The sequence below is a fragment of the Streptomyces sp. NPDC059649 genome (genome assembly GCF_042734445.1).
Classification (GTDB): Bacteria; Actinomycetota; Actinomycetes; order Streptomycetales; family Streptomycetaceae; genus Streptomyces.
On sequence record NZ_JBHWDV010000050.1, the window covers coordinates 1 to 50252 of the forward strand.

Consider the following 50252-nt stretch of genomic DNA (forward strand, 5'->3'; position numbering starts at 1 on the left):
CGCCGGCCCCGCCCGCAGGCCCCCAGGCCTCCGCCGCGCCTCTCCCGGCCCCCGCTCCCGGCCTCGACGGCGTACGGCAGATCCTGCGGGCCGGCGGTGCCCCGGAGTCGCTCGCGGAGCGGACCGCCGAGGTGCTCGGGGAGCGGGCCGCGGAGGCCCTGCGCGAGGATCCCTGGCAGCTGCTCCAGGTGCCGGGCGTGCGGCCCGAGCAGGCCGACGGCTTCGCGCGGGCGCTGCTCGGCGCCGCCGCCGGGCCGGGCGACGAGCGCCGCGGCCAGGCGCTGGTCGGCTGGCTGCTGGAGCAGGCCGCGGTGGCGGGGCATTCCGCGCTGGAGGCGAGCGCGCTGCGCGGCGCGCTCGGGCAGCGGCAGGTGCCCGACCCCGACGAGGCCCTGCAGACCGCCATCGCCGACGGGGCCGTCCTGGTCTTCCAGGACGCGATCGAGGAGCCGGGCCGGACCCGCCCCGCGACGGACGAGGACGAGGAGGAGCAGCCGGTCCGGATCCTGCTCGGCCTGGACCGCTGGGCGATGGCCGAGGAGAGCGTCGCCGACGGCCTGGCGCGGCTGCTGAACACCTTCGAGCCGGTCCCGGACTCCGGCGCTCCGGACGCCGAATCCGAGGTCACGGGCGCCGACCCGGCCACCGCGGAGACCGACTCGGACGCCGCGGACGCCGACTCCGCAGCGGCCGGCGAGCGGACGGACGGCTCCGGACCGGTGGACCGTGACGCCCCGGGGACGGCCCGTCCCTCCGCTGCCGACTGGGGGGCCGCGGCCGCCGCCGCGCCGTCGCCGTCGGCCGCTGAGCTGATCCGTGCCGCCGCGCACAGCGGCCTGGTGGCGCACACGGGCGCCGAGGCGGCCCGGGCCGAGCCCGCCGCGCTGATCGCCGCGGCCCGTGCGCTGGGCCTGCGGGCCTTCGGCGCCACCCACACCGAGAACGGCCGCCGCCGGCTGGCCGCGGACCTCGCCGCGCTCGCGCCGGAGACGGGCCCGGAGGCGGGTGCCGCGGAGCCGGGCGCGGCGGCGGTGACGGTCGCCGGGCTGCTGTCCGGGCAGGAGGGCCCCGGCCGGGACGCGGACGGCGCCCTCGCGCTCGATCTGCTGGTGGTGCTGGACGCCCCGCAGCTGGACCTGGAGACCGCGGCCCTGCTCGTCGAGTCGCTGACCGACGGGACCCGGCTGGTGCTCAGCGGTGACCCCGGCGTCCTGTGGTCCGCCGGGCCCGGCCGTCTCTTCGCCGATGTCCTCGCGGCCCGTTGTTGCCCCCAGGTCGCCTCCCGCACCCCGGACTTCGGCCCGATCGGCGAGCTGGTCTCGGGCATCGGCATCGGTGAGCTGAGCCAGGTCGAGGCGCCCGGCAAGGAGGTGGTGCTCGTCCCGGTGCGGGACGCCGGCGAGGCGGTGCACCGCACCGTCCAGCTGGTCGCCGACTCCGTGCCCCGGGCGCTGGGCGTCCCCGCGGAGGCGACCCAGGTCATCACGGTCGGACACGGCGGCGCGGCCGGCACCCGGGCGCTGAACGCCGCGCTCAAGGAGCGGCTCAACCCCGGCCCCGGCCGGTTCGGCGGCTTCGACCCGGGCGACCGCGTGGCCTACGCCCCGGCCCCCGGCCGTACGCTGCCCGGCACGGTCACCGGCGCCGACGCCGCCGGGCTGCATCTGGACTGCGCGGGGACCGCGGTGGTGGTGCCGCGCGAGCGGGTCGGCGGCGCGGTCCGGCACGGCTGGGCGCTCACCGCCCATCAGGCGGCCGGGATGCGCTGGCCGGCCGCGGTGGTCGTGGTGCCCGGGGACGCCGCCGACGGGCTGACCCGCGCCTGGGTCTATACGGCCTTCGGCCGCGGTGAGCGGCATCTGTCGGTCGTCCAGGGCGCCGATCAGGCGCTGGCCCGGGCGGTCGCCGAGGTGCCCGTCAAGGAGCGGACCACACGGCTGCGGACGCTGCTCGGGCAGCAGAGCGTGCCGTCCGCCGAGGACGCCCCGGCCTGAGGCAGGCGGACGCCGTGGCCCGAGGCAAGGAGACGCCCGGGCCCGAGGAGGGGCGCGGAGGCGGCCGCCGGAGTGGAGCGGCCGCCTCCGCCCTCACCTCTCGCGGTCGAGCGGCTCCAGCAGGTCGTCGTCGCCCAGTTCCTCGTCGAAGACGGCGCTGACGTCGAAGCGGCACACCACCCGCTGCGGGTCCGCCTGGTCGAACGGCGCGGAGAGCCACTCCCCCGGCTCGGCCGGTTCGTCGGCGGCCGCCACCCACAGCGTGGAGTCGCCCTCCTCCAGGCCGAACTCCTTGTGCCGGGAGGCGATCTCGTCCGGTTCGAACTCCCCGAAGAGCACCCCCAGCGCCGCATGGACGCTGCTGCCGACGACCGCGGCGGCATCGGCGGACGGGCCCGCCGCCTCATCGGCGGCATCCGGATCGAGATCCGCGATGCGCTGCGCCTGGTGCAGCAGCCGCTGCGGTTCGGCGACGGTGTAGTCGCGCCGGATCAGCACGCTGAGCGCACTGGGCTCCTCCGGGCCCGCATAGGCGGGCAGCGCGTCACTGCCGGGGATCTCGAAGGGGGTGACCTCGTCATAGGTGTCGTAGAGCAGCTCGTCATAGACCTCGGCCGCGGCGGCGAGCTCGTCGAACGCGGCGTAAACAGCCGGATCGTCCTGCCCCGAGCGGCGTTCGACCGCGTCGAGGTGACGGTCCAGCGCGGCTTTGACCGCCTCGGCGGCGGCACGTACCTCGGCAGCGGAAGGCTGCGCAGCATCAGACATAGTGCAGACGCTATCCGTACCGGGGCCGGTCCCGCACAATAGATGCGATGCCGGAATACGAATTCTGCGATGTGTACGTGCCCCGGGGCGTTTCCCGGAAGGCCGCCACACGCCTGCTGACCGACCATGCCGAGTACGGACACTGGGAGTTGGACCGCCTGCGTCTGAACCCGGACGGCAGCCGCAAGGTGCGGCTGCGCCGCCGGATCATCCGACAGCTGCGCGCCACGTGGTGACCGCCACCGGCGTGTGAACGGCAGAGCGGGCCCCGCCTCGGCAGGGCCCGCTCAGTCGTGCGCTCATGCGCGCTCAGCTACCACTCGTCACGGAGCGCCGATCGCCACATGATCGCCGCGTGACCGCCGCCGTTCACCGGCGGACGGCACGCGCCTTGCGGTACAGCACCGCGCCCCCGAGCAGCATGCCGACGGCGGCCGGAACCGCGTAACCGGCCGCGCCGGCGCCGGTCTCCGCGAGCTGCGGTGCCGCAGGACGGGGAGCCGGCACGACGTGACTGTGCGGCGCGGTCTGCGGGTGCGCCGCGGGGGTGTGCCCGCCGCCCTGCTGCGGGGTCGTCGGGTGGTGCGGCTTACCCGGGTGCTGCTGCTCCGGGTGGTGCGGCTTACCCGGGTGGTGCGGGTGGTGCCCCGAGTTGTCGCCGGTGCCGGGGTGGTGCGGCTTCCCCGGGTGGTGCGGCTTACCGGGGTGATGGGGGTGCCCCGGGTGGTGCGGGTGTCCCGGGTGCTGCGGGTTGCCCGGGTGCTGGGGCTGGCCCGGCTGCGGACGCTCCGGAAGCGGCGCGTCGTTGGCGCAGTCGTTGCCGAAGACCGGGTTCAGCAGACCGACCACGGAAACGCTGTTGCCGCAGGCGTTGACCGGGACGTCGACCGGTGCCTGGACGTTGTTGCCGGAGCCCACACCGGGTGAGTTGGCGGTGCCGCCCGCGGCGCCGGCGCCGTGGTGACCCCCGCCCGGATACCCGCCCGGGTGCCCACCTTGGTGGTGGCCACCCTGATGGTGGCCCCCTTGGTGGTGGCCGCCCGGGTGTCCGGTGTGGTGGCCGCCGCCGTCGTTGGCGCAGTTGTTGCCGAACGCGGGGTTCAGCAGCCCGACGACATTGACGGTGTTGCCACAGGCGTTCACCGGGATGTGCAGCGGTACTTGGACATTGTTGCCGGATCCCACGCCGGGCGAGTGCGCCGCGCCGCCGGCGGCCCCCGCATCCGCGTGTGCGTAGCCGGCGGCCGCGGCGAGTACACCGCCGGCCGCCGCCATGGTGATCAGGCCCTTTCGTGCGACCTGTCTCATAGGTTTGTTCCCCTGCCTAGTGCCTTACAGGAATGCGTGCGCGCGGCGATCCCCCGGGGAGACCGGGGGATCATCCGCTCGCCCACCGAAATACCCAGAGGCCCCGGAATGCGTGCCACGCATTACGGAGCCGAACCGGATCAGACCCTTACGGGTGCAGGTACAACGTCAAACGGCGTCAGAAAGTCACTTGTTGACGCAGTAGTTGCCGAAGGCCGGGTTCAGCACACCGACCACGGAGATCGTGTTGCCGCAGGCGTTCACCGGAACGTGCACCGGCACCTGGATGACATTGCCGGACACCACGCCCGGCGAGTACACGGCAGCGCCCTGGGCACCCGAGTCGGCAGCGGCCAGGCCCGCACCGGCGAGCACCAGACCACCGGTGGTCGCCACAGCAGCGACGATCTTCTTCAGCATTGTTCCTCCTTGTAGCCAATGCGGTCCCAGCCGCGGACCGCACACCCTGCAACGAGGAAAAGGACGTTGAAGCTACGAACACATCAAAGCGTTCACTCTTTCCGGCGACTCCGGCACGAACGGCAGGAAATCCGCGCCGATTTCGGCTTCGGCGGCCGCTTCTTCCCTTGGCTTTCAGCTCTGTTCGATGAACCGGTCGAGCACCCGCACCCCGAACTTCAGTCCGTCCACCGGAACCCGCTCGTCCACGCCGTGGAACATTCCGGCGAAGTCCAGTTCCGGCGGCAGCTTCAGCGGTGCGAAGCCGAATCCCCGGATTCCCAGGTCGTCGAACGACTTGGCGTCCGTACCGGCGGACAGCATGTACGGCACCGCGCGCGCGATCGGGTCCTCGGCCTGCAGTGCCGACTGCATCGCCTCGACCAGCGCCCCGTCGAACGTGGTCTCCAGCGCCTTGTCCGCGTGCACGTCCTCGCGCTTGACCCGCGGGCCGAGGATCCGGTCCAGGTCGGCCAGGAACTCCTCCTCGTAGCCGGGCAGGAAGCGCCCGTCGACGTGCGCGGTGGCCTGTCCCGGGATCACGTTGACCTTGTACCCGGCGCCGAGCTGCGTGGGGTTGGCGGTGTTGCGGAGCGAGGCGCCGATCAGCTTGGCGATGCCGCCGAGCTTCGCCAGGGTGCCGTCCATGTCCTCCGGGTCGAGCTCGGTGCCCAGTGCGTCGCCGAGCTCGTCCAGGAAGACCCGCAGCGTCTTGGTGACCCGCACCGGGAACTCGTGCCGCCCCAGCCGTCCGACCGCCTCGGACAGTTCGGTGATCGCGTTGTCCTTGTGGATCATCGAGCCGTGGCCGGCCGAGCCGTCCACGGTGAGCTTCATCCAGTGCATGCCCTTCTGGGCCGTCTCGATCAGGTACAGCCGCAGCTGTTCGTTGACCGTGAAGGAGAAGCCGCCGACCTCGCTGATCGCCTCGGTCACCCCCTCGAAGAGCTCCGGGTGGTGGTCGACGAGGTAGCGCGCGCCGTAGGTGCCGCCCGCCTCCTCGTCCGCGAGGAACGCCAGCACGATGTCCCGCGGCGGCTTGCGGCCGGTGCGCAGCCGGTCCCGGACGACGGCCAGCGTCATCGCGTCCATGTCCTTCATGTCGACCGCGCCGCGCCCCCAGACGCACCCGTCCGCGATCTCCCCGGAGAACGGGTGGTGGGTCCAGTCGGCGGCGTTGGCCGGCACGACGTCGGTGTGCCCGTGGATGAGCAGCGCGGGCCGGGAGCGGTCCTCGCCCTCGATGCGGGCGACGGTCGATGCGCGCCCCCTGTGCGACTCGAAGATCCGCGGCTCCAGGCCGACCTCGGCGAGCTTCTCCGCGACGTACTCGGCGGCGGCCCGCTCACCCGGGCCGGAGTGGTCGCCGTAATTGCTGGTGTCGATCCTGATCAGGTCCCGGCACAGGTCGACGACCTCGTCCTCGCCGGTCACCGTACGGGCCGACTGTGACTCGATCACGCTGCCTCCTCTTGGTTCACGGCCGCGTCGCGCGCCCCGAGGCGCCCGGTCCGCGGCGGGGGTCCACCGCCATCCTCCACCCCGGCAGCGTTCCGCCCAAGGCCGCAATACTCCCGACATCCGCTGGTCACAGGCCCGCACCCGGCTCCATGTACGGGTGATCGACCACCCCCGAACGTTTGCTATTGTTTTCCACGTCGGAACGGCCCAGGCCGGACCGGCAGACACCTGGTCCGGGTGGCGGAATGGCAGACGCGCTAGCTTGAGGTGCTAGTGCCCTTTATCGGGCGTGGGGGTTCAAGTCCCCCCTCGGACACTTATCACCATCGAGGCCCGCTTGGCACCGCCGAGCGGGCCTCGGCCGTTCCCGGCCTGCACCGCTTCAACCCTCACCGCTTCGACCTTCACGGCTTCCACCTTCACCGCTCCGATGATCACCCTTCGACGTTCCTCGCCTCGACGTGTCGCCCGCCCGGAGATCCCGTGAGACGCCGCTCCCCCGTCCCGCCCGCCCCGTTGCCGCAGCGTGCCGGGATCGATCCGGTACGGGTACGGCTGCCGGCCGATCCGGACGGGTCCTGGGCCACGGTCGGGGACCATCTCGTGGCGCGGTTCGGCGGGGCGATCGGGGCCGGGCGGGTGGCGGAGATGCTGCGTGCCGGCCGCTTCGTGGCCGTCGAGGGGGCGCTGACCGGGGACGAGCCGTACCGGGCGGGGCGGTACGTGTGGTTCCACCGGGACTTCGCGCCGGAGGTGCGGGTGCCGTTCGAGGTGCGGATCGTGCACCGGGACGAGCGGATCGTGATCGCCGACAAACCGCACTTCCTGGCCACCACGCCGCGCGGGCAGCACATCACCGAGACCGCGCTGGCCCGGCTGCGGCGCGAGCTCGGGCTGCCGACGCTGCAGCCCGCGCACCGGCTGGACCGGCTGACGGCGGGGCTGGTGCTGTTCGTCGTACGGCCCGAGGACCGGGGGGCGTACCAGGGGCTGTTCGGCGGGCGGCGGGTGCGCAAGGAGTACGAGGCGGTGGCGCGGTACGACGGGGGCGTGGCGCGGCCGGTGACCGTGCGCAGCCGGATCGTCAAGGAGCGCGGGGTGCCGGCGGCGCGGGAGGTGCCCGGGGCGCCGAACGCGGAGAGCCGGATCGAGCTGGTCGAGCGGCGGGGCGGGCTCGGGCGCTACCGGCTGCTGCCGGCGACCGGGCGGACCCATCAGCTGCGGGTGCACATGAACGGTCTGGGGCTGCCGATCCTGCATGATCCGCTGTATCCGGGGCCCGGGGTGGCGGCAGGCGCGGAGGAGGCCGGTGGTGCGGACGGGGAGGATTTCGGGGCGCCGTTGCAGCTGCTGGCGAAGGCGCTGGAGTTCCGGGACCCGGTGGACGGGCGGGAGCGGCGGTTCGAGAGCGGGCTGCGGCTGGCGGCGTGGCCGGGGGCGGCGGCCGGCTGAGGTCCGCCGCGGAATTTGCGGTGCGGGCGGGGCCCCGGCGTCCGTAGGGTGCGGGGGTTGGTGAACTGGGGCGAAGGGCTGGCCGGCGGATGCTGATCTTTGACGCGGACGACACGTTGTGGGACAACAACGTGATCTTCGAGCGGGTCATCGACGAGTTCCTGGAGTGGATGGTGCGCCCGGGGCTCGACCGGAAGGCGGTGCGGACGGTGCTCGACGGGATCGAGGCCGCGAACGCGCCGACCCTGGGGTACGGCAGCAAGGTCTTTCTGCACAGCCTGGGCGAGTGCGTGGCGCGGCTGCGGGGCCGGGCCGCGACCGCCGAGGAGTCGGCGCGGATCGCCGGATGGGCGGCCGCCTTCGCCGGGGACCGGGTGGAGCTGATGCCCGGGGTGGCAGAAACGCTGGCGGAGCTGGCGCGGCGGCACGAGTTGCTGTTGCTGACCAAGGGGGACACCGAGGAGCAGGAGCGGAAGGTGGCGGCCTCGGGGCTGACCCGGCACTTCCGCGGGGTGCACATCGTGGCGGAGAAGGACGTCACCACGTACGAGCGGCTGAAGCGCGCCTACGACCTGGTGCCGGACGAGACCTGGATGATCGGCAACTCCCCCAAGTCGGACATCCTGCCGGCGCGTTCGGCCGGGCTGAACGCGGTGTTCATCCCGCACCAGCACACCTGGGTGCTGGAGCACGACGAGATCGACCCGGACGACAAGAAGGTGCTGCGGCTGTCGGCGTTCCAGGAGCTGCTGCGGCACTTCTGAGGGCGGCGGGCAGCGAACGGTGCGTAGGGAGGGGCGACGTGGCGGAAGGAGTCGGTGCGGTGCGGCGGCCGGTGGTGTCGTGTGTGTTCGTGTGCCATGACGGTGCGGGGCGGGTGCTGCTGGCCCGGCGGAGCGCCGGGGCCCGGGACGAGCCGGGGACCTGGGACTGCGGTGCCGGGGCGTTGGAGTTCGGCGAGACCTTCGAGGCCGCGGTGGCGCGGGAGGTCTTCGAGGAGTACGGCACCCGGCCGCTCGGCATCGAGCAGCTCGGGGTGCGCAATGTGCTGCGCGGCGATCCGGTGGAATCGCACTGGGTCGCGGTGGTCTTCGCGGTGCGGGTGGCGCCGGACGAGGTGACGCTCGGCGAGCCGCACAAGTTCGATGCGCTGAGGTGGAGCCCGCCGGACGCCCTCCCCGCACCGCTGCATTCGCAGTGCGGGGAGAGCCTGGCGTTGTTCGTGCGGTCGGCCGCGTCCCGGGCGGTGGGTGACTAGGGCGCGCCCCCGTCGTCGGTGGGGTCGGTGGGATCGGTGAGGGCCGCCACCGTGCGTTCGGCGGCTTCCAGGAGCCGTTCGTCGGCGCGCAGGTCGGCGTCCGCGGAGCCGACGCAGAGCGGGAGCCGGGTCCGCCGGTCGATCAGCGCGCGCAGGTGCGGCAGCGCGGGTCGGGCGTGCGGCCCCATGGCGGCCAGGGTGGTCATGGCGACCGGCCCGTAGAGGTCGTCGTCGAGGTGGTCCGGGAGTACGGCGAGGAGTTCGGCGGCCACCGGCGGGCCCTCGTTCCGCCACAGCACCAGGGAGCCGCGTACCTGCATGGCGCCGCGGCGCCGGAGGACGGCGTCGCGCAGCTGCGCGGACTGTTCGGCGTCGAGGCCGCCGTGGTCGAGCAGCCACGCGAAGAGGGCGGAATGGTCGGCGGTGGGGCGGCGGCCCTCCCATGGACGGGTGCGCAGATAGGTTTCGACGGGGGCCCGGTCGCCGGTGATGCGGGCGAGGGCCAGTGCGCCGTGGCCGGGGCGCCGGCGGGAGTCGCGGGTGAGGGTGGTGAGCAGGGGCAGCGCGGTGGCCGCGGGCGGGCCGATCCGGCCGAGCGTGCCGACGAGTGAGAGCTCCGGCCAGCTGGCCAGCGTGGCGCCGCGGGCCTCGGCGGCCTCGCACGCCGTGCGCAGCGCCGCAAGGAGGTCGGGGACACAGGGGGCGGCGGCCGCGGGGTCGAGGGCGTCGAGGATGCCGAGGGCGAGGGACAGGGACAGGGCGTCGCGGTTTTCGGAACGGTCTTCGGAACGGCTTCCGGAAGGGTCTTCGGGTCGGAGCAAGTTGCTTGCGTATGCGGCCAGTTGGTCCGGGTCGGCGGCTTCGGCGCGGAGCAGGCCGCGGAGTGCGGCGAGCATGCCGTGGGGGCGGGCGCCGGCGGTCAGCAGGGCGTGGACGTACGGGGCGGCGCGCGGGTCGTCGATCGTGGCGAGGGCGTAGGCGATGTGCCAGGCGAGGGCGGCGGTGGGGTCGGCGGCCGGGTGGGAGGGGTCCGCTGCCGGGGCCGTGGTGAGGTCCGGCAGCAGGGCGGCCAGGGCGTCGGCGGACCGGCGGGTGGTGGTGCGGGAGGCGCACAGGGCGTGCACGATGAGGGTGCGGAGGTCGGGCGGTGCGCTGGGCAGCAGGCGGACGAGGTGCGGGGTGAGGGTGTCGGGGGCGGCCCGCCATTCCTGGAACGCGCGGTGGGCCAGCTGTACCCCGACCCGTCGCCCGTAGGCGCCCGCGTCGCCGGCCAGCAGCCGGGTGACGGTGGTGTAGCAGTCCTGTTCGCGGTCCTGCCGGTGCAGGGCGCGGCCCCAGCGGGCACCGATGGGGTAGCCGCGGTCGGCGTCGTGGGCGGTGAGCGCGGTGACCTCCGCCAGGATCCGGGCGTCCAGTTCCGGCCACCGTTCGCGCGGTGCGGTCGCCAGCTCCTCCAGAGCGCCGAGCAGCCGGATTTCGGGCAGCGGGTCGGTGCGGAGCGTGCCGGGCGGCAAGGCGGCGTCCGGGGTGCCGAGCAGGGCGTCGGCCAGGGCGATCCGGGTGCCGGGGTCGGTGAGTTCGCCGAGTGCGGTGCGGGCCCGGTCGGTGGCGCCGGTGCGTACGAGGAGCCGGGCGGCGGCCCGGCGGACGTCGGGGTCGGGGTCGTGGAGCCGGGCCGCGGCCGCCTCGACCGGGGCCGGCCAGGGTGTCCGGCCGTACGTCAGCTCGCCGAGCAGGGTGAGCGCGGTACGGCGCACGGCGGGGCCCATGTTCCCGGTGAGCGCGAGCAGTTCCTGGGTGACCGGGCCGTCGGGGTCGGCTGCGACCGCTTCGAAGACGGCGGTTCTGGCCGGGGTGCCCGGGGTGAGGACGGATCCGTCGAGGACCGCTGCGGTGATGTCCGACGGACGGTCGGGGCCCGAAGCGGCCGACGGGGTGGGAGTGGTCGACGGGCCGGAGGCGGTCGACGGTGCGGAGGCCGGTTCGCGGTCCGGCGTCCGCGTGGTCATCGGGTGGGGCGGTGGCCGCCCTTCCTGTAGGTCATGAGGGGGATCATGGACCACGGGAAGGGCGGCGGCAAGGTGATTACCGGCAGGGCCGCCGCCGCGCCCCCGGCGGGCCGTTGGCGCTACAGCGGTGCGATATCGGTGAGTTCGCCGTCCTCCAGCGCGAGCCAGCGGGTGATGCCCAGTTCCCGCAGGAACGTCAGGTCGTGGCTGACGACCACGAGCGCGCCCTCGTAGGACTCCAGGGCGGTGACCAGCCGGTGGACCGAGGCCATGTCGAGGTTGTTGGTCGGCTCGTCGAGGAGCAGCAGCTGTGGGGCGGGCTCGGCCAGCATCAGCGCGGCGAGCGAGGCGCGGAAGCGTTCACCGCCGGAGAGCGTGCCGGCCTGCTGGTCGGCCCGGGCGCCCTTGAAGAGGAAGCGCGCGAGCCGGGCCCGGATGCGGTTGTTGGTGGCGTCCGGGGCGAAGCGGGCGACGTTCTCGACGATGGTCAGGTCGTTGTCGAGGACCTCCAGTCGCTGGGGCAGGAAGCGGTGCGGGACGTGGGTCTGCGCGGTGCCGGACTCCGGCGGGATCTCGCCGGCGAGGGTGCGCAGGAGGGTGGTCTTGCCGGAGCCGTTGCGGCCGGTGAGGGCGATGCGTTCGGGGCCGTGCACCTCCAGATGGGCGCGGGCGCCGTAGCGGGTCCGCAGCTCGCGCAGGGTGAGCACGCCGCGGCCCGGCGGGACGGCGGTGTGCGGCAGGTCGATGCGGATCTCGTCGTCGTCCCGGACCGCTTCGACGGCCTCGTCGAGGCGGTCCCGGGCTTCCTTGAGGCGTTCGGTGTGCAGGATGCGGTGTTTGCCGGCGGAGACCTGGGCCTCGCGCTTCCGTTCGTTCATGACGATCTTGGGTTCGCGCTTGTTGGCGCTCATCTTGTTGCCGTAGCGGACCCGGCGGGCCAACTTGACGTGGGCGTCGGCCAGTTCGCGTTTCTGGCGCTGGACGTCGGCCTCGGCGACCCGCACCATCCGTTCGGCCGCCTCCTGTTCGGCGGCCAGGGCGCGTTCGTAGTCGGTGAAGTTGCCGCCGTACCAGTGGACCTCGCCGCCTCGGAGGTCGGCGATCCGGTCGACCAGGCCGAGGAGTTCCCGGTCGTGGCTGACCACGACGAGCACGCCGGACCAGCCGCCCACCGCGGTGTAGAGGCGCTCGCGGGCGGCCCGGTCGAGGTTGTTGGTGGGCTCGTCGAGCAGCAGCACGTCCGGCCGGCGCAGCAGCAGGGCGGCCAGCCGGAGCAGGACGGATTCCCCGCCGGAGAGCTCGCCGATGGTGCGGTCGAGGTCGATGCCGGTCAGCCCGAGCTGGTCGAGGGTGGCGCGGGCCCGCTCCTCGACGTCCCAGTCGTCGCCGATGACGGTGAAGTGCTCCTCGCTCGGGTCGCCGTTCTCGATGGCGTGCAGGGCGGCGCGGGCCGCGGCGATGCCGAGCGCCTGGTCGACGCGGAGCGCGGTGTCGAGGGGGGCGTGCTGCGGGAGGTAGCCGATCTCGCCGGCGGTCCGGACACTGCCGGCGGTGGGGGTCAGCTCGCCCGCGAGGAGCCTCAACAGGGTGGATTTCCCCGCCCCGTTGAGGCCGATCAGGCCGGTGCGGCCGGGGCCGACGGTGAGCTGGAAGTCCTCGAAGACGGGGGTGCCGTCGGGCCAGCCGAAGCCGAGGCCGGAGCAGACGAGGGACGCGGCGGAGGCGGCGCGGGATGCGGGGTGTGACATACGGGTCTCCTGGGTGCGCGGAAGGTGTGCGGGGAACTGCGCGGGAGACACCGCGGGGGAACGCCGGAGGGCCGGGTGCGCCGGGGTACGCCGGTCGGCACGCCGAGGTCACGGACGGCGCCACGCGGTACGTCGGAACGTATGCGTGAGCGCGGTGTCTCAAGGACCTCAGACGAGCAACGGCCTTCTCCAATCGGCGGCAATGGGACCGGGGAAGACGGTACGGGGGACGGCGCGAAAAGGCAAACGCATTTTTCGTTGCGTTTGGCGTGGGGTGGGTATCGCGCGGCGCCCCCGGTCCCGGCCCTACTCCCCCGCCCCGTCGCGCGGACGCAGCCGTACCCGGGCGGGGCCGGTCGGCTGCAGGGTGATGCCGGCGGCGACCGGCACCTCCTCGTCCACGGCGTGGAGTTCGTACGCGCGAAGGAGCGTCGCCAGCGCGAGCACCGACTCCAGCATGGAGAAGTGCTGCCCGATGCAGGCGCGCGGACCGCCGCCGAACGGGAACCAGGCGTACCGGTGCCGGTCCGCCTCCCGCCCGGGCGCGAACCGGCCCGGATCGAACCGTTCCGGGTCCGGCCACAACTCCGGGTCGCGGTGGGTGACCCAGGGCGCCACCACCACGTCCGCACCGGCCGGGATGCGGAAGCCGCAGATCTCGGTGGCCTCCACGGCCCGCCGGCTGACGACCGGTGCCGCCGGGTACAGCCGCATGGATTCCTTGAGCGCCTGCGTCAGGTACGGCAGCCGGTCCAGGTCGGCGGCGGTGGGCTCCCTGTCCGCCAGGACGCGGTCGATCTCGGCGCGGACCCGGGCCTGTTCCTCGGGGTGGCGGGCGAGCAGGTGCAGGGTGAAGGCCAGTGAGGTCGCGGTGGTCTCGTGCCCGGCCAGCAGGAAGATCAGCACCTGCTCGCGCACCTCGGTGGCGTCCAGCGAACCGTCCTCGGCATTGCCGGCCGCGGCCAGCAGCGAGAGCAGGTCGTCGCCGCCCTCGGCGGCGTCCGGGTCGTCCGCCGCCGCGGTGGCCGCGCGGCGTTCGGCGACGATCCGGTCGCACAGCGCGTCGAGTTCGTCCATGGCGGCCCGTGCCCGCAGATTGCCCGGCGTCGGCCACTGCCGCGGGATCTTCACCGGCACGTAGGCGCGCTGGACGACGTACGCGTTGATGACCGGGGAGCAGCGGTGGATCGCGGCCACCGCCTCCTCGGTGTCCAGGCCGAACAGGATCCGGGCGACGGTGCGCAGCGCGAGCCGGTTCATCTCGGGGACCAGGTCGACGGTGGCGTCCTCGGCGCTCCGCCAGCGGTCGACGACGCCGGCCGCCTCGCCCGTCACGGCCGAGGCGTAGCCGTCCACCCGGCGCTTGGTGAACAGCGGCTGCACCAGCCGCCGTTGCCGGAGGTAGTCGGCGTCCTGGCTGGTGAGCAGGCCGTTGCCGAACGCCTGCCGGACCTCCTCGTACAGCGGGTGGTCCTTGCGGAAGTTGGCGGCCTGGGAGGCGAGGATCTGCTGGACGCCCTCGGGTGCGAAGACGGCGTGGAACACGCTGCGCAGGCCGGGCGGTCCGGCCTCCAGGCGGACCACGTCACCGTGTTCGCGCTGCGCCTTCAGGAACGTGCTGAGGGAATCGCGCCGCAGGTCGAGCATCGAGCCCAGGAAGGGCAGGCCGGCCGGGCCGGGGATGTCGTTCGTGGGGGCGGGGAGGGGCCGGGAGCCGGAGGGCGAGTCGGGCTGGGAGTCGGTCAGGGGCATGGTCGGATGTCTATCCCGGTTGCGGGCGTTCCTACCCCCCGGCCGGGGGCCCGGCCGGAATGTGGCGGGAAGGTGCAGGGGGCCCGGGCGGCGCCGTACGGGGCCCCGTACCATGGGCCGGGTGATCAACAAGCGTGCCGGCCGCCCGGCCACCGCGGCCGCGGCGTCCTGCCGGGTCACCGTCTGCCGCGGCTGCTGCTGCGGCGATGCGGCCAAGATCCCGGGCGTGGACCACGCCGGTCAGATACCCCGGCTGCGGGCGGCCCTGGACGGTGCGGCGCCGGTGCGCGCCTCGGAGTGCCTGGACGTCTGCGACCAGGCGAACGTCGTGGTGGTGCAGCCCTCACCGGCCGGCCGGGCGGCGGGTGGCCGGCCGGTGTGGCTGGGGCTGGTCAACGACGACGACGCGCTGGCGGACATCGCCGCCTGGATACGGGCCGGCGGCCCCGGTCTCGCCGAGCCGCCGGGCGTCCTGGACCTCTACACGATCACGGTGTCGCGGCGGGTCCGGGAGGGACTCGCGGACTGAGGACGTCCGGCTTCCGCCGCCGGTTACCGGAGTCTTGCCGGTTACCGGAGTCTTACGGACCCGGGGCGGGCCGCGCGCCGCGGCGCCCGGTGGTGTTGGCTTGGGGCATGAGGTCTCTCCCGGAAAGGGCCCGCTGACCCGTGCACCGCGACCCGCCGCCCGCCGCTCCCCCGCCCGCCCCCGCGCCCGGGCCGCCCCGGCGCGTGCTGGTCGTCGAGGACGATCCGACCGTCGCCGAGGTCGTCACCGGCTATCTCTCCCGCGCCGGTTACGCCACCGAGCACGCCGCCGACGGGTTCGCCGCGCTGGACCGGGCCGCGGCCTTCCGGCCGCATCTGGTCGTGCTGGACCTGATGCTGCCCGGCCTCGACGGCCTGGAGGTGTGCCGCCGGCTGCGCCGCGCGGACGACGGGCCCGCGGTGCCGGTGGTGATGCTGACCGCGCGCGGCGAGGAGGCGGACCGCATCCTCGGCCTGGAGCTGGGCGCGGACGACTATGTGACCAAGCCGTTCAGCCCGCGTGAGCTGGTGCTGCGGATCGGCTCGGTACTGCGCCGCGCGGAGTCCCCGCCGCCGGCCGCGGCGCCCGCGCCCGTCCTGCGGGCCGGGGACCTGACCGCCGATCCCGAGGGCCGCCGGGCCGACCGCGCCGGACGTGAACTCGCCCTGACCGCCCGTGAGTTCGATCTGCTGGTCTTCCTGATGCGGCACCCCGGACGGGTCTTCTCGCGGGAGGAGCTGCTGCAGCGGGTGTGGGGGTGGGAGTTCGGCGATCTGTCGACGGTGACCGTCCATGTGCGGCGGCTGCGCGAGAAGATCGAGTCGGATCCGGCGGCGCCCCGTCTGGTGACGACGGTCTGGGGCGCGGGCTACCGCTTCGATCCCGCGTCCGCCTCCCCCGGACCGGCGGAGGCGGACGAGGGGCGTCTGCCATGACGGACTTCCTGCTCATCGTGGCGCTGGCGGCGCTCGCCGCGGCGCTGGTGGGGCTGCTCGCGGCGCCGGCGGTACGGGTGCTGCGGCGCCGTTCGGTGGCGCTGTCGCTGTTCGCGGTGGCGGCGCTGGCGGTGGCCGCGATGGCCGCGGGCACGGTGGCGGTCGCCCAGGCGATGCTGTTGTCGGGGCACGACCTGGGCGTGGTGATGGCCGTGGTCGCGGTGTCCGGGGTGGTGTCGCTGGCGGCCGCGCTGCTCTTCGGCCGGCGGATCGCGGCGGGCAGCCGGGAGCTGGCACGGTCGGCGCGTACGGTCGGCAGCGAGGGCGGATTCGTCGCGCCGGACGAGCCACCGACGGCCGAACTCGCCGCGCTGTCACGGGCGTTGGAGGAGACCAGCGCCCGGCTGGCGGAGGCCCGGGAGCGGGAGCGGGCGCTGGACGGCTCCCGGCGTGAGCTGATCGCGGGGATCTCGCACGATCTGCGGACCCCGCTCGCCGGGCTGCGGGCGATGGCCGAGGCGCTGGAGGACGGGGTCGCCGAGGAGCCCGCGCGCTACCACTCCCGGATCCGGATCGAGGTGGAGCGGCTGTCCGCCATGGTCGACGACCTCTTCGAACTGTCCCGGATCCAGGCCGGGGCGCTGGCCCTGACCCCGTCGCGGGTGTCGGTGTACGACCTGGTGGACGACGCGCTGACCGGGGCCCGGCCGCTGGCGCGGGCGGGCGGGGTGCGGCTGGTGGACGGCGGGGTGGCGCCGCTGCCGGTGCGGGTGGACGCCCAGCAGATCACCCGGGTCCTGGGCAATCTGCTGGTCAACGCGATCCGGGCGACCCCGGCCGAGGGGACCGTGGCGGTCAGTGCCCGGCAGGAGGCGGACCGGGTGGTGCTGGCCGTCGAGGACGGCTGCGGCGGGATCCCGCCCGAGGACCTGGCCCGGGTCTTCGACACCGGCTGGCGCGGCGGCAGCGCCCGTACCCCGCGTGCGGACGGCCAGGCCGGCGCGGGGCTGGGCCTGGCGATCGTCCGCGGCATCGTGGAGGCCCACGGCGGCCGGGCCACGGTACGGAACGCCGGTGCGGGCTGCCGGTTCGAGGTGGCGCTGCCGGGGGCGGGGGCGTAGCGGGCCCCGGCGGCCGCGTGGCAGAGGGCCGCCGGTGCACGGCACGAAGGGGCCGCGGGGCCGGGTCAGTTGGGGGCCGTCGCCCCGTCCCGTTCCTCCGGTTCCGGACCGGTGGCGTGGGGCGCGTCGCCCGTCCGGCGCTCCGGGAGGTCACGCACGGTGCGGACCGGCGAGAGGACCAGGGTCAGGGCGGCGAGCGGCACACCGGCGGTGGTGATCCACAGGGCCGTGCGGACCCCGAGGGCGGAGCCGAGCGCACCGCCGAGCAGCGCGCCCAGCGGCAGCGTCCCGTAGTTGAGGAAGGCGCTGCTGGCGACCAGCCGGCCGAGCAGGGACGGCGGGCAGTACCGCTGCTGGAAGCCCGCCTTGAGGATGTTGCCGCCCACCACACCCGCGCCGACCCCGAAGCTGCCCGCGACGTAGAGCAGGGTGCCGGCGCCCTTCGTGGTCAGCGGGATGAGCAACGCGGCAGTGGGCAGGCCGAGTTCGTACAGCAGCATGGCGCGGGCGGTGCCGAGCCGGTCGGCGGCGCGGCACACCAGGAACGCGCCCGCGATACCGCCCGTACTGGCCAGTGCCAGCAGTCCGCCGACGGCGCCGGACGGCAGGCCGACCTCGCGGACCAGGAAGACGGTCACCAGCGACTGGTAGCCCATCAGGGCGAGGTTGGAGAGGGCGCCGAAGAGCGTCAGCGTACGGAACCACACATCGCCGGCGACCAGCCGCACCCCTTCGGCGATCTCGGCGGGCAGGGAGCGCGGTGCGCGCCCGCCGTTCCGCTGCGCCGGGCGGGGTTCGCGCTGCCGGATGCCGAGCAGGCACAGCAGCGCGATGAGGAACGTGGCGGCGTTGGCCAGCAAACCGTTGACCGCGCCCACCAGTTGGGCGAGGAGGCCGGCGGTGCCCTGCCCGGCGATCTGCGCGGCGGAGGCGCTGCCGTGCAGCTTGGCGTTGCCCTCGGCCTGGTCGGCGGGGTCGAGCAGGGTGGGGAGGTAGGCGCTGTACGCGGTCTGGAAGACGACCGCGGCGCCGCCGGTCAGCAGGGCCACCGCGAGCAGCGCTCCCAGGCCGAGCCCGCCGTACCCGGCGAGGACCGGGACCGCGGCGAAGAGGGCCAGGGACAGCGCGGCGGAGGCGAGCATCAGGGGGCGGCGGCGGACCCGGTCCACCCAGACGCCGACCGGGAGGCCGATCAGCAGCCAGGGCAGCCAGCCGGCGGCGCCGAGCAGTCCGACCGCGAAGGTGGAGGCGTGCAGCGTGGACACCGCGACCAGCGGCATGGCCACGTTGGTGACCGCGGCCCCGAACTTCCCGGCCGTCTCACCGCACCACAACAGCCGGAAGTCGCGGTGCCGGCGGAGCAGTCCGCTCACGGGCCGTCGCCCCGGTCCGCGTCAGCTGCGCCGCTTCGTCGGTTCTCAGGCATGAGCATGACCGGAGCATAGGGCCGTCCGGGAACTCACCGCCCCGCATTTCCCGTCCCGCCCCGCCGGCTCGCCCCTCGGCCCGTCCCTACGGGTTCTCGTCCTTCTTCTCCGGCCGCCACAACGGGTGTTCGCGCCGGGCCCATGCCGCGTCGACCGACCCGGTGCGCAGCCCCACCCTCGACTCGGGGTCCCGGTACGCCATCCAGATGTGGCCGCCGATCACGATGAGGAGGCTGAGGGCGAGCCAGTCGTGGACGAAGGTGGCGCCGGTGCGCCAGACCAGCGGCGCCAGGTGGGTGAACCACATCAGCAGGCCGGTGCCGGTCATCACCAGGACCGCGCCGGCGAGCCAGGCGGCGTACAGCTTCTGGCCGGCGTTGAACTTCCCGGCCGGACGGCCTCCCCGGCGGCGCAGCACGGCCCGCAGCCAGCGCCGGTCGTGCGGGCCGAAGCGGTTGAGGCGGGTGAGGTCGGCGCGCAGCGCACGGGAGGCCAGGCCGAGCAGCAGCGGGACCGGCAGCAGGATGCCGGACCACTCGTGGAGGGTGACCATCAGGGCGCGGCGGCCGACGAGTTGGGCGAGGAAGGGGAGGTAGAGGCAGGCCGCGGTGGCCACACAGACGGCCATCAGGCCGGCGGTGGCGCGGTGCACCCGGTGTTCGGCGCGGGTGAAGCGCGGGATCCGCGGCAGGTGCGGGCGGTCCGGGGCCGGACCGGCGGCCTTCTCAGGTCGTGGGGACATCGTCCCGTCCGTTCGACCGGCCGACCCAGGCGTCGACGTCATATCCGAGCTGCTCCCAGTATCCGGGCTGGACGTGGTCGGTGACGGTGATCCCGGAGAGCCACTTCGCCGACTTGTAGAAGTACATGGGTGCGACGTAGAGGCGCACCGGCCCGCCGTGGTCGTGGCCGAGCGGCCGGTCCTGCATGCGCAGGGCGATCAGCACGTCGTGGCGGCGGGCCTGTTCGAGGGTGAGGGATTCGCTGTAGGCGCCGTCGAAGCAGGTGAAGCGGACGGCCTTGGCCTCGGGCCGGACACCGGCGGCGTCGAGCAGGTCGACCAGCCGCACCCCCTCGAAGGGGGTGCGGGGCACCCGCCAGCCGGTCACGCACTGGACGTCGCGGACCAGCCGGGTCTGCGGCAGGGCGCGCAGATCGGCGAGGCGGTAGCTGGCGCGGTGGCGCACCAGACCGTCGACGGTGAGCCGGTAGCTGTGCTCGTCCTTGTGCGGGACGGAACCGGTCACCGAGTAGTAGCGGAAGCCGCCGCCGGCGGGCAGCAGACCGGACAGGCCGGTGGGGTCTTTCTGCGCGGCGGCGCCGAGGGTCTCGTCGTAGGCACGCTGGAGGTAGGGGGCCGCGGCGACGCCGGCGGCGCCGGCCGCGAGCATGCCGAGCACCACCCGGCGGCCGACGGGCGTGCCGCGCCGGTCCCCGTCGTGGCCGGCCGGGCCGGCCGGGTTCGCGTCCTTGGTCACCCTTCGATTCGAACACCGCGCGGGCGCCGGGGCCAGTGTCCGGGCCCCGACGTCAGACTTTCGTCATCCGCCGGTGCGCTCGAACCCCCGGGCCCGGCGGAGTGCGGTGGCCCGGGCGGTCCGGAAGGCGCGGTCCGGGTCGCGGCCGGCGTACGACCAGGGGGCGCGGGTCCGGTACCGGCCGATGCGCGCGAAGAGGGTGGCGGCCTCGGCCATCCGCCCCTCGTGGAAGGTGGCGTGGGCCAGGAAGTTGAGGTCGACCTTGCCGCGGGGGTGGTCCTCGCCCTCCCATTCCAGCCACCAGTCGAAGGCGGCCTGCCGGAGCCGGTGCGCGTGGCGGGTGTGCCAGTGACCGGAGTGCGCCGGGTCGGGCGGCTCCAGGCCGGCGGCGACCCGTACGCGGTAGCGCTCGGCGTGGGCGACCACGGGGAGCAGGGCGAGCGGGGAGTCCGCGGGGGCCCGGGCCGCGGCCCGCGCGGCGAAGTCATGGGCCGGGTGCCGCGGGTCGTCGGCGGCGTCCGGCTGCTGTTCGGCCAGGCAGGCGGCCATCAGGTGGTGGGCGTGGTGGTGCTCGGGGTGCCGGGCCCGTATCTGCCGGAAGGTGTGGACGCGGGCGTCCTCGGTGCCGGTACGGCGGGCCAGGATCAGCGCGCCGAGCCAGGGGGTGGGGTCGTCGGGCAGCAGCCGGGCGGCGGCCGCGCAGGCCGCGGCGGCGGCACCGGTGCTGGTCTCGCCGCGCAGCGCCCGCCGGACGGTGGCCAGGGCCAGGAGGGTGGCCGCGTCCCCGCTGTCCGGTTCGGCGAGTTGCCAGTCACCGGCCCAGGCGGCGCTGCCGGGGCAGCCGGCCAGCACCGTTAATCGGTGGCCCCGGCGGTCCCAGTCGGTGCCGGTCCCGGCGAGCAGGGTGCGCACCCGGGCCCACTGGCCGAGCGCCAACGCGTCGGCGGCGACGGCCAGTTCGGCGTCGTCCAGGGCGGGGCCGGTGGCCGGGCCGGCCGCGCGGCCGGCGGGGCCGAGGGCCGCGGGTGTCAGCGGCGGCGAGGGGGAAATCGACATCACGGTCAGCGGGCTCCATGGCGCGCCGCGCCGGTCGTGCGCCGCACCTGTCGTCCTTGGTGGGCGGGGCCGGGTCCGCGCGCGCCTGTGCAGAGGGTGACGGTCTGGTCCGCACCAGTCATCACGCACAGCAAAGCGCTACGCAGAGCTCCCCGTCAAGGCGGAAAGAGGAATGGCTGGATCCGCCAACGTCGCCGCGGGCCCCGCCGTCCGTACGTGTCCCGTGCCGCCACCCGTCACGCCACCGCCCTCGCCGCCGCCCGGCCCGCCGTACGGCCGGAGAACAGACAGCCACCGAGGAAGGTGCCCTCCAGCGAACGGTAACCGTGCACCCCGCCCCCTCCAAAACCGGCCGCCTCGCCCGCCGCGTAGACACCCGGCAGCGGCGCGCCGCCGTCGCTCAGCACCCGCGAGGAGAGGTCGGTCTCCAGCCCGCCGAGCGTCTTGCGGGTGAGGATGCTCAGCCGGACGGCGATCAGCGGGCCGGCCTTGGGGTCGAGCAGCCGGTGCGGGGCCGCGGTACGGATCAGCCGGTCGCCGAGGTACTTGCGGGCCCCGCGCACCGCCGTCACCTGGAGGTCCTTGGTGAAGGGGTTGGCGATCTCCCGGTCCCTGGCCACGATCTCGCCGCGCAGCGCGGCCTCCTCGATCAGCGGCTCCTTGGTCAGCGCGTTCATCCGCCGGACGAGGTCGGGCAGCGAACGCTCGACGATGAAGTCCGCGCCCCGGTCCATGAACGCCTGCACGGGACCGGGCGCGCCGGACCTGGCCCGGCCCAGCACGTCCCGGATGCTCTTGCCGGTCAGATCCGGGTTCTGCTCGGAGCCGGAGAGGGTGAACTCCTTCTCGATGATCTTCCGGGTGAGCACGAACCAGGTGTGGTCATGGCCGGTGCGCATGAGGTGTTCGAGGGTGCCGAGGGTGTCGAAGCCCGGGAACAGCGGTACCGGCAGCCGCCGGCCGCGGGCGTCCAGCCACAGCGGGGACGGGCCGGAGAGGATCCGGATGCCGTGCAGCGGCCAGATCGGGTTCCAGTTGTCGATGCCCTCGGTGTAGTGCCACATCCGGTCCCGGTTGATGATCCGCCCGCCGGCCGCCTCGGTGATGCCCAGCATCTTGCCGTCGACGTGCGCGGGCACGCCGGACAGCATCCGCTGCGGCGGGGTGCCCAGGCGCTCGGGCCAGTTGGCGCGCACCAGCTCGTGATTGCCGCCGATCCCGCCCGAGGTGACGATCACCGCCTGCGCGCGCAGCTCGAAGGCGCCGGTGACCTCGCGGCTGCTGGGCTTGCCGCGCGGCACGTCCGAGGGCGCCAGGACCTCACCGCTGACCGTGTCCACGGCGCCGGCGCTGCGGGTGAGGGCGGTGACCCGGTGCCGGAAGCGGAGGTCCACCAGGCCGCGCGCGGCCCCGGCCCGCACCCGGCGCTCGAACGGCGCGACCAGGCCGGGGCCGGTGCCCCAGGTGATGTGGAAGCGGGGGACGGAGTTGCCGTGCCCGGTGGCCGCGTAGCCGCCGCGCTCGGCCCAGCCCACGACGGGGAAGAACCGCACGCCCTGCCGGTGCAGCCAGGACCGCTTCTCGCCGGCCGCGAAGTCGACGTACGCCTCGGCCCAGGTGCGCGGCCAGTGGTCCTCCGGACGGTCGAATCCGGCCGTGCCGAGCCAGTCCTGCCACGCCAGGGCGTGACTGTCGCGGATCCGCAGCCGGCGCTGTTCGGGTGAGTCGACGAGGAAGAGTCCGCCGAAGGACCAGTGCGCCTGCCCGCCGAGGGCCTGCTCGGGCTCCTGGTCGAGCAGGATCACCTTGCGGCCGGCGTCCACCAGTTCCGCGGTGGCCGCGAGGCCCGCCAGCCCCGCTCCGATCACGATCACATCAGCGTCGTACGCCATCAGTCGCCTCTCCTCGCCGGGGCGCACCGGGTGTCCCGGGCGCCCCGGGCCGCCCGGGTGGAACGATCCTCAGTGCACCCGACTGCCGCGTCAACCGTCCATTACCGCGCAGTAGACCAGGGCGCGCGGGAGAATGGGGGTGACCAGGGCCACCCCCTCACCCGCCGCCGGATGGCTATCCTCAGGCGCATCCCCCGCCCCGCGCGATAGAGGTGCGACGTGACGGTGATACTGCTCGCCCTTGGAGCGGCCTGCTGTCTGGGACTCGGCTTCGTACTCCAGCAAGCCGCCGCACAGCACGCTCCGATGAAGGACTACCTCTCCCTCCGTCTGCTGCTGGACCTCGTGCGGATGCCGGTCTGGGTGGCCGGCATCGGCCTGATGGTGGTGGGCATGGCACTGGGCGCGGTGGCGCTCGGAATGGGCGACATCACTCTGGTGGAGCCCTTGCTGGCGACCAATCTGCTCTTCGCGATGGCGCTGTCGAGACGGCTGACCAAGCAGCGGCTGGGCCGCACCGGCTGGGCCGGGCTGTGGCTGCTGGCCGGCGGGGTCACCGCGTTCATCGTGGCCGGCCGGCCACGGGGCGGACAGCGCAGCACCGATCACCTGTGGCAGTGGGTGATCATGGGCGTCGTGCTGGGCATCGCCCTGCTGCTGGCGGCGGTGGCCAAACGGGAACGGGTGCACGTGAGCCTGGAGGCCGCACTGCTGGGCGTGGCGGCCGGCCTGATATACGGCCTGCAGGACGCGCTGACGCGGATCAGCGGCGAGCACTTCGGCGAGGGCGGCTGGTCGGCCCTGCTGATCAGCTGGCAGCCGTACGCCATCGTCGTCCTCGGCGTGCTGGCCCTGGTGATGGTGCAGAGCGCCTTCGAGTCGGCCCCGCTGCGGCTGTCCCTGCCCGCCCTGACGGCCGCCCAGCCGCTGGCCGGAATCCTCTGCGGAGTCGGTTTCCTCGGCGACCAACTGCGGGTCACCCCCGGCGCACTGGCCTGGGAGGCGGCCGGGATCGCGGCCGTGGTCGCGGGCATCGTCCTGATCGGCACCCACCCGGCGATGCCGCCGGGGGCGGGACGCACGGAGGACGTGCGGGCGCTCCAGCCGCATTGATCTTCTTCCCACGTAGCTGGCTGTCCCGCCGCGGTGGTTTCTCGCCGTTGCGCTTTGCGGCGCCCCCGCACGTACCTGTCTTTCCCGCCGCGGGGCGTCTCGCCGTTGCGCTTTGCGGCGCCTCCCACGTACCTGTCTGCTGCGCCGCGGTTGTTTCTCGCCGTTGCGCCTGCGGCGGGCTGGGTTGTGGTGGGTGCGGTGACGGACCTCCGGAGCCTTGTTCGTGGACTGCTTCGCTTTACGCTCCGCCTTCGCTCCTTAATTGAGCCCCTGGAAGCGAAGCCCACGAACAAGGCCCCTCCGGGCCCGTCCCCTCCCGTGAGAGGGAAAGTGAAGGCCGGTGGGGGTGGGCGTAAGGCCGACGTGCGGGCAGCCGACGGACCAAGCTCGCCCCCACCGGCCTGTAACCTCCCACTCACGGGAGGGGCTGGACCGGAGGACGAAGTCTGGAGGGCCGGCACCGCACCCGACACACAAACGCCCGCCGCTGGGGGCACCTCCCACGCCCTTTAGGCAGTGGGGGAGCAATGGCGACCGAGCCCCGCGGCGGGACGGACGGGTACGTGGGAGGCGCCGCCAAGCGGCAACGGTACGTGGGAAGAGGCGACGACAGGCGCAATGAACGCGGACGAGGTGCTCGACATCGTCGATGAGAACGATCAGGTCGTGGGGCAGGCCGCGCGCGGTGAGAGTTACGCGCGGCGGATGCGTACGCGCTGCTCCTTCGTGCTGGTGCGGGACGGCGAGGACCGGATCTTCGTGCACCGTCGCACGCCGGACAAGCTGGTGTTCCCCGCGCACTACGACATGTTCGTGGGCGGGGTGGTCGGGGCCGGTGAGAGCTACGACCGGGCGGCGCTGCGCGAGGCCGAGGAGGAGCTGGGCGTACGGGGGCTGCCGCAGCCGGAGCCGCTGTTCAAGTTCCTCTACGAGACGGCCGAGCACACCTGGTGGTCGGCGGTGTACCAGGTGCGCTGCACGTTGCCGGTCGTTCCCCAGGAGGAGGAGATCGACTGGTACGCGTTCCTGACCGAGGAGGAGCTGATCGCCAAGCTGGACGTGTGGCCGTGGACGCCGGACGGGATGGCCGCGTACCGGCAGCTGCTCGCCCGGCGGGAGCGGGGGGAGTGCTGATGCGGACGGGCGGCGGGCCGGGCCGGCCGAGCGGGCGCCGGCGATGAGCCGCGGCGGTGGGCTGCGGGCGGCCGGCGAGGCGGTACGGCTCTGGTTCGCGCCCGCGCGCGTCCGGGAGGAGGGGACGACCCCCGACTACCGGTTCTCGCTCGCCAATGAGCGGACGTTCCTGGCCTGGTTGCGGACCGGGCTGGCGCTGATCGGCGGCGGGTTCGCGGTGGACCAGTTCCTGCCCCGGCTGCACGGCACGCTGCGGGTGAGCTTCACCATCGTGCTGCTGGTGGGCGGCGGGCTGTGCGCGCTGCGGGCGGTCAACCACTGGGTGCGGTGCGAACGGGCGATGCGGCGCGGCGAGGACCTGCCGGTGTCCCGTTTCCCCGGCGCGCTGGCGCTGGCCGTGGGGCTGCTCGCGGCGGCGGTGGTCGTGCTGGTGCTGCTGGGCCGGACGAACTAGGTGAGGGCGCGGGAGGAGCCGGGGGCGGGCGGAGCCGGGCCGGGGCCCCGGCCGGCGTCGGACCGGGATCCGGGGCTGCAGCCGGAGCGGACCCGGCTGGCCTGGCGGCGGACCACGCTGTCCGCGACCGTCGTGGCGCTGCTGGCCGGCCGGCAGCTGCTGAGGAACGCGGAGAACGGGGCGGCGGTGGCGGCGGAGGCGGCGCTGACCGCCGCGGTGTGGCTGGCCTTCGTCGTCCTCGCGCACCGCAGGATGCGGGACATGGCCACCGGCCGCCCGCCGGGTCTGCCGCCGCGGACCGCGCTGCTGCTGATCGGCTGCACTCTTGCCCTGGCGCTGTGCGGCGCGGCGATCCTGCTCCAGGGGTGAGCCGCTCCTGTCGCCGGAGTGCCCCCGCTCCTGTTGGCGGAGTGAGCCCGCCCTTGTTGGCGGAGTGACCCCGCTCCTGTTGGCGGAGTGACCTGCGGGGACGGTGACCCGCGGGGTCCGGGCCCGGGTGCCGGTCCGGGTCGGCGGCGGCGGTACCGTGGCCCGACCCCGCGGCCGCGGACCCTACCCGAACTCCCGGGCCGGTGAGGACACTGACGGGGCATCGGAGCAGGAGGCGTACCCATGACGGAAGCGGCGGAACGGACCATGGCGGCCGGGCGGACCGTACTGGAAGAGCCGTATCTGACCGAACTCGGGGGCGGGGTGCACGCGTTCATCCAGCCGGACGGTGGCTGGTGCCTGAACAACGCCGGGTTCCTCACCGGCGGCGGGAGCACGCTCGTCGTGGACACCGCCGCCACCGAGCGCCGGGCCCGGCTGCTGCGGCGGCGGATCGCGGAGAGCGGCGCGCCGGCGCCCCGGTTCGTGGTCAACACCCATCACCACGGCGACCACACCTACGGCAACGGCGTCTTCGCGTCCGAGGCGACCGTCATCGGGCACGCCGCCTGCCGCCGGGAGCTGCTGGCCGCCGGGCACCAACTGCACGCCGTCTGGCCGGAGGTGGAGTACGGCGACATCCGGCTCACCCCGCCGACCGTCACCTACACCGACGAGCTCACCCTGCACCTCGGCGACACCGAGGTGCGGCTGATCCACCCGGGCGTGGCACACACTCCGGGGGACACCGTGGTCTGGCTGCCCCGGCAGCGCATCGTCTTCACCGGGGACCTGGTCTTCCACGGCGGCACCCCGTTCGTCTTCATGGGCTCGCTCACCGGCTCGCTCAAGGCGATCGAGCTGCTGCGCTCGCTGGATGCCGAAACGGTCGTACCCGGGCACGGCCCGGTCGCCGGCCCCGAGGTGTACGACGTCATCGAGCGCTATCTGCGGTTCGTCGGCGAGCTGGCGCAGGAGGGCCGGGCGGCCGGCCGTACGCCGCTGGAGGTGGCGCAGCGGGCGGAGCTCGGCCCGTTCGCGGAGCTGGCGGAGTCGGAGCGGCTGGTGGCCAATCTGCACCGGGCGTACGCGGAGCTGGCGGGCGGGGCGCCGGGTGCGCCGCTCGATCCGCTGGTCGGGTTCGGCGACATGACGGTGATGAACGGCGGCGTGCCGGTGGCCTGTCACGCCTGAGGGGGCGGAGTGCGGGTGGCCTGTCACGTCTGAGGGGGCGGTCCGGGGTGGCCGGAACCGTCCTGTGCGGCGGTGCGTGACGGACGCCCCACGTACCGCCACTGGACGCCATACCGACTAGTCGGCATGATCGGGGCACGACCGATCGACCGTCGGACCGTCCACTCCCCACGGAGGAGCACGATGAGCAAGGGCACCCCTCCCCCCACGGCCCCGGACCGGGAGGATCCACCCGGCCTCGACCTGACGCGGCTGCGCGCGCATCTGGACCGGGAGCGGCCCGGACTGGCCGGCGGGCCGCTGCGGGCGGAGCTGATCGAGGGCGGGCGGTCCAACCTCACCTACCGGGTCACCGACGGCGCCGCCCGGTGGGTCGTCCGCCGGCCCCCGCTCGGCCACGTCCTGGCCACCGCGCACGACATGCGGCGCGAGCACCGGGTGATCAGCGCCCTGCACCCCACCCCGGTGCCGGTGCCGGAGACGCTGCTGCTGTGCGAGGACGAGTCGGTGCTCGGCGCCCCGTTCTACGTGATGGAGCTGGTCGAGGGCACGCCGTACCGCACCGCTGCCCAGCTGGCGCCGCTCGGTCCGGACCGGACCCGCGCCGTGGTGCTGTCCCTCGTGGACACGCTGGTGGAGCTGCACGCCGTGGATCCGGAGGCGGTGGGGCTGGGCGACTTCGGTCGTCCGGACGGCTTCCTGGAGCGCCAGTTGCGGCGCTGGGGCAAGCAGCTGGCCGCCTCGAAGAACCGTGAACTGGCCGGGATCGACGAGCTGCACGAGGCGCTCGGCCGGGCGCTGCCCGCCTCCCCCGCGCCGGCCGTCGTGCACGGTGACTACCGGCTGGACAACGTACTGGTCGGCGCCGACGACACCATCAAGGCCGTGCTGGACTGGGAGATGTCCACCCTCGGCGACCCGCTGACCGACCTCGGCCTGCTGGCGATGTACAGCTCCGACCTGGGCCTGCCCGAGTCCCCGGTGAGTACGACCAGCGGCGCCCCCGGCCACCCCTCCCCGGCCGAGCTGATCGAGCGTTACGCGGCCCGCTCGGGCCGGGACACCTCGGCCATCGCCTGGTACACCGCGTTCGCCTGGTTCAAGCTCGCGGTGATCCTCGAAGGCATCCACTACCGCTTCACCCTCGGACAGACCGTCGGCGCCGGTTTCGACCGGATCGGCGAGCTCGTGCCCGTCTTCATCGACCGCGGACTGACCACCCTCAAGGAAGGCTGAGCCCCATGGACTTCGCATTCGACGCCCGGACCGAGGAGCTGCGTGCGCGGCTGCTGACGTTCATGGACGAGCACGTCCTGCCCGCCGAGCGGACCGCGCACGAACAGCGGGCCGGCCTCGCCTCGCCGTGGGACACCCCGGCGGTCGTCGAGGAACTGAAGGCCGAGGCCCGCCGGCAGGGGCTGTGGAACCTGTTCCTGCCGGACGAGGAGTACGGCGCCGGGCTGACCAACCTCCAGTACGCGCCGCTGGCCGAGATCACCGGCCGCAGCCCGCAGCTGGCGCCGACCGCGCTGAACTGCGCGGCGCCGGACACCGGCAACATGGAGGTGCTGGCGCAGTTCGGCAACGAGGCGCAGAGGAAGCAGTGGCTGGAGCCGCTGCTGGCCGGCGAGATCCGGTCGGCGTTCGCGATGACCGAACCGGACGTGGCCTCGTCGGACGCCACCAACATCACCACGCACATCGAGCGGGACGGCGACGACTACGTCATCAACGGCCGCAAGTGGTACATCTCCGGTGCGATGAACCCGCTGTGCCAGATCTTCATCGTGATGGGCAAGACCGACCCGGACGGCCCGGACCCGCGCCGCCAGCAGTCGATGGTCCTGGTGCCGCGCGACACCCCCGGCCTGGAGGTGAAGCGCGCCATGCAGGTCTACGGCTACGAGGACCACTACCACGGCGGGCACGCCGAGGTGGTGTTCCACGACGTACGGGTGCCGGTGGGCAATCTGATCGGCGAGGAGGGCGGCGGCTTCGGCATCGCCCAGGCCCGGCTCGGCCCCGGCCGGATCCACCACTGCATGCGGCTGATCGGCATGGCCGAGCGGGCCATCGAGCTGATGTGCCAACGGGCGGTGACCCGTACGGCGTTCGGCAAGCCGCTGGCCCAGCAGGGCGTCGTGCAGGAGTGGATCGCCGACGCCCGGGTGGCGGTGGAGCAGCTGCGGCTGCTGGTGCTGAAGACCGCGTGGCTGATGGACACCGTGGGCAACAAGGGCGCACACACCGAGATCCAGGCGATCAAGATCGCCACACCGCGCACGGTCGTCGACATCCTCGACAAGGCGGTCCAGCTGCACGGCGCGGGCGGCGTGAGCCAGGACTTCCCGCTCGCCGAACTGTGGGCCGCGGCCCGCACCCTGCGCCTGGCGGACGGCCCGGACGAGGTCCACCAACGGTCCCTGGCCCGGCGGGAGTTGAAGCAGTACCGCTAGCCACGGACCGACAGCGACGGACGACAGCGGCAGACGAAAACAGCAGACACGAGCTGGGGCCGTACCGGTGGGGCGGCCCCAGCTCGGGCTTGGCGGGGGGTGGTGGTCCTCGTCGGGGGACGGTCCCTTACGGGCGGTCCCGGGAGGGCGGGCGGTCCCCGTAGCAGGAGGGCGGGCGGTCCCCGTAGGGGGGCGTCGAACGCATCCCGTAGGGGACGCGAGGGCCCCCTTCGGGGCCACAACGGGGTGGGGGTTGGCGGTATTCCCGGGGTGGGCGCCGGGGGCCGGACCCCGGGGGCGCGGGGCGGACTCCCGGGCGGCGCGGGGCGGACTCCCCGAGGCGCGGGACGGAATCCGGAGCACCGCCTCGCCCGACGGACCCCGGAGTACCGCCCCGCCCGACCGACCCCGGCATGGACCACGAGAGCCGCGCCCGCGCACGGGCCGCGGCCCACGGCGTGGACCACTGACTTGCCGGTGTGGCCTACGGGCGCAACGCCCTCAGGAGGAGGTCGGCCAGGTGGTCGGCTACCTGTTGGGGGCTGAGGGGGCCGTTTTCGCGGTACCAGGTGCCGAGGTGGTGGACGGAGCCGAAGTGGTAGTCGACGACGAGGTCGGCGGGGATGTCGGCGGCGAAGACGCCGGAGCGCTGGCCCTCCTCGATCAGGGCGCGGAACCGTTCGTGGTAGCGCCGGCGTTCGGCGCGTACCTGCTTGTCCTTCTCCGGGCCGAGGTGGTGCATCGACCGGAAGAAGATCTTGGTGTCGTCGAGGTTCTCGATGGTGGTGACGACGACATCGGCGGCGGCGTCGCGCAGGCGCTGCTCGACCGGCGCGTCGGCGCCGGCGAAGTGGTCGAGGCGTTCCTGCTGGAGCCGCAGCACCCGGCCGTAGACCTCGTGCAGCAGGTCGTCCTTGGAGCCGAAGTAGTGGTAGAGGGCGCCCTTGGTGACGCCCGCCGCGTCCACGATCTCCTGGACGGAGGTGCGGTCGTAGCCCTGCTCCGCGAAGAGCCTGGTGGCGGTGGCCAGCAGCCGCCGGGCCACCGGCTTCGTGCTGCCGTTGCCGTTGCCGGTGCCGTCCTTCGTGCCGGCCATCGCCCTCACCTGTCCTTTGTCGTACGTCATGCGCGGTGGCGCAGCTCCCGTCGGAGGATCTTGCCACTCGTGGTCTTCGGGAGCTCGGTCAGGATCTCCACCTCACGGGGATATTTGTACGCCGCGAGCCGTTCCTTGCAGTACGCGGCCAGCTCGGCGGGCGGCACCTCGGCCCCCGGGCGCAGGCTCACGTACGCCTTGACCGACTCGCCGCGGTAGGCGTCGGGCACCCCGACCACCGCCGCCTCGCGCACCGCGGGATGGCCGTAGAGGACGTCCTCGACCTCGCGCGGCCACACCTTGAAGCCGGAGGCGTTGATCATGTCCTTCTTGCGGTCGACGACGTAGAGCCAGCCCTCGGCGTCCATGAAGCCGATGTCGCCGGTGCGCAGTTCGCCGTCCGGGAGGGCCTCGGCGGTGGCGTCCGGGCGGCGCCAGTAGCCGGGCACGACCTGGGGTCCGCGGACCGCGATCTCGCCCGGTTCGCCGAACGGCAGCTCCGCGCCGTTCTCGTCGATGATCCGCACGACGGTGTCCGGGCCGGGCACGCCGACCGCGAGGGTCCCGGAGGCCTTGTCCACCGGCGCCTCCCGGCCGGGCGGCACACTGGCGCACGGCGCGGTGCACTCGGTCAGGCCGTAGCCGTTGTGGAGGTACGGGCCGAAGGCGGTGCGGAACTTCTCGACGAGGGCGGGCGGCAGCGGCGCGCCGCCGGACGACATGATCGCGAAGGACGCGAAGTGGTCGCGGGTGACGTCCGGGTGGGCCATCAGCGCCATGTAGGCGGTGGAGGGGCCGACGGTGTAGGCGGGGCGGTGTTCCAGGAAGGCGTCCAGGACGACACCGGCGTCGAAGCGGTAGGCGAGCACGAGGGTGCCGGCGTTGGCGAAGCAGGTGGCCAGTTCGCAGACCATGCCGGTGATGTGGAAGAGCGGGGCGAGCGCGAAGTAGGTGGTGCCCTCGGGCAGTCCGTGGCCGGTGCGCTGGCGTTCGGCGTTGTAGGTGATGTTGCCGTGGGTGTTGGTGGCGCCCTTGGGTGTGCCGCTGGTGCCGGAGGTGTAGCTGATCAGCGCGAGGTCGTCGGCGGTCGGCCCGGGCACGGCCGGCGGTGCGGTCTGTGTCGAGGCGGTGCGGGCGACGGTCAGCAGGTCGTCGGCGCCCTCCTGCGGCCCGAGCGGCTCCCCGCGCAGTACCCGGGCGTCGTTACGGGTCTGCAGTTCCCGCTCGGAGGTGGTCAGGGCGAGGCGTACGGAGGGCACGGCGGCGGCGGTGGTGCGCAGGAAGCCGTCCCAGGTGCGGTCGGCGCAGATCACGGCGGTGACCTCGGCGTCGTCCAGGACGTGCCGCAGTTCGGCGGACTTGTACATCGGGTTGACCGGCACCACGACCCCGCCGGCCTTCCAGACGCCGAGCAGGGCGAGGACGAAGTGCGGGGTGTTCTGCAGCATGATCGCGGCCCGGTCGCCGGGCCGGAATCCGCGGGCGGCGAGGTGGGCGGCGATGCCGTCGGAGAGCGCGTCGGTCTCGGCGTAGGACAGCCGGCCGTCGAAGTAGGCGAGCGCGGTGCGGTCGGGGGCCTTCCGGGTGGCGGCGCGGAAGGCGTGCAGGGCCGAGGGCGGCGGCTGGACCGGGCCGCGCTGGGCGTCGGTGAGCAGGGCCAGCCAGGGCTTGTCGTGGTACGTGGTCACCGGGCGCCCCCTTCGCGCTGCTCCAGCTTCTGCTGGAGGTGGTTCATCGCGGTCAGCCAGCGGTCGGGCTCGGTGGCCCGGGCGGTGTAGTAGTCCGCGACCTCCGGGTGCGGCAGGACCAGGAAGCGGCCCTGCTCGATCGCCTCGAAAGTGGCGTCGGCGACGGCATCGGGCGCGACGGCGGTGGGCGTGAGCACCAGGTCCCCGGCCACGCCGGTGGCGGCCAGCATGTCGGTGCGGACGCCCTGCGGACAGATGGCGTGCACGTCGATGCCGCGGTGCCGGTAGGTGAGCGAGAGCCATTCGGCGAAGGCGTACGCGCCGTGCTTGGTGACGCTGTACGGCGCGGCGGCGACCATGGTGAGCAGTCCGGCCGCGGAGACGGTGGAGACGAAGCGGCCGCTGCCGCGGGCCAGCCACTCCGGGAGCAGTTCGCGGGCCGCCCGGACGTGGGCCATGACGTTGACGTCCCAGGCCAGCGCCCAGTCCTCCTCGGGGGCGTCCGGTCCGCCGCCGGTGCCGACGCCGGCGTTGGCGCAGAAGACGTCGATGGTGCCGCCGAGGGCCTCGCGGGCGGCCGGGACGATGCCGGAGGCGTCCCCGGCGACGGCGACCGCCCCGATCTCCTCGGCGGTCTGCTTGGCCTTGGTGGCGTCCAGGTCGTTGACCACGACCCGGGCGCCCTCGGCGGCGAACCGGCGGGCCAGTGCCGCGCCGATCCCCCCGCCGGCCCCGGTCACGACGACGGCCTTGTCCCGTACGGCTTCCACTGCGGTGTCTCCCTCGGTCGCGCGGATCGACTGACAGGCAGACTAACCAGTCGGTATGTGGGAGCGGAAGAGTCGGTTTCCGGTCGGCCGGTCCCGTTCCCGGACGGCGCCCGGCGCGTTAGCGTGCGCACCGCACGTACCGGTTGGCTTCCCCGATCACGGAGGTGTGCGGATGGCTCTGTCGAGGCGCGTTCTGCTGGGACATCTGGCGGCGACCGGCGCGGCCGGTACGGCCCTGGCCGCGGCCGCGGCGCCGGCGCGGGCCGCGTCCGGCCCGGACCGGGGCGGACGGCGGGTGCGGACCGGTTTCGCGCGGCTGGCCGCGGACGGCTACCGCCTTCTGGAGGGCGAAAGGGTCGGCGTCATCACCAACCCCACCGGCGTCGCGACCGATCTGCGGCACATCGTGGACGTGATGCACGCCGACCCGCGGGTCCGGCTGACCGCCGTCTTCGGCCCCGAGCACGGCTTCCGCGGCACCGCGCAGGCGGGCGGCTCCGAGGGCCGCTACGACGACCCGGCCACCGGGCTGCCGGTCTACGACACGTACAACAAGAGCGGCAAGGAGCTCGCGGACATCTTCACCGCCTCCGGTGTCGACACCGTCGTCTTCGACATCCAGGACGTCGGCGCCCGCTTCTACACCTACATCTGGACGCTCTACGACTGCATGGTGGCGGCCGTCCTCGCCGGCAAGCGCTTCGTGGTGCTGGACCGGCCCAACCCGGTCACCGGCCGCTTCGCCTCCGGCCCGGTGCTGGACAAGGCGTACGCCTCGTTCGTCGGGCGCGAGCCGATCGCGCAGGCGCACGGCCTGACGGTGGCCGAACTCGCCCTGCTCTTCAACGGCGAGTTCGTGCCGCAGGCGGCCGGCCGTCCGGTGGAGCTCACGACCGTGCGGATGAAGGGCTGGCACCGGGGCGACTTCTACGACGCGACGGGCCTGCCGTGGGTCCCGCCGAGCCCCAACATGCCCACCCCGGACACCGCACTGGTCTACGCGGGCACCTGCCTCTTCGAGGGCACCAACCTCTCCGAGGGGCGCGGCACCACCCGCCCCTTCGAGCTGCTCGGCGCCGACGGCATCGACCGCCGCTGGGCCGCGGCCGCCACCGAACTCGCCCTGCCCGGCGTGCACTTCAGGGAGGCGTACTTCGCGCCCACCTTCTCGAAGTTCCAGGGGAAGACCGTCGGCGGGGTGCAGCTGCACGTCCACGACCGCGCCGCCTTCGACCCGGTGCGCACCGGCATCGGGCTGCTGGTCACCGCGAAGCGGGTCTGGGGCGGTTTCGCCTGGCGGCCGGACCACGGCATCGACCGGCTGACCGGTTCGGCGACGGTCCGCACGATGATCGACGCGGGCGCGGACCCGGACGAGATCGTCGCCGCCTGGCAGGCCGGGCTGGCGACGTTCCGTGCGGTGCGGGCCCGTTACCTCCGCTATCCGCCGGCGTAGTCGCCGACGAGTGCCGCGCCGGTGGTGCGGTCGCCGCGCTCGACGATCTCCCCGGCGACCCAGGTGTCCACCCCGCGGTCGGCGAGTGTGGTGAGGGCCGCCGGCACGGACTCCGGCGGGACGACGGCGATCATGCCGACGCCCATGTTCAGGGTCCGTTCCAGCTCGCGGCGTTCGACCGGGCCGGCCGTACCGACCAGGCCGAAGACCGGGCCCGGTGTCCAGGTCGCGCGGTCGACGGTGGCGTGCAGCCCGTCCGGGACCACCCGGGCGAGGTTGCCCGCCAGTCCGCCGCCGGTGATGTGCGCGAAGGCGTGCACCTCGGTCGTCCGGGTCAGCGCCAGGCAGGCGGCGGCGTAGATCCTGGTGGGTTCCAGCAGTTCCTCGCCCAAGGTGCGGCCGAGTTCGGCGATGTGCTGGTCCAGGCGCATGCCGGCCCGGTCGAGCAGGACGTGCCGGACCAGGGAGTACCCGTTGGCGTGCAGGCCCGACGAGGCCATCGCGATCACCGCGTCGCCGGTACGGACGCGTTCGGCGCCCAGCAGCCGGTCCGCCTCGACGACGCCCGTGCCGGCCCCGGCGAGGTCGAACTCGTCCGCGCCGAGCAGGCCCGGGTGCTCGGCGGTCTCGCCGCCGATGAGCGCGCAGCCGGCCAGCACGCAGCCCTCGGCGATGCCCCTGACGATCGCGGCGACCCGCTCGGGGTGGACCTTGCCGACGCACACGTAGTCGGTCATGAACAGCGGTTCGGCGCCGCAGACGACGATGTCGTCCATGACCATCGCGACGAGGTCGTGGCCGATGGTGTGGTGGACGCCCAGGGCGCGGGCGAGGTCGACCTTGGTGCCGACGCCGTCGGTGGCCGAGGCCAGCAGCGGGCGGGTGTAGCGCTTCAGCGCCGAGGCGTCGAAGAGGCCGGCGAACCCGCCGAGGCCGCCGACGACCTCGGGGCGGGCGGTCTTGCGCACCCATTGCTTCATCAGCGTCACGGCACGGTCGCCGGCTTCGATGTCGACGCCCGCGGACGCATAGCTGGCTCCGGTGCGAGGGCTCACGGACGGCCGCCTTTCGGGGAGTGGGGAGGTGGCGGGGCGCGGGGTCACCATGACGCGGCGCCCTGGAAGGAGGTCGGCCCCGGGCGGAAGCCGAGGCCGCGGCGGGCGGCGCCGAGCGCCAGGGTGCGTTCCATGGCGAGGTGGCTGAGCGCGTAGCGGGTGAGCCGCGGCGGCGCGGGTCGTTGCGCGAGCCGCCAGGCCGTCTCGGCGGTCGCCGCGGCGGCGGACGCCAGGGCGGTCGGTACGGTGCGCAGCCGTACCGTCAGGCCGCGGGCGGCGAGCAGGGCCCGCAGCGCCTCCCCGATGGGGACGGGGGCCGCGTCGGCGATGTTGTAGGTGCCGGGGCGGGTGGCCCGGTCGCAGGCCAGCAGGGCGGCCGCGGTCAGGTGGTCGATGTGGGTGAGCGACTGCAGGGCGGTGCCGTTGCCCGGCAGCCACAGGGAGCCGCCGCGGACCGCGCCGAGCACCCGGGGCAGGAGTGTCCGGTCGCCCGGTCCGTAGACGGCGTGCGGGCGCAGGACGACGGTGTCGGGGTGGCCGCGCAGGGCCAGTTCGGCGGCGGCCTTGGACGCGGCGTACGGGGTAAGGTAGCGGCGGACCGGGGCCTCGGTCTCGTGGCCGAGGACGGTCGGCCGGAACGGGTCGTAGACGCTGGCCGTGGAGAGGTGCACCAGCCGGGCGCCGGGGAAGGACGCGGCCACGTTCCGGGTGCCGGTGAGGTTGGCGCGCCAGACGGGGCCGGGCGGGCCCCAGTCGCGGACCGCGGCGGCCGCGTGCACCACCGCGTCGACCTCGGGGGCGTCCGCCCAGACCCCGGCGCACAGGTCCCAGTCGGCGCGGGTGAGGGCGTGCACGGTCCAGCCCGCGGCGGTCGCCGCCCGGCAGACCGCGCCGCCCACGAAGCCGCGGGCGCCGGTCACCGCGATCCTCATCGCGACACCCCCGCCGTCCGGTTGCCCAGCAGGTCGCGCAGCGCGGCACGGTCCGGTTTGCGGGTGCGGCCGGTGACCGGGATGCGGTCCAGGACGACCACCTCGTCCGGCAGTGCGGCCGCGTCGATCAGGGCGGGCAGCCGGGAGCGCACGGCGTCGGCGAGCAACTCCGGGTCGGCCGGCGGCCGTTCGGGCACGACGGCCAGGACGACGCGTTCGTCGCCGTACGCGTCCGGGACCCCGACGATGACCGCGTCGGCGACGCCGGGCAGGGCGGCGACGGACGGTTCGTAGAGCCCGGGGTAGATGTTGGTGCGGCCGCGGATGAGCATGTCCTTCTTCCGGCCGAGCAGGACCAGTGCGCCGTTCTCCAGCCGGGCGAGGTCACCGGTGGCGTGTTCGGTCATCGCCGGTTCGCCGAGGTAGCCGCGGCACAGGTTCGGCCCGGAGACGAGCAGTTCGCCGTCCGGGGCGGTGCGGACCCGGACCCCCGGCAGGGGGGTGCCGAGCAGGTCGCCGGGGCCGCGGTGGGCGAGCTTCGCGCCGCCGGTGGCGACCGCGACCGGCACGATCTCGGTCATGCCGTACACGGCGAGGAAGCGGACCCGCGGCAGGACCTGGGTGGCCCGGCGCAGCAGGCCGGGCAGGACGGGCGCGCCGCCGAGGACGAGGTGCCGCAGCGAGGCGGGCAGGGCCGTCTCGCCCCGTTCGACGGCGTCGAGCACCGCGGGCAGGTCGGCCGGTACGCAGAACGCGTGGGTGGCGCCGGCCAGTCCGCGGGTGAACCGTCCGGGGTCGGCGGCGGGCGCGAAGCCGTAGGGCGGCATGGTCCAGTGCGCGCCGGCGACCAGGGCCGGGATGCCCATCATCAGCTGGTCGGTGTGCAGGACGTCGCCGTCGGCCATGCCGAGGGCGGAGCCGCAGCCGACCAGGCCGGCGCCGAGCGAGCCGCGGGTGTGGACCACGGCCCGGGGCGCGCGGGTGGTGCCGGAGGTGAAGACGACCAGGGCCTCCTGTCCGGGCGCCGGTCCGGGGCGGTCGGCCGGGGCGGGGCCGGCGGCGAGCCGGCGGGCGGACAGCGACCCGGCGGGGACGCCGGGCAGTCGGCGGCCGGTGTGGACGTGCCGCAGGCCGAGCCGGTGGTAGTGCGGCAGCAGCAGTCCGCGCCGGCGCGCCAGCGGACGGCCGTAGCGGGCCACCGCGTACAGCAGGGACTCGGCGGCGGCCCAGCGCGGCCGGGCCAACTCCCTTCGGGCGGTGAAGAGTTCGGGTCCGGCGCCGGGGTCGGCGAAGACGACGGTGCCGCCCGCGGCGATCACGCCCAGGGCGAGCACCACGCCGTCCGGTCCGGGGCGTACGGAGAACAGCATCCGCTCCCCCGCCGCCATTCCGGCCTCGCGCAGTCCGCGGGCGGTGGCGAGGACGGCGTGGGACAGCTCGCGGTAGTCGAGGGTGCGGCCGTCCGGGCCGGTGAGGGCGGGCGCGTCGGCGCGCCGCCCGGCGGTGTCGAAGAAGGCGGTGAGCAGATCGATCCGGTCGTCCGCCGCGGGCCGGGTGCCGGTCAACTGGTGCTCCTGAGTTCGATGTTCAGCCGGGCGTAGCCGGGGATCAGGACGTGCCGGACCGGGCGGCGGCCGGTGACGGCGACCGGTCCGGCGGCGAGCGCGGCGGTCAGCACCGCGCGGATCTGGGCCATGGCCAGCGGCATGCCGAGGCAGAAGTGCGGGCCGGCGCCGAACCACAGCCGGCGCAGTTCCGGCGGGTGCGGCCGGTCGGGGTCGAACGGCCCGTGGGCCCGTGCGCACAGCAGGGTGGCCACCACGACCCGGTCGCCGGGTGCGACCGGGACGCCGCCGATCCGTGCGGTGCGGGCGACGCTGCGCAGCATCACGGGGGACGGCACGGTGATCCGCAGGGCCTCCTCGATCACCGGGTCGGGGTCGGCGGCGGGGTCCGCGAGCCGGTCGAGCCGGCCGGTGTCGTGGCAGAGCGCGAGCAGCCGCGGGATGAACGAGACCAGGGTCTCGGTGCCGGTGAGCAGGAAGGCGCCGACGGCCCCGCGGGCCTCCTGTTCGGTCAGGCCCAGTTCCCGCAGCCGGCCCGGCAGGGTCTGGTCGCCGCCCTGCCGGTAGGCCGTCACCGCGGAGGCGGTCAGCCGGCCCAGCACCTCCCGCGCCCGGGCCACCTGACGGCCCGTCATGCCGGACCGCCACAGCCGTACCGACTTCGTCACCTCGGACGCCTCGGCGTGCGCCCCGCCGAACCGGCCGGGCTCCGCGGGCATCCCGACGATCGCGCAGATCGCGGCGCCCGCGCAGATCTGCGCGACCCGGACCAGATCGACCTGTTCGCCGGCGCGCAGCCGGCGGGTCAGTGCGTCGAGCGGCTGCGCCAGCACGCGGGCGCACAGGGCCGTGACGTAGCCGGGGGTGAAGAGTCCGGACAGCCGGCGGCGGAGCGCCGCGTGGTCGGGGCCCTCCATGTTGAGCAGCACGGACGGGCCGAGCACCGGCGTCCACAGGTCGGACGGTGAGCCGGGCCCGGTCTTGGTGAAGTGCTCGGTGTCGCAGAGGACTTCGCGGGCCAGCGCGGCGTCGCTGACCACGACGCCGACCCGCGGCACCCGGACGACCGGGCCGCGGGCGGCGATCGCGCGCAGCAGCCGGTGGGCGACGGGGTGGGCGGCGGTCTGCACCCGGTGTTCCCAGCGCTCCCAGGTGGCGGGCGCCGCCGTGGTGGTGGTCGTCACCGGATGTCCACCACCTCGGGGCGGTAGCGGTGGTCCGCGTACCAGCCGAGGGTGCGGCGCAGGCCCCAGGCCCGCACCCGGCGGGCCGAGCCGGCCACCTTCACGTCGCGCCGGGTGCCGTACGCGGTGGTCAGCCGGCGGACCGCGTTGACCAGGGCACGGTCCTCGTGGACCTCCTCGATGGCGGTGCGCGGGAACCCGCCGGCGCGGGCGTACAGCTCCGCGGTGATCGCCATGTTGCAGCCGGGCGCCATCACGTACGGGCCGAGGTACTCCGGGCCGCGGTTGCCGGGGCGGAACCGGCCGAAGAGCGCGGCCACTTCGGTCGCGGCGACCAGCGCGGCGCGCCGGACCGGGGGCAGCGGTGCCTCGTCGGTGCGGGGCCGCAGCCGGCCGGCGATCAGTTCCAGCCCGGCGTCGAAGCCGGCCCGGACCCGGGCGGTCCAGTCGGGCGCCGGCAGGCAGTCGGCGTCGGTGCGGGCCAGGTGCGTGGCGCCGTGCGCGATGGCGTGCCGCATCCCGGTGTCGGCGGCCGCGCCGGTGCCCTTACGGGTCTCGTGCACCAGGTGCAGGTCGCCGGGGTAGCCGAAGGACCGTACGACGTCCGCGGTGCCGTCGGTGGAGTCGTTGTCGACGATCACCAGGGAGAAGTTCCGGTCGGTCTGGGCCGCGAGCGCCCGTAGCGTCGCGGTGATGCCGGGGGCCTCGTTGTAGGCCGGTACCACCACCCAGAGCCTCACAGCCGGATCACGCTCACTCCCATGCTGATGCCCCCGGCGAGGCCGACCAGGGCCACCAGGTCGCCGACGCCGGCCCGGCCGCTCTCGCGGGCGCGGACGAGCTGCAGCGGCAGGCTGGCCGAGGCCGCGTTGCCGTGCTCGGTGACGGTGAGCGGGATCTTGTCGGGGGGCAGCCCGAACCGTTCGGCGAGCTGGTCCAGATAAGGCTTGGAGACCTGGTGGACGCAGATGGCCGCCATGTCCTGCCAGCGGACGCCGAGCCGGTCCAGGGTGTCGTCGAGGATCTGCGGGCCGAGCCGTTCGAAGGCGCGGCGCAGGCCCACGCCGTCGAGCCGGAAGTAGGTGTGTTCCTCGCCGCGGGGGTGGGCCGAGCCGCCCGAGGCGAGCGTGCCGACGTTCCAGGAGGCGGAGTCGGCGGTGAAGCCGCAGCCGAGGACGCCGGGTTCCGCGGACGCCTCGACGAGCAGCGCGGCGCCGGCGTCGGAGAGGGTGTAGCCGGGGATCGACGCGAGGTAGCTGCGCAGGTCCGGCACCGCCCAGCGGACGGCGCGGGAGGGCGATTCGCCGCAGGCGATGAGGATCCGGCGGTAGGAGCCCTGGGCGATCAGCGCATGGGCGGTCTCCAGCGCGTTGAGCACGCTGTTGCAGGCGTTCTTGACGTCGAAGACGGGGCAGCGCAGGCCGAGCCGGTCGGCGACCATGTGCGAGGTGGCCGGTTCGATCATGTCCTGGCTGGCGGCGGCGAAGAGCAGCAGGTCGACGGTGCCGGCGTCGGTGCCGGTGTCCGCGAGGAGCTTGCGGGCCGCGGCGGCCGCCAGGTCGGACGCCTGCCAGTCGTCGGGCATGACGTGCAGCCGCTCGACGCCGGTCAGCCGGTGCACGAGGCCGGGCGGCGGGCGGAATCCGGTGCTCGCGGCGGCCACCAGCCGCTCGGTGTCCGTCGTGGTGCGCACGGTCTCGGGCAGGTGGACGGCCACCCCGGCGAGCCGTGCGTGGATCTGGGGCATGGTGCTGGTCTCCCGTCAGACGAGGGTCACGGTCAGCCGGTCGTACGAGGGGATGACCACGCGGCGGCTGTAGCGGCGCCCGGTGATCCGCCAGGGCCGCCCCACCGCGGTCAGGGTCTCCAGGGTCCGGCCGATCTCCGCCTGGGCGATGGCGGAGCCGAGGCAGTGGTGGCGGCCGGCGCCGAACCACAGCTGGCGGTTGGCGGGTTCGGCGGGCCGGCCGAGCCGGAAGCCGCCGGTGAGGCTGTTGGCCGTGTAGTTGAGCAGCGTGATCCGGTCGCCGGCCCGCAGGGTGCGCCCGGCCAGCCGTACCTGGCTGCGGACGGTCCGGCCGATGACGGGGGCCGGTGCGGTCACCCGCAGCCCCTCGCGGACCGCGTCCGGGACCCGCTGCGGGGCCGCCAGCAGGGCGTGTTGCTCGCCGGTGTCGTGCAGCAGCGCGACGGTTCTGGTGATGGCGCTGGCGGCGGTCTCGGTGGCGGCCACGCCCACCAGCGCGGCCATGCCGGCGGTCTGCCGGGCGTCCAGGCCGACCTCGCGGCAGCGCCCGATGAGGCGGTCGGCGGGCTCGGTCGCCCAGAGGCCCTCGACGTGCCCGGTGAGCCGGGCGACGATGCCCCGGCCGCGGGCCACCGTGGCCTCGGTCAACTCGCCGCCGCCGGCCGCTTCGACGGACAGTGCCGCGAGCTCCCGGGCGGTGGCGAAGACCCGTTCGTAGGCGGCGTCGTCGGTGCCGGTGACCGGGACCCGGAGCAGCTCGGTGACGATCCGTCCGACCACCGCCCGGCCGAGGGCCGCGACGTCGACCGGCCGTCCCGCGGCGAGCTGGACGCGGGCCTCGACGAGCCGGGCCCCGATGGTGCGGTCGACCAGCTCGCGGGCCGCGGTCTCGCCGAACAGCTCGCGGGTGCCGGCGCGCAGGGCCCGGTGCCCCTCGCCGTCGAAGAGGTCCTCGACCCAGTCGCCCAGCAGCTGGGCCCACAGCCGGCCGACGCCGCCGCGGTCGAGGACGGTGAAGTGCTTCTGGTCGACGAGCACGGACCGGGCGGTCGCCGCGTCGGCGGTCAGCCAGCCCAGCTTCGGGATGTACGTCAGGGGCCGGGCCAGCCGGCCGGCGTGCAGCAGCAGCGGGAGGGCGGGGCGGCTGGCGGCCAGGACGCGCAGCTCGTGGAGTCCGGCGCGGTTCATGGTGGTCCCTCTCGTGGTGTCGGGGGAACGGCCGGGGCCCGCCGGGCCTCCTCCCGTACGGGGGGACGAAAGGGGGCCCGGCGGGGGGGCAGGCTGCGGGATCAGCCTGCCTGCGGAGGAAAGAGCGCTGCCATGCCGTCGATCGACTCGGGGCCGTAGCCGACCGAGCCGACCGGGACACGGGACTTGGTGGCCTCGATGACCCGGGCCGTCCACACGGGGCCGAAGCCGCCGCACAGTTCGATGAGCTGGATGCCCTCGTCGACGAGCCGGGCGGCGATCTCGGGCGCCCGGGCCGGGTCCGCCATGCCGACGATGACGGCGCGGAAGCCGTCCCGTTCGATGACGGACCGGTCGCGGTCGGGGTCGAGCCCGCGTCCGGTGAAGAGGAACCCGAAGGCGTCCAGGGCCATGCTCAGCGCTCCTTCCGCGGCTGCCGCAGCTCCGCCACGACCGCGTCGGCCGCCTCGGTCAGGGTGAGGGTGCCCAGCGACGCCTCGGTGCGCAGTTCGGCGCCGCACCACTTCTCCAGGTCGCCGAGCAGCACGAAACTCGTCATGGAGTCGATGCCGAAGGCGCTGAGCGGGACGTCCGCGTCGAGGTCGGCGGGTGCCATCTCCAGCAGCTCGGCCAGCACCTGGCGCAGCCGCTCGACGACGAGCTCCGGGGTGATCTCCTGGGTGACGCTCATACCGCACCGTCCTTCCGCATGCTGGACCACTGGGCCAGCGGCGGCAGCTGGCCCGACCTCATCTGCTCGGCGCAGGCGCGCCGGCGGATCTTCCCGCTGGTGGTGCGGGGCACCTTGTTGCGCGGTACGGCGTAGACGCTGACCGCGGTCGGCAGCACCTTGGCCACCGCGATACCGGCCGCGCGGACGGCGGTGGCGAGCACCTCCGGGTCGCGCACGGTGGTCTCCACGACGACGGCGACGCCCCGGTCGTCCTCGTGGAGCGGCCAGGCAGCGGCCCGCTGCTGGGCGAAGGCGGGGTGGGCGGCGACCGCGACGGCCTCGGCGTCCTGCGGGAAGTAGTTCTCCCCGCCGATGATCAGCACGTCCTTGATGCGGCCGGTGATGAACAGCTCGCCCCCGTCGACGAATCCGAGGTCCCCGGTCCGTACGTAGGTGGGGCCGGAGCCGTCCTCGGTGCCGGCCGTGCGGGCCGCGAAGACCTCCGCGGACTCCTGCTCGCGGCCCCAGTAGCCCCCGCAGTTGCCCGGCGAGTCGACCCAGATCTCACCGACCACGCGGTCCGCGAGCGGCCGGCGGGTCGCCGGGTCGACCACGGCGACGCGGATGCCGTCCGCCACCGGCCCGCAGCCGACGAGTTCGACGCCCGCCGCGGTGTCGGTGGTCGGCACGGCCTTGCCCTCGGCCAGTGCGTCGCGGTCGTAGTGCACCGCCACCACCGGTTCCAGCGACGGGCTGACGCTCACCAGGAGGGTGCATTCGGCGAGCCCGAAGCCGGGCGAGAAGACCTCCTCGCGGAAGAAGCTCAGCCGGAACGCCTCGGCGAACCGCCGCTGGGTGGCCGCCCGTACGGGCTCGGAGCCGTTGACCGCGACCCGCCAGGTGGACAGGTCGAGGGCGGCGCGCTCCTCCGCGGGGATGCGGTTGACGCACATGTCGTACGCGAAGTCGGGCGCGGCGGTGAACACGTCGTCCTCGGCGGCGATGGCGCGCAGCCACACCCGCGGGTCGCGGACGAAGGTGGCCGGCTCCATGGTGACGGTGGCCGCGCCGGACACCAGCGGCAGCACCACCGCGGTGCACAGGCCCATGTCGTGGAAGAACGGCAGCCAGCTGACGATGGTGGTGGTGGGCTCCACCTCACAGGCGTCGCGCATCGCGATCTGGTTGGCGACGAGGTTGCCGTGCCGGACGACGACGCCGCGCGGGTCGCCGGTGGAACCGGAGGTGTACTGGAGCAGCGCCGTGGTCGCCGGGTCGAGCGCGACCGGGTCGGGCAGCGCGGCCCCGCCGGCCTCCGGGCGGTCCGCCCGGCGGACGGCGATCCACCGCACGCCGGGCAGCAGTTCGGCGTCGGCCTCGTCGGCGTCCTCCTGGGTGGAGACGAGGACGGCGCACGGGTCGCAGTCGCCGCAGATCGCCGACAGCCGCTCGGCGCGGGTGGTGGTGCCGCCGCGGGCGGCGGTGCGGAACGCGGGCACCGGTACGGCGATCATGCCGGCGTACAGGCAGCCCAGGAAGCCGATGTGGAAGTCGAGTCCGGGCAGCGCCGGCACGATGACGCGGTCGCCGGCGGTACCGGTCGCGCGCAGCGCGGTGGCCAGCTCCCGGGCCCGGTGGTCGAGTTCGACGGCGGTCAGGGTCTCGATGGTGTCCCCGGACGCGTCGAGGGCGGTGACCACCGGCCGGTGCGCGTCGGGGCCCGCGGCGCGGGCGAGCAGCGCCTCGACGAGGGTGCGGGGCTCCCGGCCGGGGTCCGGCACCGTGGTCGTGGTCGCCTCGGTTGGGGTGTTCACTGCTGTGCTCCTCATTCGACGGTGCCTCGGGACGCGAGGGCGGTGCCGGATCTGGTTCCCGGCTGCGGCCGGGTGGCCGGGGCGGCGAGCGTCCCGGCGGGGGTCGCGGTCGGGTAGCGGCCGGTCAGGCAGGCGGTGCAGTAGCCGGAGGGGTCCCCGCCGGCCGCCTCCAGGAGCCGGTCCAGCGAGAGGAACGCCACGCTGTCGCAGCCCAGTTGCTCGGCCAGTTCGGTGATCGGCAGCCGGGCGGCGAGCAGTTCCTCCGGCCGTCCGGTGTCGATGCCGTAGAAGCACGGCCACCGGTACGGCGGGGAGGCCACCCGCAGGTGCACCTCGACGGCCCCGGCCTTGCGCAGCAGCCCGGTCACGGTGCGCATGGTCGTGCCCCGGACGAGCGAGTCGTCCACCAGCACCACCCGCTGCCCGGCGACCGCGGCGGCGACCGGGGCGAGCTTGCGGCGCACGGTGGTCTCCCGGGCCGCCGGGTCGCCCGCGATGAAGCTGCGGCCGACCGCCCCGGGTCGCAACAGGCCCTGGACGACGCGCAGTCCGGCCCGCTCGGCGTAACCGTCGGCGGCGACCCGTGCCGTCTCCGGGGTGGCGACGACCACCGGGCGCGGCGATCCGGTCACCGGCGCGTAGTCGGCCAGCGCCTGGCCCGCCCGGTAGCGGGCCTGGTAGACGCTGCGCCCGGCGAGGGCCGAGTCGGCCCGGGCGAAGTAGACGTATTCGAAGAGGCAGGCCGCGGTCTTGGCGTCCGGCACCGGCACCCGGCTGCTCGCGGTGCCGTGCGGGCCGATGGTCAGTACCTCGCCGGGTTCCAGCTCGCGGACCACCTCGCCGCCGACGGTGGTGATCGCCGCGGTCTCAGAGGCGAGCAGCCAGGCGTCGCCGCGCCGGCCGAGGGCCAGCGGCCGGAAGCCGTGCGGGTCGCGCACGCCGTACAGCTGCGCGCCGTCGGACAGCACCAGCGCGTAGGCGCCGGTGAGTCCGGGCAGGACGGCGTGCAGGGCGGTCGAGGTGTCGACGCCCGCCGCGGCGCGCCGGGCGAGCAGCAGGTGCGCCATCAGCTCGCTGTCGGTGGCCCACCGGCCGGGGTCGATGGCCTCGGCGCCGGGGGCGGTGTGCGGGTCGACGAGGGTGCCGTTGTGGGCCAGGGCCAGCGGCGGCCGGTCCAGGACGACCGGCTGGGCGCCGGCCAGCCCGTCCCGGGCGCCGTGGGTGGCGTAGCGGACGTGGCCGACCGCGACCGGGCCGTCGGGCAGTCCGTCGAGGTCGGGCAGTCCCTGGGCGACGGTGCCGGCGCCGTGCCGGGCGACCAGGGCGTCGCCGGTGCCGACGGCGATGCCGACGCTCTCCTGGCCGCGGTGCTGCAGTGCGACGAGCATCTCCCGTACCAGCGCGGCGTGGTGGCCGGCCGGCCCCCAGACCCCCGCGACGCCACAGGCCTCGCGGGGCTTGTCCGCGTCGTACAGGTGCCCGGTCATAAGGCGTCACCGCCCGCGTCGAGCCAGTCGGTGAAGGCGGCCAGGTCCGGGAGGATCACGGTCGAGCAGGACAGCACCGCGAGGTTCTGGCGCATGTCCGTGATCGCGACGACGGTGCGTCCGGCACGGTGCGCGGAGAGCATCTCGGCGGCGGTGCCCATGCTCGGCTCGTGCCCGGGCAGCCAGGCCACACAGACGTCGCTGTCCGCCGCCAGCCGGGTGAGCCGGTGGAACAGGTCGGTCAACTCGCGGAGTTCCTTGGCGAGTTCGTCGTGGCGCAGGACCGTGCGGTCGGCCAGCGCGGCGTGTGCGGCGCGGACGTCCGCGGGGTGCGCGGCGAGCCATTCGGCCATCATCACGCCCGGGTCGTGGATGACCGCGTCGGGGCGCCGCGCGCGCAGCGCCTCGGTCAGCCGTTGCCGGTAGGACTGGTCGGTGAGGTCGGCGCCGGTGCGCGCGCCCTGCATGGTGCCGGCCAGGAAGTAGGAACGGGCGGGCCGGTCGTCCCGCGCGGCTGGGGCGGTCACTCGTCCTCCAGGGAGTACGGGGCCAGGACCAGCCCGGCCGGGGCCGCGGCGCGGTGGATCGCGGCCGCTTCGAGGAGGAAGGCGACCACGTCGTCCTGCGGTGCGCCGACCGCGTCCGCCACGGTCTCCAGGTCGTGCCGGAAGCGGGCGTCGCCGTGGGTCGCGACGGCGCCCTGGTTGTCCTTGGTGATCATCAGCAGGCTGTCCTCGGCGACCCCGGCGGGCCGTCCGGCGAGCGGCAGGATCAGCTCGGCCATCTGCCGGGTGGCCGGGTGCAGCACCCGTAGGGAGACGCTGTGCTGCTCGGGGTGGACCAGCAGCGGACGCACCCAGTCCGCGGCCGGCGGCACGGTCTCCAGCTGCGATTCGGGGCGCAGCACGAACGACCGCGAGGCGATGTTGTGGCCGCGCCGCGGGCTGTAGCGCAGGTAGTCCAGGCGGACCGCGTCGTCGTCGAGCGTCCAGGTGGCCCGCACCCGGCTGGGCGCCGGGCTGCCGTCCTTCTTGACGCGGTACGGGTAGGCGTCGACGGTCAGCCGTACGACGCCGTCGGTCGCGGCGGAGCGTTCGAGCCGCAGCGGCTCGGCGTGCAGCAGGTACGGGTCGAGGATGTCGATGCCCTCCGCCCGCCGGTAGACGGCCGCCACATGCCGCCCGTCGATGGGGTATTCGGCGGTGATCCCGGACCGTTCGGCGACCAGCCGGCCGGCCGTGAACGACTGCCAGGCGCAGGACTGTCCGAACCGCGGCGGGGCGGCCCGGGTGCCGAAGTACTCGTGGAACTGGGAGGCGCTGTTGTACGGCACCCCGACGAGCACCTCGTCGAGGACCTCCTTCTGCACCTCGCTCAGTACCGCCGCACCGACGGCGTTCACTTGCGGCCTCCCGAGAAGAGCGCGGCCGCCTGCTCCAGCAGGGAGGGCCGTTGGGCGTAGGTGGTGTCGCGGCCGCCGAGCAGCGACAGGTGGTCGCGCAGCACCCGCAGATAGGTGAGGAGTTCGAACTGGGTGAGATTGCGCGGGGAGTCCAGGAACTTGATCCCGCCGGTGATGTCCACGTCCCGCCTCCGCTTGCGCTCGTCGAACCGGCGGGCCGCCTCCGGGTCGTGTTCCCGGGCCGCCAGGTAGCTCGCGATCACCCGCGACTGCAGCTCGACGGTCGGGAAATGGCCGCCCGTTCCGTCGGTCATTCCGGCGATGAAGAGGTCGTCGTAGCGCGGCGAGAAGGCGAGCAGATAGAAGTCCGGCCGGCCCTTGTTCCAGTCGAGGTGCTCCTCGCCGACGAACGGAATGTGGATCCGGAAACCGGTCGCCATGATGATGGTGTCGAATTCCTCCGACGTACCGTCCGAGAACTCGACGAACTTCCCGTCGAAACGCACCGGGGCCTTGCGCACCTTCACCCGGCCGTGCGCGCAGTAGTACGGCAGCAGGGAGTTCACGATCGGCGGGGATTCCAGCGGCTCGTGATCGGGCTTCGGCAGTCCGAACTGTTCGGGGCTGCCGATGCTCAGTTTCAGCATGGTCCGGTACGCCGCCCGCGCCACCGGGGCCGGCAGCCGCAGATTCTGGCTCGATTCGGAGACCTGGTCCGCGGGCTTTCCGAAGATGAATTTCGGGAAGAAGTAGTAGCCGCGGCGCATGCTGATCGCGACGTGGTCGGTGACCCCGGCGGCTTCCACCGCGATGTCACAGCCGGAGTTTCCGGCCCCGATGACCAGGACCCGCTTGCCGGCGAGACCGGCCGGGCTGGTGTAGTCCCGGCTGTGCAGGATCTCGCCGTCGAACTTCCCGGAGAACGCCGGCATATGGGGGTGCCAGTTGTGGCCGTTCGCGATGATCAGCGCGCGGTGCTCGGCCGAGTGACCGTCCGCGGTGGTGACCCGCCAGCCGTCGGTGAGCCGCTCGACCTGTGTGACGTCGGAGTTGAACCGGATCAGCGGCAGCAGGTTGAACCGCTCCGCGTACTGCCGCAGATAACGGTGCACCTGATCGTGCCGGGGATACGCCGGCAGCCCGCGGTCCATGGGAAGATCCGCATAACCGGTCACCTCGCGGGAGGTGATGGTGTGGGTGTTCTGGTAGACGGAACTCCGCGGATTCCCGATGTCCCAGATACCGCCTACGCCGGAGTGCGCCTCGTACGCCACACACGGAATGTTGAGATCACTGAGGTTCTTGAGAGAAGCCAGCCCGGAAGGGCCCGCTCCGATGACGGCGACCGGCCGTGGATCCACTTGTGGTTCTGGCATGGAACTGAATTCCCCCATCGATGGTGCGGCGTAGGCAGCCCCCTCGGAAGCCGGTGAGGGTGCTGCTGTACGAACAAGACTTCATCAAGTCGCGGGGTCGACTCCAGCCACTTTCAAGGACTTTCAAACGACCGGCGGGATTCCTGCCGCGCCTTGACTTCGCCGCCCCGGCTTCCCCCTAATGGAGCCGACCGGACGGCGGCCCGGACCGACGGGACTGATCCGCACTTCACGCCGGAGCGCAGTACGTCACTCCGGCGCGAATCAGCTCACCCCGAAGTGAAACAGGTCACTTTTTCCCTTCCGGTGGAACCATTCAACTCCCTTTTGCGTGAAAGCACTTACCGGAAGGAGTGCCAGTGGCACGCGTCGTGGTCGACGTCATGCTCAAGCCGGAGATCCTCGACCCGCAGGGGCAAGCGGTGCAGCGCGCACTGCCCCGTCTCGGATTCGACGGAATCGCGATCGCCGATGTCCGTCAGGGCAAGCGGTTCGAGCTGGAGGTGGAGGGGCCGGTCGATGACGCCGCCCTCGCCCGGATCGAGGAACTGGCCGACACCTTCCTCGCCAACACCGTCATCGAAGACTTCACCGTGAAGGTCGAGCCGTCATGACCGCACGGATAGGGGTGATCACCTTCCCCGGCACCCTCGATGACCGTGACACCCGGCGCGCGGTCGGTCTTGCGGGCGCCGAGGCGGTGCCGCTGTGGCACCGTGACAAGGACCTCAAGCAGGTCGACGCCGTGGTCCTGCCCGGCGGGTTTTCGTACGGCGATTACCTGCGCGCCGGGGCCATTTCGCGCTTCTCACCGGTCATGGAATCGGTGATCGCCGGCGCCCGGAACGGTCTTCCGGTGCTGGGTATCTGCAACGGGTTCCAGGTGCTGACCGAGACGCATCTGCTGCCGGGCGCGATGCTGCGCAACAACCATCTGCACTTCATCTGCCGTGACCAGAAGCTGCGGGTGGAGAACGCGTCCACGGCCTGGACGACAGATTTCACGGCCGGGCAGGAGATCTCCGTTCCGCTGAAGAACATCGACGGCCGGTTCGTGGCCGATGAACGGACGCTGGACATGCTGGAGGCGGAGGGCCGGGTGGCCTTCCGCTACGTGGGCACGAACCCCAACGGTTCGCTGCGTGACATTGCCGGCATCACGAATGCGGCGGGCAATGTGGTCGGTCTGATGCCGCACCCCGAGCACGCGGTGGAGCCGCTGATCGGGACCGGCCGGACCGACGGCCTGGGATTCTTCACCTCCGTCTTGAAGAAGTTGGTCAACGCATGACGCTGGACACGGTCAAGCACGCCGCCACCACGCCGGACACCGAGCTGCCGTGGGCCGAACTGGGGTTGAAGGAGGACGAGTACGCGCGGATCCGCGAGATCCTGGGCCGCCGCCCCACCGGGGCGGAGCTGGCGATGTACTCGGTGATGTGGTCCGAGCAC

The 50252-nt window shown here is 73.9% G+C and carries 48 protein-coding genes and 1 tRNA gene; 20 read left to right on the forward strand and 29 right to left on the reverse strand.

Features of this window, described 5'->3' with window-relative positions; all coding sequences use genetic code 11:
* On the forward strand, positions 1–1994 hold a 1994-nt coding region (locus tag ACFV1J_RS33305; RefSeq protein ID WP_385864425.1), incomplete at its 5' end, for a helix-hairpin-helix domain-containing protein.
* 93 nt (positions 1995–2087) lie between these two features.
* On the opposite strand, the gene ACFV1J_RS33310 is transcribed toward ACFV1J_RS33305, so the two are convergent.
* A complete protein-coding gene (locus tag ACFV1J_RS33310) occupies positions 2088–2762 on the reverse strand; it encodes a hypothetical protein (protein WP_265363427.1) in 675 nt (224 codons plus the stop codon).
* Positions 2763–2809: 47 nt separating this feature from the next.
* Between ACFV1J_RS33310 and ACFV1J_RS33315 the strand changes: the two genes are divergently transcribed.
* Positions 2810–2998, forward strand: coding sequence for a DUF5703 family protein (locus ACFV1J_RS33315; RefSeq protein ID WP_006607658.1), 189 nt, complete (start codon positions 2810–2812; stop codon positions 2996–2998).
* Positions 2999–3131: 133 nt separating this feature from the next.
* Here ACFV1J_RS33315 and ACFV1J_RS33320 read toward each other — a convergent pair whose 3' ends face one another.
* The 3 genes from ACFV1J_RS33320 to ACFV1J_RS33330 form a co-directional block, all read right to left on the reverse strand.
* Positions 3132–4070 (reverse strand): chaplin, encoded by a 939-nt coding sequence (locus ACFV1J_RS33320; RefSeq protein ID WP_385864427.1) that lies wholly within the window; start codon positions 4068–4070, stop codon positions 3132–3134.
* Positions 4071–4256: 186 nt separating this feature from the next.
* On the reverse strand, positions 4257–4490 hold the full coding sequence (locus ACFV1J_RS33325) for a chaplin (RefSeq protein ID WP_385864429.1): 234 nt from the start codon (positions 4488–4490) through the stop codon (positions 4257–4259).
* 174 nt (positions 4491–4664) lie between these two features.
* Positions 4665–5990, reverse strand: a complete 1326-nt coding sequence (locus tag ACFV1J_RS33330) for a M20/M25/M40 family metallo-hydrolase (RefSeq protein ID WP_385864431.1) — start codon at positions 5988–5990, stop codon at positions 4665–4667.
* Positions 5991–6221: 231 nt separating this feature from the next.
* Between ACFV1J_RS33330 and ACFV1J_RS33335 the strand changes: the two genes are divergently transcribed.
* The 4 genes from ACFV1J_RS33335 (at position 6222) to ACFV1J_RS33350 (ending at position 8700) form a co-directional block, all read left to right on the forward strand.
* Positions 6222–6306 (forward strand) — tRNA-Leu (locus tag ACFV1J_RS33335).
* Between the two features lie 167 nt (positions 6307–6473).
* Complete coding sequence (locus tag ACFV1J_RS33340) at positions 6474–7442, forward strand: pseudouridine synthase (protein WP_385864433.1); 969 nt, start codon at positions 6474–6476, stop codon at positions 7440–7442.
* An 89-nt stretch (positions 7443–7531) separates the two neighbouring features.
* The gene (locus ACFV1J_RS33345; protein WP_385864435.1) at positions 7532–8206 is read left to right on the forward strand and encodes an HAD family hydrolase; all 675 of its coding nucleotides are present in this window, start codon (positions 7532–7534) and stop codon (positions 8204–8206) included.
* A gap of 38 nt (positions 8207–8244) precedes the next feature.
* Positions 8245–8700 carry an NUDIX hydrolase gene (locus ACFV1J_RS33350; RefSeq protein WP_385864437.1) on the forward strand — a complete coding sequence of 152 codons (456 nt, stop codon included), beginning with the start codon at positions 8245–8247 and terminating at the stop codon, positions 8698–8700.
* Here ACFV1J_RS33350 and ACFV1J_RS33355 read toward each other — a convergent pair.
* From ACFV1J_RS33355 to ACFV1J_RS33365, 3 genes are all read right to left on the reverse strand, one after another.
* Positions 8697–10709, reverse strand: a complete 2013-nt coding sequence (locus ACFV1J_RS33355; protein ID WP_385864439.1) for a HEAT repeat domain-containing protein — start codon at positions 10707–10709, stop codon at positions 8697–8699. The genes ACFV1J_RS33350 and ACFV1J_RS33355 overlap by 4 nt on opposite strands.
* Before the next feature lie 119 nt (positions 10710–10828).
* Positions 10829–12457 carry an ABC-F family ATP-binding cassette domain-containing protein gene (locus tag ACFV1J_RS33360; RefSeq protein ID WP_385864441.1) on the reverse strand — a complete coding sequence of 543 codons (1629 nt, stop codon included), beginning with the start codon at positions 12455–12457 and terminating at the stop codon, positions 10829–10831.
* A gap of 306 nt (positions 12458–12763) precedes the next feature.
* On the reverse strand, positions 12764–14209 hold the full coding sequence (locus ACFV1J_RS33365; protein ID WP_385864444.1) for a cytochrome P450: 1446 nt from the start codon (positions 14207–14209) through the stop codon (positions 12764–12766).
* Positions 14210–14330: 121 nt separating this feature from the next.
* On the opposite strand from ACFV1J_RS33365, the gene ACFV1J_RS33370 reads away from it, so the two are divergent.
* From ACFV1J_RS33370 to ACFV1J_RS33380, 3 genes are all read left to right on the forward strand, one after another.
* Positions 14331–14738 carry a (2Fe-2S) ferredoxin domain-containing protein gene (locus ACFV1J_RS33370; RefSeq protein WP_385864446.1) on the forward strand — a complete coding sequence of 136 codons (408 nt, stop codon included), beginning with the start codon at positions 14331–14333 and terminating at the stop codon, positions 14736–14738.
* 140 nt (positions 14739–14878) lie between these two features.
* Positions 14879–15673: a response regulator transcription factor gene (locus ACFV1J_RS33375; RefSeq protein ID WP_385864448.1), complete on the forward strand. Its 795-nt coding sequence runs from the start codon at positions 14879–14881 to the stop codon at positions 15671–15673.
* Positions 15670–16794, forward strand: coding sequence for a sensor histidine kinase (locus ACFV1J_RS33380; protein ID WP_385864450.1), 1125 nt, complete (start codon positions 15670–15672; stop codon positions 16792–16794). Before ACFV1J_RS33375 ends, ACFV1J_RS33380 begins: the two co-directional genes overlap by 4 nt.
* Positions 16795–16859: 65 nt before the next feature.
* Here ACFV1J_RS33380 and ACFV1J_RS33385 read toward each other — a convergent pair whose 3' ends face one another.
* The 5 genes from ACFV1J_RS33385 to ACFV1J_RS33405 form a co-directional block, all read right to left on the reverse strand.
* Entirely contained in the window at positions 16860–18167 is a 1308-nt protein-coding gene (locus ACFV1J_RS33385) for an MFS transporter (protein ID WP_385864453.1), read from the reverse strand.
* A 139-nt stretch (positions 18168–18306) separates the two neighbouring features.
* On the reverse strand, positions 18307–18963 hold the full coding sequence (locus tag ACFV1J_RS33390) for a cytochrome b/b6 domain-containing protein (RefSeq protein ID WP_385864455.1): 657 nt from the start codon (positions 18961–18963) through the stop codon (positions 18307–18309).
* Positions 18947–19699: a molybdopterin-dependent oxidoreductase gene (locus ACFV1J_RS33395; protein WP_385864457.1), complete on the reverse strand. Its 753-nt coding sequence runs from the start codon at positions 19697–19699 to the stop codon at positions 18947–18949. The genes ACFV1J_RS33390 and ACFV1J_RS33395 overlap by 17 nt, the downstream gene beginning before the upstream one ends.
* A 63-nt stretch (positions 19700–19762) precedes the next feature.
* On the reverse strand, positions 19763–20755 hold the full coding sequence (locus ACFV1J_RS33400; RefSeq protein WP_385864458.1) for a hypothetical protein: 993 nt from the start codon (positions 20753–20755) through the stop codon (positions 19763–19765).
* Between the two features lie 236 nt (positions 20756–20991).
* Positions 20992–22647 carry an FAD-binding dehydrogenase gene (locus tag ACFV1J_RS33405; RefSeq protein ID WP_385864459.1) on the reverse strand — a complete coding sequence of 552 codons (1656 nt, stop codon included), beginning with the start codon at positions 22645–22647 and terminating at the stop codon, positions 20992–20994.
* Between the two features lie 219 nt (positions 22648–22866).
* Here ACFV1J_RS33405 and ACFV1J_RS33410 point away from each other — a divergent pair, with 219 nt between their 5' ends.
* The 7 genes from ACFV1J_RS33410 (at position 22867) to ACFV1J_RS33440 (ending at position 29367) form a co-directional block, all read left to right on the forward strand.
* Positions 22867–23760 carry a DMT family transporter gene (locus tag ACFV1J_RS33410; RefSeq protein WP_385864462.1) on the forward strand — a complete coding sequence of 298 codons (894 nt, stop codon included), beginning with the start codon at positions 22867–22869 and terminating at the stop codon, positions 23758–23760.
* Positions 23761–24378: 618 nt separating this feature from the next.
* On the forward strand, positions 24379–24894 hold the full coding sequence (locus ACFV1J_RS33415) for an NUDIX hydrolase (RefSeq protein WP_385864464.1): 516 nt from the start codon (positions 24379–24381) through the stop codon (positions 24892–24894).
* A gap of 43 nt (positions 24895–24937) precedes the next feature.
* Positions 24938–25348, forward strand: a complete 411-nt coding sequence (locus ACFV1J_RS33420; RefSeq protein WP_385864466.1) for a YidH family protein — start codon at positions 24938–24940, stop codon at positions 25346–25348.
* Complete coding sequence (locus tag ACFV1J_RS33425; protein ID WP_385864468.1) at positions 25349–25717, forward strand: DUF202 domain-containing protein; 369 nt, start codon at positions 25349–25351, stop codon at positions 25715–25717. It begins immediately after the preceding gene.
* Between the two features lie 243 nt (positions 25718–25960).
* Entirely contained in the window at positions 25961–26911 is a 951-nt protein-coding gene (locus ACFV1J_RS33430) for an MBL fold metallo-hydrolase (RefSeq protein WP_385864470.1), read from the forward strand.
* A gap of 183 nt (positions 26912–27094) precedes the next feature.
* On the forward strand, positions 27095–28147 hold the full coding sequence (locus tag ACFV1J_RS33435) for a phosphotransferase family protein (protein ID WP_385864472.1): 1053 nt from the start codon (positions 27095–27097) through the stop codon (positions 28145–28147).
* A 5-nt stretch (positions 28148–28152) separates the two neighbouring features.
* Positions 28153–29367, forward strand: a complete 1215-nt coding sequence (locus tag ACFV1J_RS33440) for an acyl-CoA dehydrogenase family protein (RefSeq protein ID WP_385864474.1) — start codon at positions 28153–28155, stop codon at positions 29365–29367.
* 484 nt (positions 29368–29851) lie between these two features.
* Here the strand turns inward: ACFV1J_RS33440 and ACFV1J_RS33445 are convergent, their stop codons facing one another.
* Genes ACFV1J_RS33445 through ACFV1J_RS33455 form a run of 3 tightly spaced genes read right to left on the reverse strand, consistent with a single transcriptional unit; the run spans position 29852 to position 32921 of the window.
* A complete protein-coding gene (locus ACFV1J_RS33445; protein WP_385864476.1) occupies positions 29852–30463 on the reverse strand; it encodes a TetR/AcrR family transcriptional regulator in 612 nt (203 codons plus the stop codon).
* 26 nt (positions 30464–30489) lie between these two features.
* Entirely contained in the window at positions 30490–32151 is a 1662-nt protein-coding gene (locus ACFV1J_RS33450; RefSeq protein ID WP_385864477.1) for an AMP-binding protein, read from the reverse strand.
* Positions 32148–32921 (reverse strand): SDR family oxidoreductase, encoded by a 774-nt coding sequence (locus ACFV1J_RS33455; RefSeq protein ID WP_385864480.1) that lies wholly within the window; start codon positions 32919–32921, stop codon positions 32148–32150. The genes ACFV1J_RS33450 and ACFV1J_RS33455 overlap by 4 nt, the downstream gene beginning before the upstream one ends.
* A gap of 172 nt (positions 32922–33093) precedes the next feature.
* Between ACFV1J_RS33455 and ACFV1J_RS33460 the strand changes: the two genes are divergently transcribed.
* Positions 33094–34377, forward strand: a complete 1284-nt coding sequence (locus ACFV1J_RS33460; protein WP_385864481.1) for an exo-beta-N-acetylmuramidase NamZ domain-containing protein — start codon at positions 33094–33096, stop codon at positions 34375–34377.
* On the opposite strand, the gene purM is transcribed toward ACFV1J_RS33460, so the two are convergent.
* The 14 genes from purM to ACFV1J_RS33530 all read right to left on the reverse strand — a co-directional run bounded on the left by purM (position 34362) and on the right by ACFV1J_RS33530 (position 48818).
* On the reverse strand, positions 34362–35432 hold the full coding sequence (gene purM / locus ACFV1J_RS33465; protein WP_385864483.1) for a phosphoribosylformylglycinamidine cyclo-ligase: 1071 nt from the start codon (positions 35430–35432) through the stop codon (positions 34362–34364). The genes ACFV1J_RS33460 and purM overlap by 16 nt on opposite strands.
* Before the next feature lie 44 nt (positions 35433–35476).
* Complete coding sequence (locus ACFV1J_RS33470) at positions 35477–36364, reverse strand: NAD-dependent epimerase/dehydratase family protein (RefSeq protein WP_385864486.1); 888 nt, start codon at positions 36362–36364, stop codon at positions 35477–35479.
* A complete protein-coding gene (locus ACFV1J_RS33475) occupies positions 36361–37929 on the reverse strand; it encodes a class I adenylate-forming enzyme family protein (RefSeq protein ID WP_385864488.1) in 1569 nt (522 codons plus the stop codon). Before ACFV1J_RS33475 ends, ACFV1J_RS33470 begins: the two co-directional genes overlap by 4 nt.
* Positions 37926–39113: a cytochrome P450 gene (locus tag ACFV1J_RS33480; protein WP_385864491.1), complete on the reverse strand. Its 1188-nt coding sequence runs from the start codon at positions 39111–39113 to the stop codon at positions 37926–37928. The genes ACFV1J_RS33475 and ACFV1J_RS33480 overlap by 4 nt, the downstream gene beginning before the upstream one ends.
* Positions 39110–39853 carry a glycosyltransferase family A protein gene (locus ACFV1J_RS33485; protein ID WP_385864492.1) on the reverse strand — a complete coding sequence of 248 codons (744 nt, stop codon included), beginning with the start codon at positions 39851–39853 and terminating at the stop codon, positions 39110–39112. The genes ACFV1J_RS33480 and ACFV1J_RS33485 overlap by 4 nt, the downstream gene beginning before the upstream one ends.
* Complete coding sequence (locus ACFV1J_RS33490; protein WP_385864493.1) at positions 39850–40860, reverse strand: 3-oxoacyl-ACP synthase III family protein; 1011 nt, start codon at positions 40858–40860, stop codon at positions 39850–39852. The genes ACFV1J_RS33485 and ACFV1J_RS33490 overlap by 4 nt, the downstream gene beginning before the upstream one ends.
* 15 nt (positions 40861–40875) lie before the next feature.
* The gene (locus ACFV1J_RS33495; RefSeq protein WP_385864495.1) at positions 40876–42048 is read right to left on the reverse strand and encodes a cytochrome P450; all 1173 of its coding nucleotides are present in this window, start codon (positions 42046–42048) and stop codon (positions 40876–40878) included.
* A 101-nt stretch (positions 42049–42149) separates the two neighbouring features.
* Positions 42150–42461, reverse strand: a complete 312-nt coding sequence (locus ACFV1J_RS33500; protein ID WP_030416144.1) for a DUF6506 family protein — start codon at positions 42459–42461, stop codon at positions 42150–42152.
* A 2-nt stretch (positions 42462–42463) separates the two neighbouring features.
* Positions 42464–42739, reverse strand: coding sequence for an acyl carrier protein (locus ACFV1J_RS33505; RefSeq protein ID WP_385864498.1), 276 nt, complete (start codon positions 42737–42739; stop codon positions 42464–42466).
* A complete protein-coding gene (locus tag ACFV1J_RS33510) occupies positions 42736–44535 on the reverse strand; it encodes a fatty acyl-AMP ligase (protein ID WP_385864500.1) in 1800 nt (599 codons plus the stop codon). Before ACFV1J_RS33510 ends, ACFV1J_RS33505 begins: the two co-directional genes overlap by 4 nt.
* Positions 44536–44546: 11 nt before the next feature.
* Complete coding sequence (gene purF / locus ACFV1J_RS33515; protein ID WP_385864502.1) at positions 44547–46022, reverse strand: amidophosphoribosyltransferase; 1476 nt, start codon at positions 46020–46022, stop codon at positions 44547–44549.
* Positions 46019–46549 (reverse strand): hypothetical protein, encoded by a 531-nt coding sequence (locus ACFV1J_RS33520; RefSeq protein WP_385864504.1) that lies wholly within the window; start codon positions 46547–46549, stop codon positions 46019–46021. Before ACFV1J_RS33520 ends, purF begins: the two co-directional genes overlap by 4 nt.
* On the reverse strand, positions 46546–47424 hold the full coding sequence (locus ACFV1J_RS33525; RefSeq protein WP_385864506.1) for a hypothetical protein: 879 nt from the start codon (positions 47422–47424) through the stop codon (positions 46546–46548). Before ACFV1J_RS33525 ends, ACFV1J_RS33520 begins: the two co-directional genes overlap by 4 nt.
* Positions 47421–48818: a flavin-containing monooxygenase gene (locus ACFV1J_RS33530; protein ID WP_385864508.1), complete on the reverse strand. Its 1398-nt coding sequence runs from the start codon at positions 48816–48818 to the stop codon at positions 47421–47423. The genes ACFV1J_RS33525 and ACFV1J_RS33530 overlap by 4 nt, the downstream gene beginning before the upstream one ends.
* Positions 48819–49159: 341 nt before the next feature.
* Here ACFV1J_RS33530 and purS point away from each other — a divergent pair, with 341 nt between their 5' ends.
* The 3 genes from purS to ACFV1J_RS33545 all read left to right on the forward strand — a co-directional run.
* Complete coding sequence (gene purS, locus ACFV1J_RS33535; RefSeq protein ID WP_385864510.1) at positions 49160–49414, forward strand: phosphoribosylformylglycinamidine synthase subunit PurS; 255 nt, start codon at positions 49160–49162, stop codon at positions 49412–49414.
* Complete coding sequence (gene purQ / locus ACFV1J_RS33540; RefSeq protein WP_385864512.1) at positions 49411–50091, forward strand: phosphoribosylformylglycinamidine synthase subunit PurQ; 681 nt, start codon at positions 49411–49413, stop codon at positions 50089–50091. Before purS ends, purQ begins: the two co-directional genes overlap by 4 nt.
* Positions 50088–50252: hypothetical protein (locus tag ACFV1J_RS33545; RefSeq protein ID WP_385864514.1), on the forward strand; the 165-nt coding region annotated here is incomplete at its 3' end. The genes purQ and ACFV1J_RS33545, both read left to right, overlap by 4 nt.

Excerpts from the sequence above, each read along its gene's own strand:
- ACFV1J_RS33415 (WP_385864464.1), top strand. The coding sequence starts at position 24,379 with ATGAACGCGGACGAGGTGCTCGACATCGTCGATGAGAACGATCAGGTC.
- ACFV1J_RS33430 (WP_385864470.1), top strand. The coding sequence starts at position 25,961 with ATGACGGAAGCGGCGGAACGGACCATGGCGGCCGGGCGGACCGTACTG.
- ACFV1J_RS33495 (WP_385864495.1), bottom strand. The coding sequence starts at position 42,048 with ATGAACCGCGCCGGACTCCACGAGCTGCGCGTCCTGGCCGCCAGCCGC.
- ACFV1J_RS33460 (WP_385864481.1), top strand. The coding sequence starts at position 33,094 with ATGGCTCTGTCGAGGCGCGTTCTGCTGGGACATCTGGCGGCGACCGGC.
- ACFV1J_RS33530 (WP_385864508.1), bottom strand. The coding sequence starts at position 48,818 with ATGGGGGAATTCAGTTCCATGCCAGAACCACAAGTGGATCCACGGCCG.
- ACFV1J_RS33325 (WP_385864429.1), bottom strand. The coding sequence starts at position 4,490 with ATGCTGAAGAAGATCGTCGCTGCTGTGGCGACCACCGGTGGTCTGGTG.
- ACFV1J_RS33360 (WP_385864441.1), bottom strand. The coding sequence starts at position 12,457 with ATGTCACACCCCGCATCCCGCGCCGCCTCCGCCGCGTCCCTCGTCTGC.
- ACFV1J_RS33505 (WP_385864498.1), bottom strand. The coding sequence starts at position 42,739 with ATGAGCGTCACCCAGGAGATCACCCCGGAGCTCGTCGTCGAGCGGCTG.
- ACFV1J_RS33345 (WP_385864435.1), top strand. The coding sequence starts at position 7,532 with ATGCTGATCTTTGACGCGGACGACACGTTGTGGGACAACAACGTGATC.
- ACFV1J_RS33400 (WP_385864458.1), bottom strand. The coding sequence starts at position 20,755 with ATGTCGATTTCCCCCTCGCCGCCGCTGACACCCGCGGCCCTCGGCCCC.
- ACFV1J_RS33440 (WP_385864474.1), top strand. The coding sequence starts at position 28,153 with ATGGACTTCGCATTCGACGCCCGGACCGAGGAGCTGCGTGCGCGGCTG.
- ACFV1J_RS33320 (WP_385864427.1), bottom strand. The coding sequence starts at position 4,070 with ATGAGACAGGTCGCACGAAAGGGCCTGATCACCATGGCGGCGGCCGGC.
- ACFV1J_RS33390 (WP_385864455.1), bottom strand. The coding sequence starts at position 18,963 with ATGTCCCCACGACCTGAGAAGGCCGCCGGTCCGGCCCCGGACCGCCCG.
- ACFV1J_RS33500 (WP_030416144.1), bottom strand. The coding sequence starts at position 42,461 with ATGGCCCTGGACGCCTTCGGGTTCCTCTTCACCGGACGCGGGCTCGAC.
- ACFV1J_RS33380 (WP_385864450.1), top strand. The coding sequence starts at position 15,670 with ATGACGGACTTCCTGCTCATCGTGGCGCTGGCGGCGCTCGCCGCGGCG.
- ACFV1J_RS33490 (WP_385864493.1), bottom strand. The coding sequence starts at position 40,860 with ATGCCCCAGATCCACGCACGGCTCGCCGGGGTGGCCGTCCACCTGCCC.
- ACFV1J_RS33315 (WP_006607658.1), top strand. The coding sequence starts at position 2,810 with ATGCCGGAATACGAATTCTGCGATGTGTACGTGCCCCGGGGCGTTTCC.
- ACFV1J_RS33310 (WP_265363427.1), bottom strand. The coding sequence starts at position 2,762 with ATGTCTGATGCTGCGCAGCCTTCCGCTGCCGAGGTACGTGCCGCCGCC.
- purF (WP_385864502.1), bottom strand. The coding sequence starts at position 46,022 with ATGACCGGGCACCTGTACGACGCGGACAAGCCCCGCGAGGCCTGTGGC.
- ACFV1J_RS33420 (WP_385864466.1), top strand. The coding sequence starts at position 24,938 with ATGAGCCGCGGCGGTGGGCTGCGGGCGGCCGGCGAGGCGGTACGGCTC.
- ACFV1J_RS33445 (WP_385864476.1), bottom strand. The coding sequence starts at position 30,463 with ATGGCCGGCACGAAGGACGGCACCGGCAACGGCAACGGCAGCACGAAG.
- ACFV1J_RS33405 (WP_385864459.1), bottom strand. The coding sequence starts at position 22,647 with ATGGCGTACGACGCTGATGTGATCGTGATCGGAGCGGGGCTGGCGGGC.
- ACFV1J_RS33435 (WP_385864472.1), top strand. The coding sequence starts at position 27,095 with ATGAGCAAGGGCACCCCTCCCCCCACGGCCCCGGACCGGGAGGATCCA.
- ACFV1J_RS33470 (WP_385864486.1), bottom strand. The coding sequence starts at position 36,364 with ATGAGGATCGCGGTGACCGGCGCCCGCGGCTTCGTGGGCGGCGCGGTC.
- purQ (WP_385864512.1), top strand. The coding sequence starts at position 49,411 with ATGACCGCACGGATAGGGGTGATCACCTTCCCCGGCACCCTCGATGAC.
- ACFV1J_RS33355 (WP_385864439.1), bottom strand. The coding sequence starts at position 10,709 with ATGACCACGCGGACGCCGGACCGCGAACCGGCCTCCGCACCGTCGACC.
- ACFV1J_RS33365 (WP_385864444.1), bottom strand. The coding sequence starts at position 14,209 with ATGCCCCTGACCGACTCCCAGCCCGACTCGCCCTCCGGCTCCCGGCCC.